At 39.3% G+C, this 46,795-nt stretch carries 47 protein-coding genes (1 of these 47 only partly in view); 30 read left to right on the top strand and 17 right to left on the bottom strand.

Annotation, left to right across the window (positions count from 1 at the left end; translation table 11 throughout):
• The 7 genes from J1G40_RS14285 to J1G40_RS14255 all read left to right on the top strand — a co-directional run.
• Positions 1–663: hypothetical protein (locus J1G40_RS14285; protein ID WP_321160201.1), on the top strand; the 663-nt coding region annotated here is incomplete at its 5' end.
• 24 nt (positions 664–687) lie between these two features.
• Positions 688–2,700, top strand: coding sequence for a gliding motility-associated C-terminal domain-containing protein (locus J1G40_RS14280; RefSeq protein ID WP_265243329.1), 2,013 nt, complete (start codon positions 688–690; stop codon positions 2,698–2,700).
• 54 nt (positions 2,701–2,754) lie between these two features.
• Complete coding sequence (locus J1G40_RS14275; protein WP_265243332.1) at positions 2,755–3,669, top strand: type IX secretion system membrane protein PorP/SprF; 915 nt, start codon at positions 2,755–2,757, stop codon at positions 3,667–3,669.
• Positions 3,670–3,852: 183 nt separating this feature from the next.
• On the top strand, positions 3,853–4,386 hold the full coding sequence (idi, locus tag J1G40_RS14270) for an isopentenyl-diphosphate Delta-isomerase (RefSeq protein WP_265243328.1): 534 nt from the start codon (positions 3,853–3,855) through the stop codon (positions 4,384–4,386).
• A complete protein-coding gene (locus J1G40_RS14265) occupies positions 4,383–4,790 on the top strand; it encodes a 6-pyruvoyl trahydropterin synthase family protein (RefSeq protein ID WP_265243327.1) in 408 nt (135 codons plus the stop codon). The genes idi and J1G40_RS14265 overlap by 4 nt, the downstream gene beginning before the upstream one ends.
• A gap of 74 nt (positions 4,791–4,864) precedes the next feature.
• Positions 4,865–5,827, top strand: a complete 963-nt coding sequence (locus J1G40_RS14260; protein ID WP_265243326.1) for a type I phosphomannose isomerase catalytic subunit — start codon at positions 4,865–4,867, stop codon at positions 5,825–5,827.
• 60 nt (positions 5,828–5,887) lie between these two features.
• Positions 5,888–6,157, top strand: coding sequence for a hypothetical protein (locus J1G40_RS14255; protein WP_265243325.1), 270 nt, complete (start codon positions 5,888–5,890; stop codon positions 6,155–6,157).
• A gap of 6 nt (positions 6,158–6,163) precedes the next feature.
• On the opposite strand, the gene J1G40_RS14250 is transcribed toward J1G40_RS14255, so the two are convergent.
• The 7 genes from J1G40_RS14250 to J1G40_RS14220 all read right to left on the bottom strand — a co-directional run bounded on the left by J1G40_RS14250 (position 6,164) and on the right by J1G40_RS14220 (position 14,430).
• Positions 6,164–6,883, bottom strand: a complete 720-nt coding sequence (locus J1G40_RS14250; RefSeq protein ID WP_265243324.1) for a DUF4369 domain-containing protein — start codon at positions 6,881–6,883, stop codon at positions 6,164–6,166.
• A 44-nt stretch (positions 6,884–6,927) separates the two neighbouring features.
• On the bottom strand, positions 6,928–8,190 hold the full coding sequence (locus tag J1G40_RS14245) for a DUF819 domain-containing protein (protein WP_265243323.1): 1,263 nt from the start codon (positions 8,188–8,190) through the stop codon (positions 6,928–6,930).
• A 74-nt stretch (positions 8,191–8,264) separates the two neighbouring features.
• On the bottom strand, positions 8,265–10,463 hold the full coding sequence (locus J1G40_RS14240) for a carbohydrate binding family 9 domain-containing protein (RefSeq protein WP_265243322.1): 2,199 nt from the start codon (positions 10,461–10,463) through the stop codon (positions 8,265–8,267).
• Positions 10,464–10,532: 69 nt separating this feature from the next.
• Positions 10,533–10,691, bottom strand: coding sequence for an Arc family DNA-binding protein (locus J1G40_RS14235; RefSeq protein WP_265243321.1), 159 nt, complete (start codon positions 10,689–10,691; stop codon positions 10,533–10,535).
• 50 nt (positions 10,692–10,741) lie between these two features.
• Positions 10,742–11,251, bottom strand: a complete 510-nt coding sequence (locus J1G40_RS14230) for a hypothetical protein (RefSeq protein ID WP_265243320.1) — start codon at positions 11,249–11,251, stop codon at positions 10,742–10,744.
• Positions 11,252–11,253: 2 nt separating this feature from the next.
• Positions 11,254–12,114, bottom strand: a complete 861-nt coding sequence (locus J1G40_RS14225) for an SPFH domain-containing protein (protein WP_265243319.1) — start codon at positions 12,112–12,114, stop codon at positions 11,254–11,256.
• 75 nt (positions 12,115–12,189) lie between these two features.
• Entirely contained in the window at positions 12,190–14,430 is a 2,241-nt protein-coding gene (locus tag J1G40_RS14220; protein WP_265243318.1) for a transglycosylase domain-containing protein, read from the bottom strand.
• Between the two features lie 106 nt (positions 14,431–14,536).
• Between J1G40_RS14220 and J1G40_RS14215 the strand changes: the two genes are divergently transcribed.
• Positions 14,537–15,310 carry a S1/P1 nuclease gene (locus J1G40_RS14215; protein WP_265243317.1) on the top strand — a complete coding sequence of 258 codons (774 nt, stop codon included), beginning with the start codon at positions 14,537–14,539 and terminating at the stop codon, positions 15,308–15,310.
• 175 nt (positions 15,311–15,485) lie between these two features.
• Here J1G40_RS14215 and J1G40_RS14210 read toward each other — a convergent pair whose 3' ends face one another.
• Positions 15,486–16,085: an alpha-ketoglutarate-dependent dioxygenase AlkB family protein gene (locus tag J1G40_RS14210; protein WP_265243316.1), complete on the bottom strand. Its 600-nt coding sequence runs from the start codon at positions 16,083–16,085 to the stop codon at positions 15,486–15,488.
• Positions 16,082–16,957 carry an AraC family transcriptional regulator gene (locus J1G40_RS14205; protein ID WP_265243315.1) on the bottom strand — a complete coding sequence of 292 codons (876 nt, stop codon included), beginning with the start codon at positions 16,955–16,957 and terminating at the stop codon, positions 16,082–16,084. The genes J1G40_RS14210 and J1G40_RS14205 overlap by 4 nt, the downstream gene beginning before the upstream one ends.
• Before the next feature lie 216 nt (positions 16,958–17,173).
• Between J1G40_RS14205 and J1G40_RS14200 the strand changes: the two genes are divergently transcribed.
• Positions 17,174–17,758: a hypothetical protein gene (locus J1G40_RS14200; RefSeq protein WP_265243314.1), complete on the top strand. Its 585-nt coding sequence runs from the start codon at positions 17,174–17,176 to the stop codon at positions 17,756–17,758.
• A 205-nt stretch (positions 17,759–17,963) separates the two neighbouring features.
• Here J1G40_RS14200 and J1G40_RS14195 read toward each other — a convergent pair whose 3' ends face one another.
• The gene (locus tag J1G40_RS14195) at positions 17,964–18,596 is read right to left on the bottom strand and encodes an MOSC domain-containing protein (RefSeq protein WP_265243313.1); all 633 of its coding nucleotides are present in this window, start codon (positions 18,594–18,596) and stop codon (positions 17,964–17,966) included.
• Between the two features lie 68 nt (positions 18,597–18,664).
• Positions 18,665–19,012: a DUF6249 domain-containing protein gene (locus J1G40_RS14190; RefSeq protein WP_265243312.1), complete on the bottom strand. Its 348-nt coding sequence runs from the start codon at positions 19,010–19,012 to the stop codon at positions 18,665–18,667.
• A gap of 146 nt (positions 19,013–19,158) precedes the next feature.
• Between J1G40_RS14190 and J1G40_RS14185 the strand changes: the two genes are divergently transcribed.
• Together J1G40_RS14185 and J1G40_RS14180 are read left to right on the top strand one after the other, a co-directional pair.
• Entirely contained in the window at positions 19,159–19,743 is a 585-nt protein-coding gene (locus J1G40_RS14185; protein ID WP_265243311.1) for an RNA polymerase sigma factor, read from the top strand.
• A complete protein-coding gene (locus J1G40_RS14180; protein WP_265243310.1) occupies positions 19,730–20,143 on the top strand; it encodes a hypothetical protein in 414 nt (137 codons plus the stop codon). The genes J1G40_RS14185 and J1G40_RS14180 overlap by 14 nt, the downstream gene beginning before the upstream one ends.
• Here J1G40_RS14180 and J1G40_RS14175 read toward each other — a convergent pair.
• The gene (locus tag J1G40_RS14175) at positions 20,140–20,520 is read right to left on the bottom strand and encodes a hypothetical protein (RefSeq protein WP_265243309.1); all 381 of its coding nucleotides are present in this window, start codon (positions 20,518–20,520) and stop codon (positions 20,140–20,142) included. The two genes, J1G40_RS14180 and J1G40_RS14175, sit on opposite strands and share 4 nt — an antisense overlap.
• Positions 20,521–20,537: 17 nt before the next feature.
• Positions 20,538–20,912 carry a hypothetical protein gene (locus J1G40_RS14170; protein WP_265243308.1) on the bottom strand — a complete coding sequence of 125 codons (375 nt, stop codon included), beginning with the start codon at positions 20,910–20,912 and terminating at the stop codon, positions 20,538–20,540.
• Positions 20,913–21,070: 158 nt separating this feature from the next.
• Here J1G40_RS14170 and J1G40_RS14165 point away from each other — a divergent pair, with 158 nt between their 5' ends.
• From J1G40_RS14165 to J1G40_RS14140, 6 genes are all read left to right on the top strand, one after another.
• Entirely contained in the window at positions 21,071–21,718 is a 648-nt protein-coding gene (locus J1G40_RS14165) for an HAD family hydrolase (protein WP_265243307.1), read from the top strand.
• Positions 21,719–21,912: 194 nt separating this feature from the next.
• The gene (locus tag J1G40_RS14160) at positions 21,913–23,223 is read left to right on the top strand and encodes an APC family permease (protein WP_265243306.1); all 1,311 of its coding nucleotides are present in this window, start codon (positions 21,913–21,915) and stop codon (positions 23,221–23,223) included.
• 216 nt (positions 23,224–23,439) lie between these two features.
• On the top strand, positions 23,440–24,150 hold the full coding sequence (locus J1G40_RS14155; protein WP_265243305.1) for an SIMPL domain-containing protein: 711 nt from the start codon (positions 23,440–23,442) through the stop codon (positions 24,148–24,150).
• A 184-nt stretch (positions 24,151–24,334) separates the two neighbouring features.
• Positions 24,335–25,390 (top strand): bestrophin family protein, encoded by a 1,056-nt coding sequence (locus J1G40_RS14150; protein WP_265243304.1) that lies wholly within the window; start codon positions 24,335–24,337, stop codon positions 25,388–25,390.
• 33 nt (positions 25,391–25,423) lie between these two features.
• Entirely contained in the window at positions 25,424–27,037 is a 1,614-nt protein-coding gene (locus J1G40_RS14145) for a M28 family metallopeptidase (protein WP_265243303.1), read from the top strand.
• 49 nt (positions 27,038–27,086) lie between these two features.
• The gene (locus tag J1G40_RS14140; RefSeq protein WP_265243302.1) at positions 27,087–27,530 is read left to right on the top strand and encodes a hypothetical protein; all 444 of its coding nucleotides are present in this window, start codon (positions 27,087–27,089) and stop codon (positions 27,528–27,530) included.
• A 46-nt stretch (positions 27,531–27,576) separates the two neighbouring features.
• Here J1G40_RS14140 and J1G40_RS14135 read toward each other — a convergent pair whose 3' ends face one another.
• Positions 27,577–28,497 (bottom strand): hypothetical protein, encoded by a 921-nt coding sequence (locus J1G40_RS14135; protein ID WP_265243301.1) that lies wholly within the window; start codon positions 28,495–28,497, stop codon positions 27,577–27,579.
• A gap of 155 nt (positions 28,498–28,652) precedes the next feature.
• Between J1G40_RS14135 and J1G40_RS14130 the strand changes: the two genes are divergently transcribed.
• Entirely contained in the window at positions 28,653–29,906 is a 1,254-nt protein-coding gene (locus J1G40_RS14130) for an MFS transporter (RefSeq protein WP_265243300.1), read from the top strand.
• 98 nt (positions 29,907–30,004) lie between these two features.
• Here the strand turns inward: J1G40_RS14130 and htpG are convergent, their stop codons facing one another.
• Positions 30,005–31,894, bottom strand: coding sequence for a molecular chaperone HtpG (gene htpG / locus J1G40_RS14125; protein ID WP_265243299.1), 1,890 nt, complete (start codon positions 31,892–31,894; stop codon positions 30,005–30,007).
• Between the two features lie 344 nt (positions 31,895–32,238).
• On the opposite strand from htpG, the gene J1G40_RS14120 reads away from it, so the two are divergent.
• From J1G40_RS14120 to J1G40_RS14105, 4 genes are all read left to right on the top strand, one after another.
• Positions 32,239–32,898: a TetR family transcriptional regulator C-terminal domain-containing protein gene (locus J1G40_RS14120; RefSeq protein WP_265243298.1), complete on the top strand. Its 660-nt coding sequence runs from the start codon at positions 32,239–32,241 to the stop codon at positions 32,896–32,898.
• Positions 32,899–32,918: 20 nt separating this feature from the next.
• Positions 32,919–34,223: an ABC1 kinase family protein gene (locus J1G40_RS14115; RefSeq protein WP_265243297.1), complete on the top strand. Its 1,305-nt coding sequence runs from the start codon at positions 32,919–32,921 to the stop codon at positions 34,221–34,223.
• A 161-nt stretch (positions 34,224–34,384) separates the two neighbouring features.
• Positions 34,385–35,392 (top strand): 3-oxoacyl-ACP synthase III family protein, encoded by a 1,008-nt coding sequence (locus J1G40_RS14110; RefSeq protein ID WP_265243296.1) that lies wholly within the window; start codon positions 34,385–34,387, stop codon positions 35,390–35,392.
• An 18-nt stretch (positions 35,393–35,410) separates the two neighbouring features.
• Positions 35,411–35,953 (top strand): pyridoxamine 5'-phosphate oxidase family protein, encoded by a 543-nt coding sequence (locus J1G40_RS14105; RefSeq protein WP_265243295.1) that lies wholly within the window; start codon positions 35,411–35,413, stop codon positions 35,951–35,953.
• Positions 35,954–36,057: 104 nt separating this feature from the next.
• On the opposite strand, the gene J1G40_RS14100 is transcribed toward J1G40_RS14105, so the two are convergent.
• A complete protein-coding gene (locus tag J1G40_RS14100; protein ID WP_265243294.1) occupies positions 36,058–38,514 on the bottom strand; it encodes a TonB-dependent receptor domain-containing protein in 2,457 nt (818 codons plus the stop codon).
• Positions 38,515–38,904: 390 nt separating this feature from the next.
• On the opposite strand from J1G40_RS14100, the gene J1G40_RS14095 reads away from it, so the two are divergent.
• On the top strand, positions 38,905–39,264 hold the full coding sequence (locus J1G40_RS14095) for a CoA-binding protein (RefSeq protein WP_265243293.1): 360 nt from the start codon (positions 38,905–38,907) through the stop codon (positions 39,262–39,264).
• Positions 39,265–39,344: 80 nt separating this feature from the next.
• Here J1G40_RS14095 and J1G40_RS14090 read toward each other — a convergent pair whose 3' ends face one another.
• The gene (locus J1G40_RS14090; protein ID WP_265243292.1) at positions 39,345–40,817 is read right to left on the bottom strand and encodes a sodium:solute symporter; all 1,473 of its coding nucleotides are present in this window, start codon (positions 40,815–40,817) and stop codon (positions 39,345–39,347) included.
• A gap of 272 nt (positions 40,818–41,089) precedes the next feature.
• Here J1G40_RS14090 and recR point away from each other — a divergent pair, with 272 nt between their 5' ends.
• From recR to J1G40_RS14055, 7 genes are all read left to right on the top strand, one after another.
• Positions 41,090–41,710: a recombination mediator RecR gene (recR, locus tag J1G40_RS14085; protein ID WP_265243291.1), complete on the top strand. Its 621-nt coding sequence runs from the start codon at positions 41,090–41,092 to the stop codon at positions 41,708–41,710.
• An 89-nt stretch (positions 41,711–41,799) separates the two neighbouring features.
• A complete protein-coding gene (locus J1G40_RS14080) occupies positions 41,800–43,170 on the top strand; it encodes a dihydrolipoamide acetyltransferase family protein (protein ID WP_265243290.1) in 1,371 nt (456 codons plus the stop codon).
• A gap of 22 nt (positions 43,171–43,192) precedes the next feature.
• Positions 43,193–43,966 carry a class I SAM-dependent methyltransferase gene (locus J1G40_RS14075; protein ID WP_265243289.1) on the top strand — a complete coding sequence of 258 codons (774 nt, stop codon included), beginning with the start codon at positions 43,193–43,195 and terminating at the stop codon, positions 43,964–43,966.
• A 72-nt stretch (positions 43,967–44,038) separates the two neighbouring features.
• Positions 44,039–44,815: a 3'-5' exonuclease gene (locus tag J1G40_RS14070; RefSeq protein ID WP_265243288.1), complete on the top strand. Its 777-nt coding sequence runs from the start codon at positions 44,039–44,041 to the stop codon at positions 44,813–44,815.
• Positions 44,816–44,865: 50 nt separating this feature from the next.
• Positions 44,866–45,477 (top strand): fumarylacetoacetate hydrolase family protein, encoded by a 612-nt coding sequence (locus J1G40_RS14065; RefSeq protein WP_265243287.1) that lies wholly within the window; start codon positions 44,866–44,868, stop codon positions 45,475–45,477.
• Positions 45,478–45,816: an Hpt domain-containing protein gene (locus J1G40_RS14060; protein WP_265243286.1), complete on the top strand. Its 339-nt coding sequence runs from the start codon at positions 45,478–45,480 to the stop codon at positions 45,814–45,816.
• A protein-coding gene (locus J1G40_RS14055; RefSeq protein ID WP_265243285.1) for a competence/damage-inducible protein A crosses the window boundary here: on the top strand, positions 45,816–46,795 show its 5' portion. The gene runs 268 nt beyond the window's last position; 980 of the gene's 1,248 nt are visible here — the first part of the coding sequence; its start codon is at positions 45,816–45,818; its stop codon lies beyond the right edge, outside the window. The genes J1G40_RS14060 and J1G40_RS14055 overlap by 1 nt, the downstream gene beginning before the upstream one ends.

Below are 46,795 nucleotides of genomic sequence, written 5' to 3'. Positions count from 1 at the left end.
ACCGACGATCAGAATATATCAGGATCAGGACTTTCAGGAACCGATCTTACCATTGGTATTGAAAACGGAACAAACGAAGTAGTTGATCTTTCATCCTTAGTTGGAACCGATGATCAGAATATCGAAAGCCTGGCAGTAGATACAGGCACAAATATTCTTACAGTCGGAATTGAAGACGGTACCAGTCAAACCGTAGACCTTTCGCACTTAGATGATGCAGGGACGGATGACCAATATGATGATGAGGTGCCACTGAGAACACCAATTGATGTGGATGAAGGAGGAGTAGGATCACCTACAAATGAGACTAACGTGCAGGAGGTAATCAATGCAATTGCACCAATTACTTCAAAAGCGGCAAGGATTTTTTATCCGCCTTCAATAGCGGTTGACGCTTCCACCAATGGTACAGGATTTACAATAAATCTATATACCCAGTACACCGCCCAGTATGGTACTCCGACAGTTGCCAGTGCAGGGGCGCCGGCTGCGGTACCAACTTATGCCGCCACAGAATTATATTACTATGTAACCTATGCAGACCCTACGGTATTTGATACGGGAACCATGAGTATTGATGCCAATGGGGTGCTCACCTATGATATCATAGGGCAACCGGCAGATTACAATGCCCTTATCAATGTAGTCTTTGTGGTAAAATAATTTAAAATTAAGCACTGTATAGATTTGAGATCTCTCAATATAAATAAACAACTTTTCCTCAGTATTGTACTTACATTGCTGGGGATCGCTGTTTCCAATGCCCAGTTCTTATTACAGGCACCCAATAGCGGCGACGAAACCAATTTTAGATGGTATGAGGCCTCCGATACGAGTACCGTACTGTCTACAGATTTCTTTTATGAAACCAGTGCGCCCGGAGTGTATTTCGCAACTTATGATGGTACGCTTTGCGGGTCTAATGCCACAGATTATTTTATACTGACAGATTGTGTTGCTCCCGATAATCAGGTTACCATGGATATTACAGCTAATGTTACCGGTGGAGGAACGGTATCCTGGAGTCCGGTTATAGCGGGTGATCAGCTCGCTCCCGTAGTCACTGCAACAACATCGGTTGTCCGGTATACACCTACATTGACTAAGGCAGGGAACGCTATTGCCCTCCCGAGTTTTACTGTGGTTTGTTTGCAACAAGCAGCAGATCTGGTAGATGATTTTATCACAGTAAATGAAGATGAATTTGTAGATATTCCCATCTATGATAATGATAGTAATTTGCCATCGGCAGGAACACTCACTACAACCAATCCGGCCAATGGAAGTATTAATATAAATGACAGTGGTACACCCAATGACCCTACTGATGATATTGTTACCTACACCCCGGATCCGGATTATAACGGCCCGGATACTTTTGATTATACCGTCTGTAATTCTTTGGGATATTGCAGCACAGCAACGGTCACCATAGATGTATTACCAATTCTGGATGCAATAGATGATACGGTGGCAACAACAGAGAATATTGCCGTTGATATAGATATATATGCAAATGATAACGACATTCCTACAGTGGGCACACTTAGTAATACCAACCCTTCAAATGGTACAGTAACGATTAACAATAATGGGACCCCGTCCGACCCTTCGGATGATATTGTGAATTATTCACCAAATTTTGGATTCCAGGGCACCGATACTTTTGATTATACCATTTGTGATAACCTGGGTAATTGTGATACAGCCACTGTTACTATAATGGTTAATCCTCTGGGGACAGATCTGGATACGGATGATGACGGGATTGTGAATTCGTTTGAAGACCTTAATGCAGATGGAGACAATGACCCATCTACGAACCCTACTGATACCGATGGAGATGGCATTCCTGATTATTTAGATATTGATAGTGATGACGATGGTATACCAGACAATTTGGAAGGACAAACCACAGCCGGATATATTCCTCCAAGCCTGGTAGATGCAGATGCAAATGGCCTTGATGACGCTTATGAAAACGGGGGATCCGTAGGAATCATTCCAATTGATACAGACGGGGACGGGCTGCCAGATTATGTTGATAATGATAGTGATAATGATAATGTTCCTGATAATATTGAAGCACATGATTATGACCAGGACGGTTTACCTGATGTAACCTACATCGGATCGGATAAGGACAATGACGGTCTTGATGATGGTTATGAAGGGGCTGCCACCATAGATTTTGATGTTAATGATGAATTGGACGACCCAATTAACGATATTCCTAATACCGACGGGGATTCAGAATCTGATTATAGGGATATTGACGATGATGATGATGGAATTATGACTGAGATGGAAGATATAAATACGGATGGTAACTATGCAAATGATGATGTTGATGAAGATGGCATACCAGATTATCTTGAACCGAATTTCACAGGAGATGATATCGAGGTATTTAACGTAGTTACACCCAATGGAGACGGTATTCATGATGTTCTCACTATAAGTGGATTGGAGAATTATCCCAATAACACTATAAAAATTTACAATAGATGGGGCGTTCAGGTCTATATCACCAGGGCCTACAATACAGAAGGTAATGTCTTTGACGGTACCTCTGAAGGAAGGGCTACGGTTGATGTTGATAATAAGTTACCCGTAGGTACGTATTTCTATATTCTTGATTATGAAGATTCTCAGGGAGAAATGAAATCGATCTCAGGCTATATATACATAAATAGATAAAAAGTAATAATGGTACAGCAATTCGCATATAAGCTTCTAAAGTTCAGGATCAGCATGTTGTTTCTGTTATTTACTATTACCATATCCTTTGGTCAGCAAGATGCCCAGTACACCCAATACATGTATAACACCATGAGTGTAAATCCGGGATATGCGGGTTCTCGTGGACATTTTAGTGTGGCGGCATTATACAGGGCACAATGGGTAGGCCTGGATGGTGCTCCTAAAACCCAAACCCTGAATGCACATTCCCCCATAGGATATAATGGAGTAGGTATGGGAATATCTATTGTTAATGACCAGATCGGACCCACTTCCGAAACTTATTTTGACCTGGATTTTTCTTATACCATACAGACTTCAGATGTGGCAAGATTGAGTTTTGGACTAAAGGCAAGTGCACATTTATTAGACATAAGGTTTTCAGAGTTAAACCAGGATATTACTAATCCTGGTGGGCCAGATCCCACCTTGCAACAGGATATTCAAAACAAGTTTTCACCCAACATTGGGGCAGGGGTGTATTACCATACAGATAGGTATTATTTGGGCCTTTCTGTACCTAGATTTTTAGAAACCTCACATTTTGATCAGTCTTCTTTGTCTACGGCAAAAGAGCAGCTGAATTTTTATCTTATTACAGGCTATGTTTTTGATATGGGGCCATTTTGGAAGTTTAAACCTGCCTTGTTAACCAAGGTGGTTCAGGGAGCGCCTTTACAATTAGATGTTTCCGCAAACTTCATGTACAACGATAAGTTTATTATGGGAGCAGCCTACAGATGGGATGCAGCAGTAAGCGGAATGGTAGGTTTTCAAATATCCCCGGAGTTTCTGATAGGGATGGCTTACGATCGGGAAATTACAGAATTGGGGAGTGCCGTTTTTAATGACGGTTCCTTTGAGATAATCCTCAGGTACGATTTTATAAAAGTACTGGAGAATCTTAAATCGCCCAGATTCTTTTAATTCCATTGAGAGCATGTTGAAGAACAAGCGCAAAACAGTTTAGGAGAATACAATAGATATAACAATTCAACCAACCATAATTCCTTGAGATGGCCAACTTTAATTAAGTTGGCCATTTCTCTTTTAGCGTCGTTTTTAACAAATCCTTTCCACAGAATGCTATAAAGATGCTATTTTTGCAGTGTGAAGGAAGAACAGGTAGTACTAGTAGATCAATTTGATAACCCCCTGGGCACTATGGGCAAGATGGAGGCTCATAAGAAGGCCGTATTACATCGGGCGTTTTCCGTTTTTATAATGAACAATAAGGGGGAGACCATGTTGCAGCAAAGGGCTATGGAGAAATACCATTCCCCGGGGTTATGGACCAATACTTGCTGCAGTCACCAACGAGAGGGAGAGTCTAATATTGAGGCAGGTAAAAGGAGATTGAAAGAAGAAATGGGCTTTGAAGCTGAGCTGAAAGAGCTTTTTTCTTTTGTATATAAAGCCCCTTTTGATAACGGGCTGACAGAGCACGAACTAGATCATGTGATGATTGGATTTTATGAAGACGATCCCCTAATCAACACCGATGAGGTAATGGATTGGAAATGGATGAAACCAGAAGAAGTGAAACAGGCGATGTTAGATAAGCCGGAGGAGTTTACGGTTTGGTCCAGGATCATTTTTGATAAATTTTATGATCACTTTAAAGAACAAAAATATATCACATGAGAGTCAAAGTGAGTAGGAAGGCCCATTTCAATGCAGCACACCGATTGTACAGAAAAGAGTGGGGAGATGATAAGAACACAGAGGTATTTGGCAAATGTAATAATCCCAATTACCATGGGCATAATTATGAATTGGTGGTAAGCGTAACAGGGGAGATAGACCCGGAAACGGGATTTGTGATGGACATGAAAGTGCTTAAAGACCTGATCAGGGAGAAAGTTGAGGACCATCTTGATCATAAAAACCTTAATGTTGAGGTTCCCGAATTCCGTGATCTAAATCCCACTGCCGAGAATATTGCTGTAGTCATCTGGAATAAATTAAGAACACATATTGATGCGTCCAAAGAACTGGAAGTAGTACTTTATGAGACCCCAAGAAATTTTGTATCCTTTTCGGGATAAATGCACTGTTATCAATGCTGTTTATGATTCTTTTCATTTAATCTCTGGTCACCCATTTAAATTAATAAACCCTTATGTATCCACTAAAATTTCATCCAATATTAAAAGAAAGATTATGGGGCGGTAAAAAGCTCGGATCTGTATTGGGAAAAGAAATTGAAAGTGATATTACCGGTGAGAGCTGGGAATTATCTGCTGTAAGTGGAGATGACTCTGTCGTAAGTAACGGACCACTTGCCGGGACAGCCCTCTCCAGGCTAATTCAGGATGATCCTGTTGCCTTGCTGGGGCAGGAAATTATAGACCGTTTTGGTCTGGAATTCCCGATTCTTATAAAATTTATTGATGCCAGTAAAGACCTTTCTATTCAATTACATCCTAATGACCAACTCGCCAGAGAACGGCACAATTCATTTGGAAAAACAGAGATGTGGTATATCATGGATTCCGATAAGGATGCGGAGCTGATCATCGGTTTTGAAACCGATGTAACAAAAGAAGCCTATGTGCAAAGTTTGGAGCATAATACGATAACAGACCTTTTACATTACCAAAAGGTGAATAAAGGAGATACCTTCTTCATCAATACAGGAAAAATACATGCAATTGGTGCGGGAATTCTGCTTGCAGAAATTCAACAAACATCCGATATAACATATCGCGTTTATGATTTCAACAGGAAAGATAAAAATGGGGCATTGCGCGAATTGCATACGGAACTGGCTTTAGATGCCATAGATTTTGAGCGGAAGGACGACTTTTATGTGTCGTACTCCAAGACCAGGGATGCACTAAATACAATGGTTGATTCCCCCTATTTTAAAACCAATTACCTGGATTTAACAACCAATTTTAGTCAGGACCTGTCTTCAGTAATGTCTTTTGTGATTTATATGTGTGTTGAGGGTAAAGCAACAATTGTAAACGAGGATGGGGAAGTTGATATAAAGAAAGGAGAAACCGTTTTGATTTCAGCAGACACTGAAGCCATCCAAATATTGACAAAGGGGGCAAGCTTTTTAGTAGTGGATATTTAGGACTTAGATTTCAACACATAAACAAGTTAAAAAAGCGTATTTTTGCGCAAAATTTATATTATGGCAAATATTCGAGACTTAAAGAAAGATATCAATTACGTATTAGGTGATATCATAGAGGCAGTATATATAGTTGAGTCAACTCATGACAAACACGGAAGCAAAGAAGGTTCGGCCATAATTGATGGCGCTATTTCCGCCTTTGATGACTTAATCGCGAAGGTGAATAACAAGGATGTTGAAGACAGAAAAGCCCATTTGAAAGGGGTACGCAAAGAATTGGAAAAAAAGGCATCTGCCCTGATAGCTAAAATAAACAAGCTAGATTAAGCCATCTTATTTGCCGTTCTCTTGCAACTTAATTTCCTCAAGGTGTTGCTTAAGCCTTTTACCGTATTTTGATGCTGCAACTTCAGGAATCAGTGCGTTGTAGATAGAGTCTAACAGCTTTGCTTTGGCATCGGCAACTTCGGTAATGGCAATATAAGGGGCAATATGAGAGTCTTTATTATTTAAGGCAAAATTTAATGCGTACAGATAGCCCCTCAGCATATTCTTATCACTGGCTTTTTGAATAGAATCCATTGCCAGGGTATCCTGTCGTATTTTTGGATCACTGGCCGCTCTTAATATTTCAAGATTTTGTGTATTAAATCTGGTCATCACTTTGCGGTATTCCTCTAACTTCTTATGGGTTGAAGATCCTTCAATCTTGGCCTTGGTATCAAAGGTGTCCCAGGAAGTTTTAATGCTTATGATTCCGGGTTCTCCAAAAAAGGTAATCCGGTCATTGATATCGTTATTGTCCTTTTTATTTAGATAGAGATAAAATACCTCAGGGCTTTCCAATTCTGTTTTAAATTCAAAATTACCATCTCCTGCAATTTCCAGGGAATCTAATGTAACAAGCGTAGAATCTGGCAGATGTTGCAGGTAAAGCGTGCCTTTTTTAAGGCCTTTTACATTTCCTGTTACCGTCATGGTGTTCTCAGTGTCTGCATCCCCGCAACTAAGCAATAATGACAAAACTCCTAAGGACAATATCAACTTCTTCATTTTATATATTTTGAGCCGCAAATATCATGAAAGTATCTGGAAAACTAAACTTTTGAAGCTATTTCCATAAGTAAGCCACAAATATAGGCGCCTGCCGTACCGACCACATAGCCAAAGACTGCCAGCAGAATGCCTACAGAGGTGAGGGAAGGGTGAAATTCCGCTGCGACGACCGGAGCCGAAGCAGCCCCTCCTACATTTGCCTGACTACCCACAGCAAGGAAGAAATAGGGAGATCTGGTTAATTTGGCAACCAGTATTAGCAGGCCTGCATGAATGGAAATCCAAACCAATCCTATGGCAATTAAACCCGGATTTTCAAATATTCTTCCCAAATCCATCTTCATACCAATGGTGGCCACCAGTATATAGATAAATAAACCTCCAATTTTACTGGCTCCGGCACCTTCAAAATTCTTTGCTTTGGTAAAGGAGAGTCCAATTCCTGAAGCGGTGGCGAACACTACCATCCATAAAAATTTTGAGCCTAGGGAAGACAAGGCCTTTTCCTTATTTCGGATCGATTCAAAATTGGCCTCAAGAAATTCCGCAAAATGACTCCCTAAATAATGGGCCACCCCAACGGCAGTAAAAGCCAGACTAAGCATGATAACATAATCATATAGGCTGGTAACTCTGGTAATTCTATCGGTGTGTTCCTGTACCTTAATCTTTAATTCATCAATAGCAGAGGTATCCGCTTTTAACCATTTATCTATTCGTTTTGTCTTACCGATTCCCAGCAGTAATATGGCCATCCAAATATTAGCTACAACGATGTCAATAAGTACCATTCCACCAAATTTTTCGGGATTGTATTCAAAGACTTCAAGCATTGCGGCCTGGTTGGCCCCGCCTCCGATCCAACTACCAGCGATTGTGGTCAGACCCCTCCATACGGCATCTGGGCCAGCACCCCCCACAGTTTCTGGAGAGAAAACCGATACTACCAAGATAGCTATAGGCCCCCCTAGTACTATACCGGCCGTCCCCGTCAAAAACATGATTAGGGCTTTTGATCCCAGATTGGCTATGGCCTGAAGATCTATACTTAGCGTCATTAATACCAGTGCAGCCGGTAAAAGGTACCTGCTGGCAATATAATAAAGTTTGGAATTCTCCTCACTGACAAGGCCTATACTGGTAAGTACGGCAGGAAGCATGTAACAAAGAAGCAATACTGGGATTACAGAATAGAATTTTTTCCAAAAACCTGTTTTAATAGATGAAGTGTAGAACACCAACCCCAGACATAAACATAGTAATCCAAATATTACGGTATCCTCGGTAATGGGTAGTTGGTTCATTTAGGTCTGATTATGATGATCAGAGCCAAATATAATCAAATTAAAAAATGATGAACAGGTCTTTTAAGGTCTTCCTAAATGTTTAACCAGTAGGTTAACTTAAGATTGATGGATCTGTTTCTTGGCATAAAGCTGTTTACAAAATAATTATCGTTATAAACAATGAATAGATCTGATAGTGGAGCAAAGCGCCATTGCAAACGAGAATTAAAGCCCAGATTGTCTCGTTGATTACTGTACTGAACTAAAGTAGACCAAAACAGAGATTTGCTGAAAGTGATATCAATTTTAGGGCTAACCAACCAGATATCTGCACTGGAATGTGGTTCCGGAAGATTTATCTGGTCATAATTAACCAGGACAGACAAGAAAGCTTTGGGTTGAAACCGCATAGTCATATTTCCTTCAACGGAATACCGTTTCCCATTGAAAAAACCACCATATGCAGTTTTAATTTCCCCTGAAAATATCCTTCTCCTGTCCGATTCATATCCTATTTCTGCGCTATTGTAATGATATCCCTGATCTCCTGGTATCGGTACGGCTCCATCCGTATCGGTAGGATCAAAGGAGTCGAATAAATAAGTATACGTATTGGTGAATTCAAATTGTAGTTGGGAGGTATCATTAAACCGGGCCTGCCATGAACCTCTGTAGTCGACATCGGTTTTTTGAAAATTTTCACTGGGTTTCCAGAGTATTATAGGGAAAAACTGGAAAGCATGGTTTTGAATACTTCCTTTTTTTGGCCAAAATACCCGCTCAAAACTCACTATACTTTTTAGGATATCTGTTCTCCTGATGAATCCCAGATCGGAACGAAAGTCTTCCCCTATGTAGACCATCTTTGTATACAGATTGTAATTCAGAGAATTAAAACGCATGGTGGTTCCTGCAGAAAAATCGTTATCGCCCTCCCCGGGATCAAATGATTTATGGCCATAGAACTTCCCTGTCCATCTGTTGTCAGCAGAATTGAGGTTATAATCTACCCCCAGAACCCGATTATATTTATCATTCGGATCCAAAAAATCATAATCTTTCGTGGCTTGTCGGTTAATAAAAAACATGCCTATATTGGATCTGGAAAATACCCGTTGCTGAAAGGCCAGCATCATATTGTTCGTCGTTGCTATTTCATTAGCTTCATCTGCTTCGGTCTGAATATTGAGTACCCCTAACCGCATGTCTTTAGTTAACTTGCCACTTAGGCGCACCCCTCCTATAATTTTATTTTCTATGGTGTTGTCAGCGGTATCTTTGGCAATCCCAATCCGTCTGGAAAAAAAAGGATTGGAATCTCTCTGATCTCCAAAACTCGCGAACAAATCGCTGTTATCTACAAAAAACTGTCTTTTCTCAGGTAAGGAAACCTCAAACCTGGTTAAATTGGTTACCTGATCATCTACTTCAACCTGAGAAAAATCAGGATTCACGGTGATGTCTAGATTCATGCTATTCCCTATAGAGACCTTAGCATCTCCACCAACTTTTAAATTATTCAGGCTTTCATCATTCTCAAAATCTTTTTGCGATAAGGTGTTTACATAGGGGATTATTGCCAAAGGTGTTCTTGATTTGCCAAGGGGCCTTTCAAAAATCATATCCCCCATAAATCCCATCCCCCAGACATTCTGATTTTGGGGTATCTGCATCCATGTACTGGTCTCGTTAGACTGGCTATCGAATCTGTAGCTGTTAAAGCCCCACCTGGTTTCACCTTCCTTAAATTTGAAGGAGGTGAGTGGAATAATAAGTTCAGCAGTGTAATAGGTATCGTAAATCTTCGCCTCCCCTTTCCATTTTACATCCCAGGTAATAGAAAAGCCTCTGAGGTCATTACCACCACCCGAAAGTAAACCTTCCCTGCGCACTCCATAAGGGTTGGTGCCAAATAAGAAGGCATTGGTGCCATCATTGAAAGTATCAAACAGCATGGTAATATTGTCTGCTCCTCCGGCCCTGAAATCCCGTTTAAGAGATTGAATTGCATAGTCGGTTCCCGCAGCATTGACTGTAATTCCTATATACAGATTGGTGTCATCGAACAGCATTTTAATCTCAGACTGTTGTTTGGCCTGAATATTGTCCACGGGAAAGTACTCCCAGAATTCTCTGGCACCATCTGCTTTCTCCCAAATAGGTTCATCCAAAACCCCGTCTGCTACAATGACTTCAGTGATGTATTTAACCGTAAAGGATTTTTTTTTGGATTGCCCTAAAATGCAAAGAGAAAATGATAAACATGCCATCAGGCATAATACCTTGGTCATTGAATAGGAATTAGTCGACCAAATTTAATAGATTTTACCGTTAAAAAAATCCCAAAACACGTCAAAAAATCACTTCTTTTTAGGATGTCTGTTTTCCTTCTTAAGACTTTGCATTAACATCCATTCTATCTGACCGTTGGTACTTCTGAACTCATCTGCTGCCCATTTCTCAATAGCTCTTAGCATTTCTTCGTTTATTCTCAGTGCGAAGGCTTTCTTCTTACTCATCGTTTGCGGCTTTGTGAAGGTGGGTAATATCAAATACACCTACTGTGTTTCTATACCTCATCTTGCTTCTGTATAAAGCGGTTGATCACTGCTGTGGCATCTTGCACTTTTTGGGTCCCAATTAATAATTTTTTTCCGTCCAAAAGAACAATCTGAATGCCCTTGTTACCCTTGACATTATATGCTTTCCCTTTGCCAAATTTTGTTCGATAACCCCATCCTCCAAATTCTTTTATAGGCTTATATTGTCTGGTATAGCATTGTTGCATTGCTGTCCACCTAATTGTTTTTTTTGAAAACTGAAAAGGGAAAAACTGAAAATGTACACCTATTTCATCAATTGCAGTTCTGAGTTGTATAAGGTAAAGTAAGAGGAGATCCAAAACAATGGTCCCAATAACAATAAGCTGAATCAGGATGCCATTTTCACCAAATTCGTTGACCCCGTCTTTTTTTATATACCAGGAATAACACAAGTAGATCAGTAAGCCAATAAGTAAAAGATTTACCAATTGAATCCACCACTGATTAAATTTCTGCACTTCCTTAAAAACCCTCATGTTTAGTGGTTTAAAGTTCCCGTATTTACTATGGGAGCGGCATCTTTATCAGAACATAGTACCACCATTAAATTACTGACCATTGCTGCTTTTCGTTCCTCATCGAGTTCAACAATCTCTTTCTTACTAAGTTCTTCCAAAGCCATATCAACCATGCTTACAGCTCCTTCCACAATTTTGTGCCTTGCGGCTACAATTGCAGTTGCTTGTTGCCTTTTAAGCATGGCATTAGCAATCTCCTGGGCATAGGCCAAATACCCTATTCGCGCTTCCAGCACTTCAATACCTGCCATAGACAGTCTTTCCTGAACCTCCTGTTCCAGGGCTTCGCTAACTTCGTTTACACTAGATCGCAGGGTAATGTCTTCGTCCAGGCCTTCATCCGCGAAGTTGTCGTAGGGATACATACTTGCCAGCTTTCGTACTGCCGCATCGGTCTGAACGCGCACAAAGTTTTGGTAATCATCAACATCAAATGCCGCTTTATAGGTGTCTGTAACACGCCATACAAGTATAGTACTAATCATTACCGGATTTCCCAGTTTGTCATTTACCTTAAGGCGTTCACTATCAAAGTTACTTGCTCTAAGTGAGATCTTCTTTTTAACATAAAACGGATTTACCCAATAGAAGCCATTCTTTTTTATGGTGCCTACATATTTACCGAAAAGTAGTAACACCCTTGAGCCGTTGGGGTTAACCAGCACAAAACCCGGAATCATAAATACAGCAATAACAATTGCGAGTACCGATGGGAAGGCTTCAAATCTGATCAGCGTAAGGATACCGCCTACAAATAGGATTAAAAAAAGAAATAGCATTATGTAGCCGTTGATAGGTACTGTGTTTTTTTCGTTCGTCATAATGAAATATATTTACTGATATTAAAATGATATCATAAATATATCAAAATAAATTATATTTTCCAAATGTTTTGCTCAGCTCCTGAATTTTCTGGTCTTCTTCTTTTTTGGATTGCTGAATAGGCGTTTAAAGAAACCATCCCTTTTAACTGGTTCACAATCCAGGAGATCAAAGACTTCATCATTGGGTTGTGGAAATTTGGCCCTGGTGATATGATTGAATTCCGAATCCTTATTGAGCTCTTGCATAAACAACGCAAAAAGAGGCAGTGCGGCATTTGCCCCCTGACCAAGAGCAGTGCTTCTAAAACCAATCTCATGATTATCCAGGCCTACCCATGACACATGCACCAACTTTGGAGTCAGGGCAACAAACCAGGCATCTTTATTATCCTGAGTTGTACCGGTTTTTCCTGCAATTTCATTATTTAATTTGTAGGTAGCTCTGATTCTTGAAGCGGTTCCACTGTTAATAGTAGATTTCATCATTTCTAACATAATTTGGCCGTTTTTAATTGAAAATGCACTGTTTTGAGCCATTTTTGGACTAAAATTGCCTAAAATAGAGTCGTTCTGATCAGTAATGGTTTGGATTACATAAGGGCGAACGGCCTTACCATCATTTAGAAAGCTGGTATAGGCGCCTGCGAGTTCGTTTACGTATATTTCCCCTGTGCCCAGCGCTAATGAAGGTAGTTTTGGTTGCTCTGAAATAATACCCATGGCTTTGGCCTGTTTCAATACTGGCTCTATACCTGTCTGCTCAAGGAGTTTTACCGCAACGGTATTGACAGAATTACTCAGGGCTTCCTCCATCGAATAATTTAAAAAGACTTCATCTTTTTTACTGGAATTCCCCGGGGACCAGTCTTCAAGATTCTTATACGCTACTTCTCTGGCAGAAAAATAAGTACAGGGTGAAATACCGGCTTCCAGTGCTGCTGTATACAAAATGGGCTTAAAAGTAGAACCTACTTGCCTTCTGCTTTGGGCAACATGATCATATTTAAACCGCTTAAAGTTGATCCCACCAATCCATGTTTGTACGGCACCACTCTTTGGATCCAGTGATAAGGAACCTGTATTTAAGAATTTTAAGTAATGCTGAATACTATCAATAGTGCTTCCCTCAACTATCTTATCTCCGGCCCAGGAGGATAAGGTGATTGTTTTTTTATAACTAAGGCTATCCCAGGCCTGCTTATGATTTAATCCGTTAGCAATTAATTTCTTATAAGCAGATGAACTACGTACTGCTTTATCTATAAGTTGCTTATCTGTATTCCAGGGGCCGTTATTGCCGTAGCTTACTTCAAAACGCTGTTGCAAGTTGCTCATATGACGCTTCATTACTTCCTCGGCCAAATGTTGCATTTTGTAATTAAGGGTAGTATATATTTTTAATCCGGAAGTGTATATATTGTACTGTTGCTCCTCTTTTCGTGTTTTGTTCCATTTTAGCAATTGCTTACGGACTTCTTCTCTGAAATAGGGCGCTATGCCTTCATTGTAATCATAGGCCTTGTACTTTAAATTTAGAGGCAGGGCTATCAGACTGTCTTTCAGTCTCTTTTCCAAATACCCGTTTAGATACATAGACCGCAATACCAGATTTCTTCTGTTTAGGCTGGTTGCAGGAAACACTCTGGGGTTATAACTGTAGGTGGCTTTTAGCATGCCTATCAGCACAGCCGCCTCTTCAATCTTCAGGTTATTTGCCTGAGTACTGAAAAACTTTAATGCCGCGCTTTCTACCCCAAATGTATTATCGCCAAAAGACACTGTATTTAAATAGTGCTGAAGTACCTCTTCTTTAGTAAATGCAGACTCAAGCCTTTTAGCAATAAACATTTCCTTGATCTTACTGACCACAAGCCCTAGTTTGCCTTTGTTTTCTCTGGGGTAGAGGTTTTTTGCCAACTGCTGGCTTATGGTGCTGCCTCCCCCTGATTTTTGATCTTGCAGGAGTACCGTTTTTATAGTTACTCTTGCAAGACTTCTGTAATCTACACCGGAGTGCTCATAAAACCTTTCGTCCTCAATAGCTACCAAAGCTTTTATAAGGTGATCTGGCATTTGGCTAAAAGCAATTGGTTGGCGGTCGTATAGATAGTATTTACCAATTAAAACACTATCTGCCGAAAATACTTCAGAGGCTTTTTGATACTTAAAATCGGTTAATTGATCTTTATTTGGCAATTTGCCCCAAGCTCCTATATAGATACTGAGAATAAATAGAAAGATTATTAGGGCTCCTGAACCAAAAATGTACAGGAGATATCTCAGAAATGCGGGTTTAATTCTTTTAAAAATCAAGGGCGTACTATTTAATTCGCAATATCAAATAAAATTAGATAATCAGATGTTTTTTTAACAATACCTTAATGCCCCATTTCCTATTTTTGAAAAAAATCATGATCGCATGAAATTATCTGTTTTACTTGTATTTTTTGTTTGTCAGTTCACCTTTTCTCATTCTCCGTATTGGGCCAAGACAGGGCATAGAGTAGTTGGAGAAGTTGCTCAGGAACACCTGACCAATAAAACCAAAAGGGCACTTAAAGATTTGTTGGATGGGCAGAGTCTTGCCGCGGTTGCCAATTTTGCTGATGAAATTAAATCTGACAGCACCTACAGGAAGTTCAGCGCCTGGCATTATGTTAATTTTCCCGCTGATGAAAAGTACGGAGATTCCCCGGTAAGTCCATATGGAGATATTGTTATGGGTATTCGCGAATGTATCCGAATTGTGAAAGACCCAAATAGTAGCCCTAATGAAAAATCATTCTACCTTAAGATGTTGATACATTTAGTTGGTGATCTGCATCAGCCAATGCACGTTGGCCGATTAGAAGACAAGGGTGGTAATGATATTCAGCTGCAGTGGTTTAATAATGGCAGTAATTTACACAGGGTCTGGGATTCACATATGATTGATGATTACGGAATGAGCTATTCAGAACTAACTTCCAAATTCCCGGCTTTAAGCAACAAAGAAATTAAGAAAGTACAACAGGGTACTGTTTTGGACTGGGTGGAAGAAAGTCAGGAAATTGCCAATGAAGTTTATGCTTCCGTATCAGTAGGGGAGAAGTTGTATTACAGATATAGTTACGTATGGTGGGGGACGGTAGAAACGCAATTGCAAAAGGGGGGTTTAAGGCTTGCTAAAGTGTTGAATGATTTGTTTAAATGAACCATTAATCCTAAAAATCAGAAACTGAACGAATTCTTATAAGTTGGCACGGGTTTTGGAGTTATATTGAAGTAAGATATGAGGAAATTAGCGCAGTAACCCGTCCGCTAAAGACAGTATCTTCAAAACATATTCAGGGTATAAAAAAACCGTCCATTACCAGTAGGCGGTTTTTTTATTGGATTACCCTGAAAGTAAGGTTTATTCTTTCTCTCACCGCTTGCGATGTTTTAGGAATTTGATGTTGCCAATAGTGTTGAGTTTCACCAGCCATCAGCAGCAGGCTTCCGTGTTCCAGGAGTATTTTATGTTTAAGACTTTTGTCCCATTTATGTCTTAAGTGGAAAAAGCGTTCCTGCCCGAAGGAAACAGATGCGATAACCGGATTATCCCCAAGCTCTTTTTCGTCATCAGCATGCCAGCCATTGCTGTCTTGTCCATCTCTGTAAAGATTCAGCAGGCAAGTTGTAAAGTCTGCAGGGGTAACCTCTTTTAGCCGCTGTTTGATATTATATAATTCTTCCGTAAACGGATGCGGTTCCATGACCACATTGGAATAGGAATAAGAATTCTCATTGTTTGCGTAAAGTGCCGTAAGTCTTGGCTGTGGATAGGCTTTGCCGAATACGGTAATATCATCTTGTTGCCACAGTACATCGGTCATAAATTTTCTTAAATAATGATCTGCCTCTTCTGTGGTGAAAAATCCAGGATAATAACTTATGCTACTTTCAGGTAATTTTAATCTTTGGATACTTCTGGGAAATAATCTCACTGCTGTAATACGGATTTTAGTTGGTTTCTATACTCTGATGGGTTAAGCCCTGTAAATGCTTTAAACGACCTGTTAAAATGCGAGAAATTATTAAAACCACTTTCAAAACAAACCTCGGTGATACTTATGGGCTTTTCGGCCAGGAGTTTGGAGGCATGCACCAGGCGGTACTCATTTAAAAATTGGATAAAAGTTTTATTGGTGATTTTTTTGAAATACCTGCAAAAAGAAGGGACAGTCATACTCGCCAGATCGGAGATTTCCTTAAGGGGAATTTCCTCTTTGAAATTATTTTTAACATGATTAAAGACTATATTGATACGGTCATTGTCTTTAACACCGGTTTCCATTGAAAACCCATTGGCATTCAGGATTCTCATTTCTTCGGTATTGGCAAGACCGTTTAATATGTCGAGTATGGATAGCAGGCGGTTGAAATTGGACTGATGCTCCAGAAATTCCATTTTTGCACCGAGCTCTTGTTTCGTATTCCCAAAAAACACAATTCCTCCATTAGATATCTCAAAAAGATTCTGGATTTTCTTCATTTCCGGGATTTCAAAAAACTCTGTACCCAGGAAATCTGTTTTCATTTGGACCACCGTTTCACTTTTGTTTCCAGTAAGTTTATCGGTAAAGCCGCAATGAGGTAAATTACTGCCAACTAAAATCAACGTTCCGTTGGTGTAATAAGAAAGATTACTCCCAATTTGCCGTTTCCCAGAGCCTCCGTTGACATATACCAATTCTATCTCCGGGTGGTAGTGCCAGGCATTGTTTTCATTTCTTTTCGAAGCATCGAATTTTTGATACAGGAAAGAATGTTCAAAATTAGTATCAATCGCTTCTAATATAGGTTTCTGCTTAATCATTTATAAGGTGCAATTTTTATATAAAATTAAGAATGACTTTTGGACTAGAGCTTTACAAAATTACCCAAAATATGTACAAAATTACCCCTTAACACTAATTTAACCTACTTGTTAGATAAAATAGCATATAAATTGGAAAATTTTGCTGTAGTTAGAGAAGGATTTCGGCAGTAGGTTTGTACCAGATTTATTTATCAATCTTAAAATTCAAATGTTATGAAGACAGTGATTAAATTAAGTACAGTAGCAGGCCTCTTATTTACAGTAGCTGTAGGTATGGCCAAAGAACCAAATGTTAAACTTATTTCTAAAGGAGCCGAAAAAAGTCTGGTGTTCCAAATGGATGCTAAAGCGAAGGAAACTTACATCAAATTAATTGATGATAATGATAATGTGATTTTTAAAGATAAAGTGTCTTTGGGTAATTATGCCAAAAGGTTCAATTTATCTGCCCTTCCAAACGGACGCTATTACTTTTCTACGGAAAATGCCATTAAACTTTATGTTTATACTTTGAGTGTAAATGAAAGTGAACTGATTCTTGTTGATAAAAGTGAGAAGGCAAAACCCGTTTTCAGAAAGAAAGGAGATAGGCTTTTCCTTAACCTTCTGAACCTTGATGAAAATAAGGTAGATATTAAGGTAATCGATAGTAGTGACCGAGTGGTTTTCAAGGAAACCATTGAGGATGAAAGCATTATTGAAAAGGCATTCAATTTTGAAAAAGCTTATGAAGACAGATACATGGTTGTTGTCAAGGACAATAATGATGTGTACTATGAATATGTCCTCGTTAAGTAGTTACAAAGCTATAATAACAATAAAACAATAATAGAATGAGAACAGCAAATAGTAAATCGCCTACCAACGCCAGGCAGTATACTTTCTTCTCTAGTTTTAAGAACAGTAAGAGAGTCAGCTGGACAGCGGTAAGGAATTACACCAATTAGTTTAGTAGTTTAGTTAATTTTTTAGTAAATGAGTGGGGGGCGAAAGCCCCCCTTTTTTATAACCACCTTTTTAGTTTTTCCCTTTTAGCTTCTGGTAAGGCTGTATTCTCAATAGCTAATTTTAAATGTTGCTTATCTTTTTCCCTGCTAAATAGTAGCTGATAAAATTGCTGGATGGTAAGGGGGTTGTCCGCTTCCTCGATCAATTCCAAATGGTCACCGGCTTTTACGTTGCCTTTTTGGAGTATTCTAACATAAGTGCCCGGGTAACCCCGGTCTATGAATTGTTGGATTATTCCCTGAGATCCAAATCTTACACCTAATTTATAGCAAGGTTCCCTGGGTTGGGAAATCTGCACCAAAGCAGATCCCACTTTATAGACATTGCCAATGCGTATGCTGGCTTCATCCAGATCCTGAACACTGAGGTTTTCTCCAAACATGCCCCAATCCCAGGACAGATCCGGATATAAATTTTTCCAGTAAGTGTATTCATCTGCCGAAAAGAGATAACAAGCTTTGTATTCTCCCCCATGGACTGCCCTGTTAGCTACAGTATCATTTGCAACCACCTCGGTTCCTAATTCAATAGCCTTAGTAACCGGATATTTGAAGATTCCGGTGATTTCTTCCTTTCCTTTCCATTGAATAACAGTTGGTTTCCCAATATTGGCTGCAATAACTTTCATGATATAAAATTAAAAAACCATCACTAATAAAAGTGATGGTTTTTGCTTTTTAAGAATCTATTTGAGAATTATTCTTCGTTATCCAGTTTTTTGGTCATCGTAAATCCTACAAAAAGTCCTATTCCGGCCATTAAGAAAATTGTTCCGGGAAAGGCTACTTCCTCATCCATACCTAAATTGTACGCTAATATTGAGGCAAGAAAGATGGCTACTCCAATACTTATAAGCAACAATGCCAGGTTAAGGATAAATATTTTCCAAAAAGGTGCCACACCCTTACTTCTTCCTTTTGCAAAAATACTGGCGTCTGCACCTTTTTCTATTAACGCAAGACGTTCTTTGTTACGCGTTGAAAAATAGAGATAAAATACCCCGAAAATGGTACCGAAAATTAATGCCATGATAACTGCTTCCATAATATTACTTGTTTTTTAATTGATTAAAATTTGATTCATAGGGTATGACGACTACTTTTTAAAACAGGTTACAAAAATTCTCATTTTATTTTTTTTTATACATTACTGTAACCTATTTTACCTTCAAGGCGTCATATATGACAACAATGAGCAACAACCACGACCAACAATATATAGATAGGGTGCTATCCGGGGATACCCACGCTTTTGAAGTACTGATAGAGCGCTATAAACATATGGTGTATACCCTGGCGTTTAAAATGGTAGGGATAAAGGAGGATGCAGAAGAAGTTGCACAAGACGTTTTTTTAAAGGCATTTACTGCCTTAAATACCTATAAAGGAGAGGCTAAATTCTCTACCTGGCTCTATAAAATTGCATATTACCGGAGCCTGGACTATTTAAAAAAAAATAAGAGGAAGGTAAGAACTTCCACCATTGATATCTCTGAGGAATACGATGTTGCTGCTCTGGAAGGAACCCTGGACGCACTGGAATCCACAGAAAGAACACAAATGATCAGGGAGGCCATGGAGACATTGGCACCCGATGACAGTGTAATTATTACACTGTATTATTTTGAAGAGTTATCTTTGAAGGAAATAGCAAAAGTGATGGACCTGACACCGAATAACGTAAAAGTACGATTGTTCAGAAGCAGATCCAGACTGGCCGAAGTTTTAAGTAATACGGCAGAACCCGAAATGATCAGGCAATATGGAAGCAAATAAAGACAAAAAACTGGATGATTTAATTAGAAAGTCGGTCAAAGAAATTGGCCTGGAAAGTCCATCAGCAGATTTCACCAAAACACTGCTTTCTAAAATTGATGTATCTACTCAAATAGATACTGCTACGGCCTATAAGCCATTAATCTCCAAAGCCGGCTGGGTGGTATTGACTTTAATTTTAGTTGCCTTGAGTGGTTTTGCACTATATGGCAATCTTGATTCTAATTTGGCCTGGTTAGAAAAAATGAATATGGGAGCCCTTCCGGAATTACAATTGATGGACGCCCTTCCCAATTTGGCCGTGTCGAATATATTTTTCTACGGTTTCCTGATCTTCGGAATATTTGCGTTCATTCAACTGCTATTTTTTAAGCAGCGGCTAGACAGGCAATATGCCTAAAGAGCAGCTGTGATAAAAGCCTTCAAAAGAACTATATTTCTTTCTTCATGGTTAAAATGGTAAGTGGTAATTCCTAGAGATTGTGCCGTTTTAACCGCATCCCGATGGTGCTCAAAATAAATTACATTTTCAGCATTTAGATCATACTCCTTAAATAGGGCTTTAAAATATTCCGGATTTGGTTTGTTGGGATTATGAGACATACTAAACAGTGGATAGGGCAGGTTTACCATTCCAAGATTTTGTTGCTCTTCGCTATTGGCATTGGTAACAATGATCTTAGGCTCACGAAATTCATCGAGCATTTTTTTGATCTCAGTATCTACGCCATGCTCAGTAATAAAGGTATTCCAGGCATCTACTAATATTGTTTTCATAAGCTTAAAATTAGTATTTAATTCATTACAGGCACAATACTCATATAATACCAGGCCCAATACATCAATCCAAATTGTAACGCTATTCTGAGGATCAATAGCCATTTGGGAAAACCAAGATTCGCTTTTTTTTCTAGGAGCATATATATATGAACCGGCATAAAGGCCAGTAACATGAGGATTACACCATATATAGCCACGGCCGTAAATTCAGGAACACTGAGGGTAACACCCAGAATAATTTCTACCACCCCGCTAAGAAAAACCAGAAGTTTGTGCTTTGGCAGGTATCTGGGCATAATCCGTAAATAGGCCTTGGGTTTTACAAAATGAAATATTCCGGCGACTATGTACATCACAGCCATAAGATAAAAGTGCCAGGGATAGGTCATAAAGTAAATATAATGCTAATTGATATAAAGCATCGAAGGGTTTTGGCAATAATAGTATCAGGATGAGTATCTTTAAGAAGATACCAGCTAACGCCTGGCAAGGCACGAGTTACTGAAAAATACTTGTGGGGAGGCATGACATTTAACAAATACCAATTATGGATAAAGTCAGAGGCGTCATATTTGATTTAGACGGAACAGTTGGCAATACATTGCCACTTTGCATCATGGCTTTTAAGAAGGCAATAGAACCGCTGATTAATCGGTCGTTGTCTGATGAAGAAATTGTAGCAACTTTTGGCCCTTCGGAAGAAGGAACTATCATGGCGTTGGCGCCCAATCATTACCAAAGAGGAATTAAAGACTATTTATATCATTACGAGGCACTTCATTCCATGTGTTCTTCACCCTTTGGTGGAATTACAGAATTACTCCAGTCCCTTAATGAAAATAAGGTCAGGACTGCAATGGTAACTGGTAAAGGCAATTTCAGTACCGAATTATCACTGAAACAGTTTAAGATAAAGCAATATTTTGAACAAATAGAAACGGGCAGTCCGTACGGACCCAGAAAGCCCGACGGGATTAAGGCGGTTATGCATTCCTTCGGTGATATTGCCAAAGAAGAATTGGTATATGTGGGAGATCACCCAAGTGATATCATTGCAAGTCGTGAGGTTGGCATCCAGGCCATTGCGGCAGCCTGGGCTACTAGCGCCGAACCGCATAAATTATTAGCACTTGAACCCGATGGAATATTCTATACAATACCGGAATTTACAGAATGGCTCAATAAACGAATTTGATTACTAATTAAAATTTGCAGAAAAAATGGCTGCTAAAACTTTCAGTTTAATGGGGCGAAGAGGGTGCTACTGAACCTGGCTAGTAGACTACAATTCTAATTCTACTTTTATCAACATAACCAACCATTTTAATTCTGGTCTTAAGTTTTTATTCCAATTTACTTCTATATCTTCACCGCCAAACTTCAACCAAAATGACCAAACCAAAGAATGAAGAAGGATTAAAACGAGTGGTAGGCATTACTGGCCTGTCTTTCAATATTGTTAATTGTACTGTTGGTGCGGGGATTTTTGCACTACCAGCCATAGTAGGGGTAGAACTGGGTGCCTTTAGTATATATGCCTATGTGTTTTGTGGCATCATGATGGCCACAATAATGCTCTGTTATGCCGAAATCGGAACCCGTGTCACAAAATCCGGGGGAAGTTATGCCTATGTAGTGGCAGCTTTTGGAGAATTTGCCGGTTTTATTGTGAATTGGCTTGCGGTATTTGGATGGAGTATTTTGGGAAGCGCTGCACTCATGAATATTATTGCCGATTCTCTGGCGGTACTCTTCCCGGTATTTGCACTGCCATGGGTACGTGCCCTATTCTATTTTGGGCTGCTTGGATTTCTGGTGCTGACCAATGTTAGAGGTGTCAAAGAAGGGGTAATGTTTGTAAAATGGATTACTGTCATTAAAATAATACCGCTATTGTGTATAATCTTCCTTGGTTTTGGTCTTATAAATTCTGAAAATCTTCAGTGGGAACATTTGCCCTCAGTCAGCACATTTGGCAATACGACGCTGGTTTTATTTTTTGCATTTGCCGGTTTTGAAACAGCCTTGGGCGCCAGTGGCGAAATAAGAAATCCCAAGCGTACCATCCCATTTGGTATTTTACTTGGAGGAGCGGTGGTACTCATAATTTATTTACTACTGCAAACTGTCACTCAGGGAATTTTGGGTATTGAAATGGTAGCTTACAAAGATGCACCTTTGGCCGCAGTAGCAGAAAAGATTGTCGGAGCGGCCGGGAGTACTATACTGTTAATTGCTGCGGCTATATCTTGTTATGGAGCTGTCAGCAGTGATGTAATGAATACTCCAAGAGTACTTTATGCCGGTTCTAAAGACGGACTCTTTCCCAAGTTTCTGGGCAAGATTCACCCCAAATTTACTACTCCTTACTGGGCCATAATTTGCTTTACCGGATTAATATTTATTTTTTCTGTGTCGGGAGGCTTCCGTGAATTAGCGGTATTGGCGAGTGCCGCTATTTTGCTTATTTACCTAATGGTCATTTTTGCAACAATTAAACTAAGAAAGCAACCAACACCAGCAGAAGAAAAGTCGTTCAAAGTCCCTGGAGGGCTATTTATTCCTATTATTGGTATTGGAGCTATAGTTTGGTTACTGACCAGTCTGAGTAAATGGGAAATACTTTCCACTCTAATTTTTATTGCTTTTTTATGTGGTCTTTATTTAACTATGAAATGGGTAAAGAACAAGAGGGAATAAAAGGTTTAGTTTTATATTCAATTAAATTTCTATTGCGTTTCGGCCCGATCTTTGTTGCTTTCAATCGCATAACTCCGTGTTAGAATTAATCAAGGGCTCAGGTGGTACTTTTTCTATTGTAAAAAGGGTTTAGATTAGATTACCAGCCATAATAGAGATTATTAATATGGCGTCTGGGCTACGGAAATCAAGAAGTTTGAAACTAAAAATATCAGTATGAATAATATAGGTTGGTTAAAAATTGCAATTATATGTTTAGCTATTGTTATAGCAGGATTCTTTGTTGGAAACATGCATAAAACCGGAAAGAAATATGACCGCTATGTAACGGTCAAAGGTCTTTCCGAAAGGGAAGTAAAGGCAGATTTGGCGGTTTGGCCAATAAATATTACGCTTACAGGGAACAATTTGGGGGTACTAAAGGAAAGTATCGAAACACAAAGTAGTGCGGTGTACGACTTTTTTATAAGTCAGGGTTTTGACCAAAACGACCTTACCAGGGGTAGTACAAATATTAGCGACGCACGGGCCAATTTATATAATTCGGGACAACGGAATGTAGAGTTCAGATATCTGGCTAAATCAGAATTTACTGTTAGGACCAATGATATAGAAAGACTTCAGAAAGCGCTGTCAGCATCTCTGGAATTAATATCTAAAGGCATTTTAATAGGCTCTAAGAATACCTGGAGGCCAATTGAATATATTTTCACCGGCTTAAATGAGCTGAAACCATCTATGATAGAAGAAGCTACTAAAAATGCCAGGGAGGTTGCCGAGAAATTCGCCAAAGACTCCAATGCAGAAGTTGGTAATATCCGTATTGCCAGGCAGGGTTTGTTCTCTATCAATGACAGGGATGAAAATACGCCGGAAATTAAGATAGTTAGGGTGGTTTCTACTATAGATTTTCAATTGGAAGACTAAATCTGATCTTTTCAAAAATTAGTCCTGAAATTCCTTGAATCTGGTCATAAATTTGTCTGTAAACTCAATTTATAGTGAATTTATATTGATAAGCTAAGTTCCCATATTAAGAAAATTACGGGCATTTGATCTGGCCGGATAATTTGGCTATTATTGCAATATCACCGTAACGAATAAATAGCTTATGTACACAAGAAGAGTATATAGTACTTTACAAATGGTACAATGGACCCGATTTGAAACATTGGTGTTTTTTGTCATTATAGCAATATGGGTAGCCCTTTATTATTTTTTGGATTTAGATTGGTTCAGAATTCCATGGACCCCGATGGCTCTGATTGGTACGGCAGTGGCCTTTGTTATTGGATTTCAGAATAATGCAGTTTACGGCAGGATCTGGGAAGCCAGAAAGATCTGGGGCGGAATTGTAAATACATCACGCACATTTGGGGTTTTCATTCAGGACATGATTACAAATGAACATGTTGTTCAGGCCATGCCGGAGACAAGAATTACTTCAGAAGTAAAGGCGCTGACCTACAGGCACATTGCCTGGATGACCGCATTAAGACATGCCATGAGGAACCGAAAAACATGGGAAACCACCAGCAAGCATAAAACAAATACGGAATGGGGAATTTTGCCACCGGAGAAAAAGGCTTCGCTAGAAGATGATTTAAAGCCATATCTCTCTGAGGAGGACCTTAATTATGTCATGAGTAAGGACAACCGTCAGACAGCTTTACTTTATTTGCAGTCGCATCATATGAGGGCATTGAAGGAAGAAGGACTTATTTGGGAGTTTTCATTTTTGCAACTTGAAGGGGTGGTTGAAGAACTTTTTACACTTCAGGGAAAGACTGAAAGAATCAAGAATTTTCCTTACCCTAGACAATACGCAACGCTGAACCACTATTTTATGTGGTTGCTTCTTTTATTGTTGCCCATAGCCCTGGTACCGCAATTTATAGATATAGGTAAAGGCATAATGGAAACTCAGCCCTTAATAGGTAACTTATTTGTATTGTTGGTAATCCCAATTTATGTGGCAGTGGCCTGGATCTTCCACACCATGGAACGTATTGGGAGAACTGGGGAAAACCCTTTTGAGGGCACTGCCAATGATGTTCCTATTTCAACTATTGCCAGAGGGATTGAAATAGACCTGAGACAAAATCTTGGGGAAGACAAAACAGATATCCCTACCCAGTTCCCGGAAGATTATGGTGTGCAATTTTAATATCGTTTAAAAAAGTCAAATTTAAATATCAATATGAAGAATTTTCTAAGCATCGTATTTATCGTAGTACTCATTGGTTGTCAAACCGGGTCAAAGGAGAAACAATTGGCAGAAGTAAGTAGTGCTACTATCGGAAAGCATATAGAACAACTGGCATCCGATGATTTTCTGGGAAGAAAACCTTTTACGGAAGGAGAAGTAAAGACAGTGAATTATCTGGAAGAGGAATTTTCAAAACTAGGCCTATTACCAGGGAATGGAGAGAGCTTTTTTCAGGAAGTCCCTATGGTTGAAATTACAGGAACTCCTTCTGAAAAAATGCGGATCACTGGGGATAATCAGAATTTTGAGCTCGAATATTTTGAAGATTTTGCCATCACCACAAAAAAAGCACAACCGGAAGTAGCTCTGGACAATTCTGAATTTGTTTTTGCAGGATATGGCATAGTAGCGCCGGAGTACGATTGGAACGATTATGAAGGGATAGACTGGAAAGGAAAAACTGCAGTAGTATTGGTTAATGATCCGGGATTCAATTCGGGTGATTCCACACTATTTAAGGGAAATGAAATGACCTATTACGGCCGGTGGACTTACAAATACGAAGAAGCAGCAAGACAGGGAGCTGCCGGGGTGCTAATCATTCATGATACAGAGCCTGCTTCATACGGATGGAACGTGGTGCAATCTGGCTGGAGCGGATCAAAATTGAGTTTGGAGAGCAATATACCTGTTGTAAATGTCCAGGGATGGATAAGCAATGAAAGCGCAAATAAGTTGTTTGAGGCAGCTGTTATCGAAAACAAGGACTATTCAGAAATTGCAAGAAATAAGGACTTCTCTCCAATACCCTTGGGATTAAGTGGCTCAGTAAAAATCACAAATAAGATTAAGCGAGACCGTTCTAAAAATGTCATTGCGCTTTTACCGGGAACGGATCTTAAGGATGAATACATTATTTATTCAGCACATTGGGATCATTTTGGTGTAGGAAGGGCAATTAACAATGACTCTATTTACAATGGGGCGGTGGATAACGCCTCGGGTACTGCTTGTTTATTGGCCTTAGCAGAGGCATTTAAAAAATCCCCACCCCAAAGACGCTCAATTGTATTAATTGCCGTTACCGCTGAAGAACAGGGCCTGTTAGGTTCAGCTTTCTATGCGGAAAACCCGATTTATACACCTCAAAAATCTGTGGCGAACATAAATCTGGACGCATTTTACAGCCCGGGTCCCATGAAAGATTTAACAATAACAGGTTTCGGGCAATCCGAAATGGACGAATATGCAAAGGAAGCGGCAGAAAAACAAGGACGATATATTATTCCCGATCCTGAATCAGAAAAGGGGTACTTTTACCGATCAGATCATTTTAATTTTGCCAAAATTGGTATCCCTGCCCTTTATGCCAGTGGTTCTTATGAAGGTTTTGAGAAAAGCGTTGCAGAAATTAAACAACTAAATGATCAATACCGGGCAACCGCCTACCATCAGCCCTCTGACGAGTATGATAAGAATACAACAGAGTTAAGTGGAATACGACTGGATGCACAGCTACTTTTTGAAGTGGGGTATAAATTGTCTAATGAGGATTATTTCCCAAAATGGTACAAAACAAGTGAGTTTAAGGCAGCCAGGGAATAAATTTTAAAGGAATAGGCGTCTACCACTGTTTGATTTTAGATATTGATCTTTGAAAACCGATACAGCAAATAATTATAGCAGGTCATTGACCAGAATGTTCTGGCCTCTCTCAGTACGTGCTAAACTTATTATAATTGGTGGCAGCATCATCGCAATATGCTCCGTTTCATGTAAGGAGGACAGCGCTGATAGCCCTACCAGTAAGGATGGCACAGAAGTTATATTCGACTCGGTAAAATGGAGGGTAAAGGAAGAAGATAACTATCCTTACCGGGACCAGATGGTCAACGCCCTCCTTTACGACAATGACCTAAGAACCCTTAATGAAAGTGCAATCTTAGACCTGCTGGGAGCACCCGACAGGCGTAATGAAGGCTATTTATATTATACCGTTAACCAGACAAGGCTCGGGTTTTGGCCACTACACACCAAATCATTAGTCGTAAAGTTTTCTGCAGATAATAATGTGGAATGGATTAAGCTACATGAATAAGAAACATCTGTGTGCTAAAATTACAATGGATTGAAAAAGTAAATTGCTATTGCTTAAAATAACTGGATTTATACGATAAACCTATTTGTTTTTCCATAAGTAAAACCTCGGGTTTGTCTTTTCTCAGGCCTACCTGCCAGTCATTAAAAATCTCCCATTCATCATTGGTATATATTGCTTCCCCATATTGGGCTATCAAAGCCTTACGAATTCTGTCTTCTTCTCCTTTTCCACTTAGGATCCATACCACATTGAGCTTATTGTCTCCAAACCTGGCCTCAATTTTTCTTGGAAACCCCATATAATCTACGCCAAAGCCATTGATCTGAATCTGGGCATTAGGATCGTTCCCATCTAATTCCTCTACTGCTATAAATTTACTATTCGCTTCAATTAATGGTTTTATTTCCTCCATGGACGCCCCCATTTTTAAAAAGGGAGGGATAACATTCTTGGCTTCTGCTGTACTCGTTTTCTTATAATGGGGATCCGCATAAGGATTTTCCCAGGTAAATAAATTAACATGCATGGCCTCATTGTTCATAATCCATGCAACGTCCTTTTTCTTATTCAGGAGTAATTTATCCCTGGAGTAGATACTATAATCCATATAAATAGAAGCCGTGTCTTTGCGATTTTTAGTAAAAGTGGCTATCGCGTTGCCCTTTGCTTCAATATAGACCAGCTTATCATCGGCAAATGTGAAAACGGTCCTTTGGATAATGCCCGATGCTGTGGTAATATTAGTGCAGACCAAATGTGTTTCTTTGTCCTTTGCCAGGGGAAAACTTGGAAGGTCTATAGTAATGACTTTAGTTGTTTCCGAAATTTCGTCTAATTTGTCCGAGACCACCTCCAGAGGTGATCCTAATTCAATACCATTAAACGCCTTCTCGGCTTGTGCATTTATAAATAACGGGAGCAGTATAAACAAAGAGCTTATACGAATTGTTTTGAATATCATCATTGATGTCTTTGATTGAATGGTTATAAAGATCATTAATATTTGGGATTGTTACAGTTTAGGGATCACTTTTTCACAATTATTTTCTCTCTTTATAAAAGAATCTGGCAGTCATGGTAAGATAGTTGCAATTACCTATCTTTAAGCACCTAAGTACTATGAACCAAAAAAAACCGCCCTGGTACTATCTCTTTCTGCTCATATTAGCCGGAGAGTCTGTATTTATACTTCCATTTGTTCTTGCCCGGGTTTTTCGGCCAACCGTTTTGAATACTTTTGAACTCAACAATGTAGAGTTAGGTATTTGTTATTCGGTATATGGCCTTGTGGCATTGCTGTCGTATGTTTTAGGAGGGCCATTGGCCGATAAAATTGCCCCTAGAAAATTAATGGCCATAGCTTTGTGGATGACAGCCGCAGGAGGTTTGGTATACGCCACATTTCCGAGCTATACAGTGCTAAAAATACTTTATGGCTATTGGGGTTTCACTACCATATTTTTATTTTGGGCTCCCATGATAAAGGCCACAAGATTCTGGGGCGGAACAGCCTCCCAGGGGAAAGCATTTGGATTTTTGGATGGGGGTCGTGGTTTGGTTGGGGCCTTGTTTGGCGCAATGGGGGTGCTTATTTTTTCGTTATTCATAACCACAGAAATTTCGGAATTAACACTCTCAGAGAGCAGGGCGGCATTCAAATCTGTAATCTTGTTCTCTTCGGCAATTGTCGTTCTTGTTGGCATACTGATTTGGTTATTTATGAAATTGGAGGGTGATGTTGAGAAAGAAATCATATTAGAGAAAATTACCTTGTCACAGATACGGCAGGTAGCCAGGTTACCATCGGTTGGACTACTGATGATCATCATTCTTTGTGCTTATGTAGGCTACAAAATCACGGATGTGTTTTCACTTTATGCCCAGGACGTTATGCATTATGACCAGGTACAATCTGCCTCGGTGGGCACTTTTCTGCTTTTTGTCCGTCCGGTGGTTGGGGTGTTTATCGGCATTATGGCAGACAGATCTGAAACCACCATCTGGTTATTTATAAGCTTTGTGGTTGCATTTCTGGGATCTGTTTTGTTCGCAACGGGCATAATTAATGCTTCTGCAACTATATTATTTTTTCTTTCTATTCTGATAGTGGCATCAGGGGTTTATGCGGCGCGTTCGCTCTACTTTGCCGTAATGCAGAAAGGAAAAATTCCGCTGGTGCTTACCGGTACGGCTGTGGGCCTTATTTCAATTGTGGGGTATACGCCAGATATTTTTGCCGGACCGGCGATGGGGTATCTCCTGGATAATTCCCCAGGAGCGGAAGGGCATCAGCATGTGTTCTGGATGTTGGCAATTTTTGCCTTTATAGGCGGGATCGCTTCATGGTACTACTATCGCTTATACAGCAAATAACTGTAATTGGTCTGAAGTGGGTTATATACCTCTATTCCTGGAATAAAAAAACCGCCATGGAAATGGCGGCTTTATCTATTAATAGATGATAGTAATTATCATTTCACCATCTCATAGCTACGTTGAATAAACCTTGTGAGTTCTTCACCCTTGAGTAGGCCTTTGGATAATCTTGCAAGGTCTATAGACTGATTTATGAGTCTTTCCCTCTTCTTGGCCGTACGGGTGTTGAGAATCTCTCCAACCAGTTCGTGATTTGTATTTACGATGATATTATACATTTCTGGCATGTTTCCCATCCCAAACATACCACCACCGCCTCCGGATTGTTGCATTTCTTTCATTCGACGCATAAATTCGGGTTCTGTGATGATAAACGGAGAAGCATTACTATCCATGGCTTCGAGTTGTATGGTATAGCTTTTATTTTCTATTACTTCTTCCAGATTAGCCTTTAGCTTTTCTTTTTCTTCATCAGATAATTTACTAATCTGGGTGTCTTCTTTCTTAATGAGATTATCAATATGATCGGCATCCACTCTGGCAAATGAAAGATTTTCCTTTGAAGTCTCCAATTTTTGCATCAGGTGGGAAACTATGGGAGAATCCATAAGCAGCACTTCGTATCCTTTTGCTTTGGCCGCCTCAATATAGCTGTGCTGAGCCTCCTTATCAGATGCATAAAGTACTACCAGTTTCTCGTCTTTGTCTGTCTGGTTGTCTTTTATTTTTTCCTGTAATTCTTCAAAGGTATAATAGGTGTCATCTACGGTTGGGTAAAGTGCAAATTTGTCAGCTTTTTCAAAGAATTTATCTTCAGAAAGCATCCCGTATTCTATTACAATTTTAATATCGTTCCACTTTTTCTCAAAATCTTCTCTGTCCTTTTTAAAGATAGAATTTAGTTTATCTGCTACTTTACGAGTGATATAAGAAGAGATCTTTTTTACCGCACCATCGGCCTGTAAGTAAGAACGGGATACATTTAAAGGAATATCAGGAGAATCTATCACTCCTCTTAACATCGTAAGGAATTCCGGCACAATGCCTTCTACATTATCCGTTACAAAAACCTGGTTCTGATACAACTGAATACGGTCTTTCTGAATATTTAGATCGTTAGACAGTTTAGGGAAATACAGTATTCCTGTTAAATTAAAGGGATAATCCACATTTAGATGAATGTTGAACAAAGGTTCTTCAAACTGCATGGGATATAGTTCTCTGTAGAAATCTTTATAATCCTCATCTTTGAGTTTGGCCGGTTGTTTGGTCCAGGCCGGGTTGGGATTATTTATGAAATTGTCAACTTCTTCCGTTGGTGCGGGATCTTCCTCCTTTGCACCTTCGGGTTTTGGCAGAGTTTCTGTACGGGTCCCGAATTTAATTGGGATAGGCATAAATTTGTTGTACTTACGCAACAATTCTGAAATCCTGTTCTCTTCCAGGAATTCCGTAGAATCTTCTGCAATATGAAGAACAATCTCAGTTCCCTGAGATTCCTTTTTGCCCTTTTTTATAGTAAACTCCGGAGAACCGTCACAAGACCAGTGAACAGAAGGTTCATCCTTAAAACTTTTGGTAATAATATCAACTTTATCTGCTACCATGAAGGCGGAATAAAATCCAAGCCCAAAATGACCAATAATGCCAGCATCTTTCCCGGCATCCTTGTATTTATCTAAAAATTCTTCAGCACCTGAAAAAGCCACTTCGTTGATATACTTTTTCACCTCTTCTTCTGTCATGCCCACACCTTGATCCAAAATGTGTATTTTTTTGCCATCTTTATCTACTTTTACTTCAATTATGGGATCGCCATAAGCTACTTTGGCATCTCCTACCGAAGTTAGATGCTTTAATTTCAGAGTAGCATCTGTAGCATTGGAAATTAACTCCCTTAAAAAGATCTCATGATCGCTGTAAAGGAATTTTTTTATTAAGGGAAATATGTTTTCAACGGAAACATTAATCTTGCCTGTGGCCATACTTCTAATTTTATAGTGTTAATACTGCCATAGGCATGGCAAAAAAAATACCATCATTGTCTTAAATGACAAACTGACACCCCTTTTTTTTATGGGTTGAAAGTTTAACAAAACTTTTTGTTTAATGATTTGGAGAAACAGTTAAACATTATTTATATTTGTCATGTGACTGAAAAAGCTGATTGCTACGAAAGAGAATCTTGATTTAGAAAATCAGTTTGTTTATTAATTGGTTAGGTTGTTTAAAGCGCACTTCTTTCAAGAGGTGCGCTTTTTTTAAACTCGATTTTAGACATATTACATCATTTTACTTAATACTATTCTGAACAATTTTAATATAAATTATGAACGCTAAAAACACAAAGACAAAGAATTCTGAAAGTGCAATTATCTCGTTGTATATGGATTATGTTTTGAAAGAAGAGAAGATTCCTAAGTCGGTTTATAAATTCTGTCAACTAAATAATCTTGAGGAAGAAGAATTCTATAACTATTTTGGTTCTTTTTCCGGTCTTCATCGGGCTATCTGGACCAAATTCTTTGATAGTACCCACGAACTCATGAAAAAGAATAAAGAGTTCCAGGGTTTTTCGAATAAGGATAAAATGCTCACTTTCTTCTTTAGCTTTTTTGAACTACTCGCACTCAACAGAAGTTATATCCTCTTTGCCCTGGATAATGAACGAAATTTACTTAGGAGTTCGGCGCAGCTTAAAACTTTACGCACCAGGTTTAAAGAATTTGCAACTGATCTGATAATAGAAGGCAGTGCTGACGCTACTATAAAAGTATTGCGGAAAAATCCGGGAATATTTTCAGAAGGAGCCTGGATACAGTTGGTAGTGCTTTTGAAGTTTTGGATTGATGATGATTCTCCTGGTTTTGAAAAGACAGATATGGCTATAGAGAAGTCTGTGAATACTGTTTTTGAACTAATTGACAATTCCCCCATAGAACGCATCCTGGATTTGAGTAAGTTTCTTTATAAAGAGAAATTCACTTAAGACCAACTTTACCCTGATAAATGAAAACATTAGATAGAATACCAACAAGCAAAATAGAACGCGCAGGTAAGTTAATGACCACAGGGGTTAGGGTGGGCGGTAATTACGTCAAGTTTTATGGCAAGAAACTTGTAAATCCTGACTTCTCGCGCGAAGAGCTTAATCAGAATAATGCAGACGATATTTACAACGGTCTAAAGCAACTCAAAGGCAGCGCTCTGAAAGTGGCTCAAATGCTCAGTATGGATAAGAATATGCTTCCTGGTGCTTATGTCGAAAAATTCTCATTGGCTCAATTTTCAGTTCCCCCATTGTCAGCTCCATTGGTACGGAAAACATTTAAGAAATACACTGGCAAGTACCCTGAAGACATTTATGATAGTTTTGATAAAGAATCGGTTAATGCGGCCAGTATAGGACAGGTACATAGAGCTCGCCTGGGAGGGCAGGATCTGGCCGTTAAAATACAATATCCAGGAGTTGCCCAAAGTATTAATAGTGATCTTGCACTTGTAAAACCCATTGCGGTCAGAATGTTTAATCTTAAGGGCAGCGATACGGATAAGTACTTTGAGGAAGTGGAGAAGAAACTGGTTGAAGAAACAGATTATTTGCTAGAAATAGCACAAAGTCGTGAAATTACCCATGCCTGCAATTCAATACCCAACCTCAAGTTCCCAAAGTACTACCCCGAACTCTCCGGGGAACGGATGATTACTATGGACTGGATGAGTGGGAAACACCTGAGTGAATTTACGAAAGGAACATTTGACCAGGAAACAGGAAACAAACTCGGACAAACGCTATGGGATTTCTATATGTTTCAGATACACAAACTGCGCAAGGTGCATGCCGATCCACATCCTGGAAATTTTATGATAAATGAGCGACATGAATTGATTGCGATAGACTTTGGATGTATTAAGGACATTCCCGATGAATTCTATATACCATATTTTGAGTTGGCACAGAAAGAAAACATCGCTAACGAGGAAGTTTTTTTAAATAAACTGTATCAATTAGAAATATTGAATGATGATGATTCTGAAGAAGAAAGGCTGTATTTTACAGCTTTATTTAAGGAGATGCTGATGTTATTTACATCTCCGTTCCACGAAGAAAGTTTTGATTTTGGAGATTCGGTTTTTTGGTCTAAGATTGCGGCCCTTGGTGAAAAGTTTTCAAAAGACGAGGATCTTAGAAAGATGAACGGTAGTAGAGGTTCTAAACACTTTTTATATATCAACAGAACCTTTTTTGGTCTTTACAACTTACTTCATGATCTCAAAGCTGTAGTCTCAATTCATAATTACAATAACTACTAGGGGGTTTACAATAGCAATTCCAGTGTGAATTTAGATTCAATTTTTTGAGCAACAAACTTTTCGAAAAACTATAGGCAAGTTTACCTTTTATAGTTACATTTATTTTCTATTGACAGAATATGAAACAAACCAGTTATCTGTCGAACTAAACAAACCTCACTATGTACAATTCAAAAATTACAGGATTAGGCTACTATGTGCCAGACAATGTGGTGACTAATGATGCACTCTCTGAGCTGATGGACACCGATGACGAATGGATTCAGGAAAGAACAGGGATCAAGGAAAGGAGACATGTGGTTAGAGGTGAAGACACCACCACAACAATGGGGGTAAAAGCAGCTAAAATTGCCATTGAGCGCGCCGGGATCAACAAGGACGATATAGACTTCATTGTTTTTGCCACCTTAAGTCCGGATTATTATTTCCCTGGCCCTGGCGTATTGGTGCAACGAGATCTTGGTCTGAAGACTGTAGGAGCCGTAGACATCAGAAATCAATGCTCAGGTTTTGTTTATGCCGTTTCCCTTGCAGATCAGTACATTAAAAGTGGCATGTATAAGAATATCCTTGTTATCGGTTCCGAATTGCATTCAGGTGGTTTGGATATGACTACAAGAGGCAGGGGTGTATCGGTTATATTCGGTGATGGTGCCGGGGCTGCGATATTGAGTAGGGAAGAAGATAACAGCAAAGGAATCCTGTCTACTCATTTGCATTCTGAAGGGCAGCATGCTGAAGAACTATCACTCATAGCACCGGGTATGGGAAAACGATGGGTAACAGACATTATAGAAGACAACGATCCTGATGACGAATCCTATTTTCCATATATGAACGGACAATTCGTATTTAAAAATGCAGTTGTGCGCTTTAGTGAGGTAATTATGGAGGGCCTCGGAGCTAATAATCTAAAGCCCGAGGATATTGATCTACTTGTACCTCATCAGGCCAACCTGCGAATATCTCAATTTATACAAAGGAAATTTAGGCTTGGTGATGATCAGGTATACAATAACATCATGAAATATGGGAATACCACAGCTGCTTCTATTCCTATTGCACTAACCGAAGCCTGGGAAGAGGGCAAAGTAAAAGAAGGAGATCTAGTGGTTTTAGCTGCTTTTGGAAGTGGCTTTACCTGGGGAAGTGTAATTATAAGATGGTAAATTTTTAAGTAGCGCAATATGGGCAAACAGCTTAGAAAATTAACCCCGCGTCTTAGCGAATTTATTACAAGTCAAAAAATGTTTTTTGTGGCCACAGCTATGGCAGATGGTAAGATCAACCTTTCTCCCAAGGGGATGGATGCTTTTAAGGTTATTCATGAGAACAAAGTACTTTGGCTTAATCTTACCGGGAGCGGTAATGAAACGGCAGCGCATTTAAAATACTCGGAGAGGATGACCATCATGTTTTGTGCATTTGAGGGGCCTCCATTGATCCTCAGGCTCTATGGCAAAGCAAAAGCCTACCATAAAAGAGACAAGGGTTGGGATGAATATATATCCTTGTTCCCGCATTATTCGGGAAGCAGACAGATCATAGAAATGGATGTTGAACTGGTACAAACCTCCTGTGGCTTTGGAGTACCATTTATGGACTATAAGGGTGAAAGAGACCTGCTGGGTCCCTGGGCAGTAGAAAAGGGCGATGATGGCCTTGAGGCCTATATGCAACAAAAAAATATGGAAAGTCTTGACGGTCTTCCAACAGGTATATTTGAGTAATCTTCTTTAATAAAAAACCCCGACCAATAAGCCGGGGTTTTCCTAGTTGAATTTCATAACAGGAGCCAACCAACCAATACCCCGTTGTTACCAAATCAACTCAACTATAAAATTCCGCCACCACCTTGTTTAGTGTTGCTATCTCTTCTTTTTCGTTTTGCTGCCCTGTTTTTACCGCTACCAAACCTGTATGAGATTCCGGCATATACATTCTGACTTTCCCAATTAAACTGACCTGTTTGTAAAAATGGCTTGTCACCTTCAAAGGCAAACTGCATGGTATTAAAAATATCGTTGAAATTGAGGCTAAACGTACCTTTACCCTGGGCAAAGCTGTAACGGGCTCCCAGATTTACAAAATACATAGGTTCCATATCAAATTGCAGGCTTCGACGACTTCCCCTGTAGAAGCCAAACAGTTGGAAAGTAAGCTTTTTGTTAGCCTTAAAACTGTTATTCATCCTAAGGTTCCATGCGGTATTGTCTACTTCTATTTCCTCAGATATTATATCGTCTTCCGTGGCGGTCAGATTGTCTGTTTCCAGACTTTCAGTGATGCCCCTTTGGGTTTGAGAATAAAGATCAAAACTCCCATTGATACTCCACCATTTAGTGGGCCTGTAATTTGTAGAAAATTCTATCCCGTAGGCAGAGGTATTATCAAAATTATCATGAGTGAGAATTATTTTATTCAGATCAAGCCTGTCTACGTAAATAGCCCTGTTGATTTCATCCTTGATGGTCCGGTAAAATACCCCACTGGTTATACTTCCTTTTTTGAATCTCCTTGTATAATTAAGCTCATAAGAGTTTGTGAACTGAGGAACCAAACTCGGGTTACCAAATGATGATATTAATGGGGTAGACCATTCTCTGATAGGGTTTACCTGTGTAAGTCCCGGCCGGTCTACTCTTCGACTCAAACTCAATTGTAACTGATTTTTCTCGCTTGGAGAATAAGTCAGAAATGCAGAAGGATATATTTGAGTATACTTATCGGTAAACGCCCTCACCCCACTGGTATCTGCCTTAACCTCTACATCCTCTACCCTGACCCCTACCTGGTAAGACCATTTGTCATAGTTCTGGCCAAATGTGGCATATGCCGAATAGATATCCATCCCATATATAAATTCTGTATCGCTGGTAGGTACAAGATTTCCACTTGGAGTAAAGGACAGGCCTGTGGAGGAATAATCTATATCCGTCTCAAAAATCCGTGCTTCTATACCTACTTCCAATTTAGAAATAGAGTCCAGAGGATTAACATAGTCAAGGTTGGCTATCGTCTGGTCCCTTCTCGTATTTACAAAATCCATATAATCCGGAAATAGTGTGGCACCTGTTGAGCTGAAATCGGCTATTTCATCATCCTTGAATTTATTGTAATCTATTTCCAGCTCTATATTATGGCCTTCTTTGTTGAATTCGAGTTTGTAATCAAAATTGTATTGCTGGCTATGATTTTCATTAGTGTTGTTGAACAATTGCGATGTATTCAGCAAGGGATCGTTATTGTAGATTACATCGGTATTTCCAAACCCTTTTCCATCGTAAATATTTTGATTGGTAAAGAATGAAATAGTGTTTTTATCATTCAGGTAAAAATCTATGCCTGCTTTGTATAAGTAGGATTTGTTGTTGTTAAGGAAATCGAACAATTGGGTAGAATTCTGGTCTACTCTAAGAATACGGCCGTCATTTACATACTTCCCTATATTGGTTCCTACATTACCGTATAAGTTAACTTTTCCATTGCGGTAATTAAGATCCAGAGAATTGTTGAACTTTGCTTCTATGCCTACGGTAAGTCCGGTTGTTATACTTCCATTAAATCCGATATTGGCATTTTTATGAAGTACTATATTGATAATCCCACTCATTCCTTCCGGATTGTACTTGGCCGAAGGATTGGTGATTAATTCAATAGATTTTATTGAAGAAGACGGAATTTGTCGAAGCAGTTGAGCCACTGGAACATTAGATAATTTGCCATCTACCATTACCCTTACATTAGAATTACCTCTCATTGTCAGATCTCCGGTTTGGGAATCCACATTGACAGAAGGGATATTATTCATGATATCTGAGGCAGTTGCACCGGCAGTTGTCAGGTCTTTACCTACATTGATTACTTTCCGATCTATTTTTTGTTCTATTGTGGTGCGTTCGGCGACAACATCTACCCCTGCAAGTTCTTCTGCTTCTTCCTCCAGAACGATGATTCCAAGATTTAGTTTTTTAGTGTCCTTGGACACGGATATTTGTTTTGAATACGTCTTAAATCCAATAAATTGTACTTCGAATCTAAAATTCCCTTCAGGTAACTTTTTTATTTCAAAATTACCATTGTCCTCTGTAATGCCTCCGGTGATTGTACTGTTATCTTCCGGATTTATAATTACAATGGCGGCATATGCCACGGGTTGCCCAAGTGTTTTGTCCACAACACTACCGCGGACAGATCCGTTCTTAAGATCGGGATCAGGATCTGTATCAGGGTTATTAGGGAATAAGGCGCCGCAGAAGAGCAGCGCTATTAGTAAGCTTAGCTTTTTCATTACTGTTCGTTTATTGATTGATTGACTGATGTTACTTAATTGACGATGATTAGCCTATAATGTTACCTTTAAATTGGTTTTTAACATATTTTAACACGGCCATTTTACATGCATTGCTGTAATTCAGGATTTTAGGTTTTGTCTAATTCAGGGTTCGTATTTTTACGGAAGGATAATAGAAAGAATTGGTAATGGTATAATGAGGTAATAGAAATCAAAACCCCGACGATGACGTCGGGGTTTCTTTCATTGATAAGCTATACTAAACACTAACCATTAACTATAAAAATATAGCGAAATCAATGACTTTATTTCCAAATGTATTACCAAAAGACGAATTATTTTGTTTAACGTTACAGTAATTAACACACTTTAACATCGCAATAAACTATGAAAAAAACCCTAGTCTTTGGGGCATCCCTAAAACCTGGTCGCTACAGTAATCTTACCATCCGGAAATTAATGGCAAATGGTATAGAAACTGTCGCTTTTGGTCATAATTCGGGGGAGGTTTCGGGGATACAAATAACAACTAATTTACAGGATTTTCATAATATTCACACTATAACTTTGTATTTAAATCCGGTGGTTCAGCCGAATTTTTACCAGAAAATAGTTGATTTAAGACCTAAAAGAGTGATTTTTAATCCGGGAACCGAGAATTCTGAATTTTATGAAATCCTGAAAAAGAGCAATATAGAAGTTGAAGTTGCCTGCAGTCTTGTGCTTTTAGCAACCAGGCAATACTAAATTCTAGTAAATACTAACCCGGGGAATAAAATAACATCATTAAACAAAAGTTCTTTTGGGTGCATATAAAATTGTACGATTTAACTTTCGGATCCTGGCTTTTTTCTTATCAACCAGAGTCCGAAAAAAGTGAAAAGACCATTCAGGGGAAGTAATTCGTAGCCAAATATATAACCGCCGAAATACTCTGGAGGAATATTTGCCAATACAACTATCAATGAAACAGATATAAGTGCAACCATCCAAACGTATTTATCTTTCAGGGCATATTTAGTAAGGATACCAAATGCGAAAAGGCCCAGTAGGGGACCATAGGTATAAGAAGCCACTGTTAGCAATCCGTCAATTACATTTCTGTCTAACACATACTTAAATATAATAACGACCACAATTAGCAAAATGCTCATCCATATATGCGTCTTCTTTCTGATACTTTTTTGCAATTTCTCTGTCTTCCGATCTATCCCCAAAAAGTCGATACAAAAGGAGGTAGTGAGCGATGTAAGAGCGCTATCAGCACTACTATAGGCTGCAGCAATTAGTCCTAACATAAAGGTGACGCCAACCGTAATACCTAAACCACTATTGAGTGCTATTTCAGGGAATAGCAGATCTGTTTTTGGAGTGCCATCCATTAAAGGTACTTCTATGTTGAATTTATCGGCATATATAAAAAGCAGGGCACCCAATAACATAAAAACAAAAGTCACGACCACAAGAGATATACTAAAGGTGACCATGTTCTTTTTGGCATCCTTAAGGTTTTTGCAGGTAAGGTTTTTTTGCATCATATCCTGGTCCAAACCAGTCATACAGATGGTTATGAACATACCTCCGATAAATGACTTAAGAAAATGATTACGGGCAAAAAAATCATCGGTGAAAATGGTTTTGCTGTATTGGCTAAACTCTTCAGATCCCAGAAAATCGCTAAAGTTCCAGTCCATGGCTTCCAGGATAAAGTGGATTGATAAAACTACCGATAAAATCATGAACAAGGTTTGCAGAGTGTCTGTCCAGACAATGGTTTTTATACCACCTCTGAAGGTATAGATCCAGATCAGTAGAATAGATAATGTCACTGTGACTTCAAAAGGTACATTCCAGGAATCAAAAACAAATTGCTGTAAAACAATGGCAACCAGAAATAAACGAAAAGATGCCCCAAGTACTCTGGAAATAAAAAAGGATATGGCCCCTACCTTATGACTTACTACCCCAAAACGCTGACTCAAATACTCATAAATTGAGGTGAGATTCCATTTGTAATATATGGGAAGCAGCACATAGGCCACTACCAAATAACCTACCATATACCCCAACACCACCTGCATATAGCTGAACTGTGAATCGGCCACCCATCCCGGAACGGAAATAAAGGTAACACCAGAAAGAGAGGCGCCAATCATTCCAAAGGCAACTACATACCAGGGCGATTGTTTACCGGCTTTAAAAAAATCTGTGTTAGAGTCGTTCTTCCCGGTAAAATAAGAGATCAATAAAAGCAAAAGAAAATAACCACCTATCAGGAACAGAATATGCGAAGCTGTCATATAATCTTTAATTAAAGCGCAAAATACAAAAAGAGATACATCAAAAAGTGGATGCTTCAAAAATAAAACCATCCAAGCACTTCTAAGATTGATCTGTGGTGCGGATAGAATTGGGTTTTCTGAACTATTTTCTTTAGCTGTATTGAGTGCTGATGTAGGGCAGATTCAGAAGGCTGGTACAGCCCATATCTTTTCCATAAATTCAATGAATCTGGAAAAAAATCGCTAAGAAAGTCTTTAAAATTGTAATTTTGTTTGGTAATCTATTCAGGATGGAATTTTCTTCAAAGCTTTTGGAAAATGCGGTTTATGAAATGTCTAAATTGCCGGGAATAGGCAAACGAACGGCACTTCGGCTGGTACTTCATTTGCTTAAACAACCCGGGGAACAAACCAATAGTTTGTCTGAGGCACTTCAGAAATTGCGCGGAGAAATTAAGTTTTGCAACAATTGTCATAATATCTCGGATGTTGAAGAATGTGAAATTTGCGCCAATCCCAAAAGAGATGGGCGGCTGGTCTGTGTTGTAGAGGATATCAGGGATGTAATGGCTATAGAAAATACAGGGCAGTACAAGGGCTTGTATCATGTTTTGGGCGGTAAAATATCCCCAATGGAAGGGGTTGGGCCTCAGGATCTCACAATTAGTTCTCTGGTAAAAAAAGCAAAGGAAGGGGAGATACAGGAGTTTATTTTTGCCCTTAGCTCTACCATGGAAGGCGATACCACTAATTTTTATATTTATAAGCAGTTGGAAGGATTAGATATTAAGACCTCAACAATAGCCAGAGGAGTATCTGTTGGGGATGATCTTGAATATACAGATGAAGTCACCTTGGGAAGAAGTATTCTGAACAGGATTCCATTTGAAGGTTCTTTAAGAGTATCTTAGAGCAGAACTATACAATAAATTTAAAAATAAGGACGTTTTTTTAGTATTTTTGCAAAAAATTGTTCAAATAGAGTGCTTTAAATAGTAATATGTCAAAGTTTGAATTAAAATTACCCCAGATGGGGGAAAGCGTTGCAGAAGCCACTTTAACTTCCTGGTTAAAGGAGGTAGGGGATACCATTGAATTGGATGAAGCTGTTTTTGAGATAGCCACCGATAAGGTAGATTCTGAGGTGCCGAGCGAGGTGGAAGGAACCCTTGTAGAGCAACTTTTCAATGTAGACGATATTATTAAGGTAGGGCAGACTGTAGCTGTTATCGAATTAAACGGGCAGGAATCTTCCGAAACATCCGGATCAGAAACAAATGTTACCGAGCTTGTTGAGGAAGCTACTCCGGCTGCCGTGTCTGAAGTGGAACAAACTGTTGAGGTAGCCCGTGAAATTGCTGCATCTCCGGTTAAGGTAACAGAAAACAACTACAAAACATCAGAACGCTTTTATTCACCACTGGTAAAAAATATTGCAAAACAAGAAGGTATTTCACTGGCCGAACTGGATAGTATTGCAGGTTCGGGTAAGGAGGGTAGAGTAACTAAGACCGACATACTTTCTTATGTTGACCAAAGAACTTCTCAGCCTAAGGCTGTGGAACCTAAAACTCCGGAGACCCCTCAGCTGGTAAGTCCTCCGAAGGAAACGGTCAAAAAACCCACTGAGGCCCACCAGATTTCAACGGTACAATCTGTCGGTGGGGATGAAATTATCCCTATGACCAGAATGGGTAAGTTGGTTGCTCAGCATATGAGTAACAGTGTTGCAACTTCTGCCCATGTTCAAAGCTTTATCGAAGTAGATGTCACTAATGTGGTGGCATGGCGCAACAAGGTAAAAGACACTTTTCAACAACGCGAAGGAGAGAAACTTACTTTTACACCAATTTTTATGGAGGCCATAGCCAAAGCCCTAAAGAATTTCCCCATGATGAATATTTCCGTGGAAGGGGAAACTGTAATTAAGAAAAAAAATATCAATATAGGAATGGCAGCTGCCCTTCCCGATGGTAACTTAATTGTTCCGGTGATCAAGAATGCCGATCAATTAAATTTAGTGGGTATGGCTAAAGTTGTTAATGATCTGGCCAGCAGGTCTAGAAACAATGCCTTAAAACCAGATGAAATTAAAGATGGCACTTACACGGTGACCAATGTAGGTTCTTTTGGAAGTGTTTTTGGCACCCCGATTATTAACCAGCCTCAGGTAGGTATTATGGCTTTAGGAGCTATTAGGAAAATGCCTGCCGTAATTGAAACCAGTGAGGGTGACTTTATTGGGATTCGCTCTAAAATGTTTCTTTCTCACAGTTATGACCATAGGGTGGTCAATGGAGCCCTTGGTGGGATGTTTGTAAAAGCAGTTGCAGATTATCTAGAGGCCTGGGACCCCAATAGAGAAGTTTAAGATGTTTTAGACAATACGCTTTGTGAATAGGATTGAACCCCCAATTCAGAAATTGGTATTTTTCAGCAAAATGGAACAGGACTACGACGAGGAAATCGCAATTCATTACCATGCGTTCAGGCCAGAGCTACACAGTTTAATACTTGCAGATTGCCTTAGAAATGAACGTTTTGATAAGGGACTTGATATTGGTAGTGGGACAGGACAGTCTTCAATTGCGCTTTCAGCATTTTGCGAACAGGTTATTGGGATAGAGCCCAGCGCGGCCATGCTTAACAATGCCATAGCACATCCCAGAGTAACCTATAGCGGATACGATCTGGTAACTATTCCCTTAAAAAATGATGAAGCAACAATAATAACCTTTGCTGGAGTCTTATATTATGCTAAGTCTCAGGAATTGTTAAAAGAAGTATCGCGGGTAGCTCGGTCGGGAGCTAAGGTGGTTATATACGATTTTGAGGTACTGACTGCTGCGATATTAAGCAGTATTACCAATGAACAATTTTTAAGTGTTGGAACTGATTACAAGCATGATGTTGACCTGTCTGGTTTGGATCTTACCGATTTTAAGTTGCTGCAAAAACAAAAAGAAAAAACCATTCTTGGGCTAAACCCGGAACAGCTTTCACATATTTTACTGGCGGATAGTATACAGTTTCACTGGCTCAAACAACAATTTGGCAAGCAAGATCTCCACAAAAAAGTTATGACGGCCTTAGATACAATTGCTGAAAATAATAGCATCCCAGTGCCGGCAGATTTATATAGTACGGTATATACCTATACTGGCTGAACAGCTTTTAAATAAACCGTTTATTCAATTCCTAAAGCTGCACAAAGACTTATCTTTGTAAAAATTGCAAAAATGCACTTACAACTTACAAAACCCATTTGCTTTTTCGACCTTGAAACCACTGGAATAAATGTGGCAAAAGACCGTATTGTTGAGATCTCTATTTTAAAAGTTTATCCCAACGGAAACAAAGAGAGCAAAACATGGTTGGTAAACCCGGAAATGTCTATTCCTGCTGAGGTGGTCGCCATTCATGGTATATCTGATGAAAAAGTAGCCAATGCCCCCACTTTTAAGGCCTTGTCTAAGGAGATATATAACATGATTAAGGACAGTGACCTGGGTGGATTTAATTCTGACCGTTTTGATATTCCACTTCTTGCAGAGGAAATGTTGCGGGCAGAAGTAGATTTTGACATGAAAAATATGGTCTCCATAGATGTGCAGACCATTTTTCACAAGATGGAAAAGCGAACCCTGGAAGCTGCATATAAATTTTACTGCGACAAAGACCTCACAGATGCCCATAGTGCCGAGGCAGATACTATTGCCACCTATGAAGTGTTATTGTCCCAATTAGACAGGTATCCTGAACTTGAAAACAATGTAAAAAAGCTCGCCGAATTTTCTAAAAGAAAGCAAAGCGTAGATTTTGCCGGGTTCATTATTTTGGACGAGGATGAAGAAGAAATATTCTCGTTTGGAAAACACAAGGGTAAGAAAGTAGCGGAGGTTCTTGAAAATGAGCCAGGGTACTTTGGATGGATACTCAATGCGGATTTTCCGCTGTATACCAAGAAGATTTTAACTCAGATTAAGCTTAAAAAACTGAACAATAAGCTTAAATAGCCATGATTAATTACCAATCATTGACAGGGATTGGCTATTAAATTACAGTTATGAAGATAATTTGTATTGGAAGAAATTATGTTGATCATATAGAAGAATTGGAGAATGAACGCCCCAAAGACCCTGTTGTTTTTATCAAGCCAGATTCCGCCGTGCTGCCCAGGGAGCAGGATTTTTATCTGCCAGACTTTTCACAGAATATACATTATGAGGTAGAAGTGCTGGTAAAGATTAACAAGGTGGGAAAGCATATTGACAGGAAATTTGCACCTAACTATTATGATGAAATTGGTCTTGGCATCGATTTTACAGCCAGAGATCTGCAACAGCAATTGAAAGAAAAGGGGCTTCCCTGGGAAAAAGCGAAAGGCTTTGACGGTTCAGCCGTTATTGGGAAGTGGTTTCCCAAGTCTGATTTTAAAAGTGTAGACGATTTAAACTTTTCACTACTTAAAAACAGTGAAGTTGTGCAAAGTGGCAATACCAGGTTTATGCTTTGGAAAATAGATGAGTTAATTTCTTATGTTTCACAATTTTTTATGTTGAAAAAAGGAGATATTATCTTTACCGGGACACCTGCCGGTGTTGGAAGAGTTATCGCAAATGACTACCTTTCGGGGGTACTAGAAAATGAAGAGGTTTTTACAGTAAAAATTAAGTGAATGATATACAATCTGGATAAATTAAATGAGATGGCTGATGGGGATCAGGATTTTATCAATTCTGTAATTTCTGTATTTCTGGAGGAAGTACCCCAGGATCTTGAAAGCCTGGAGATGGCAATTACCAATATGGACTATGAAAATGTCTATAAATTGGCGCATAAAATAAAGCCCAATGTAGATCTCCTCGGTATGGAACAATCAAGAGCAGTTGCTCTTGAAATAGAAAATTTAGGCAAGAGTTCTGAAAACAGCGAGGAGATAGAACAAAAATTCCCTTTATTAAAAAAAGACATTCTTCAGGTAATTTCGGAACTCAAAAAAGATTTTGATTTCTGATGTTTGCCGAGATTATCACCATTGGGGATGAGATTCTTATTGGGCAGATTGTAGACACCAACTCCGCTTTTATTGCCAAAGCACTTAACAATATTGGTATTTCGATATACCAGATCACCTCTGTCCAGGACAATAAGGAACATATTCTCGAGGCTATGGAGGAGGCCGCTACCAGAGCATCTATTGTAATTTTAACCGGCGGTCTTGGACCTACCAAAGATGATATTACAAAACGTACCCTTGCTGAATATTTTGATGATACTTTGGTAGAGGATGCCCAGGTCTTGGAACATGTCATTGAGCTATTTAAGAAGTATATCAGCACGCCAATTTCTGAGATCAACAGAAAACAGGCGTTGGTTCCTTCAAAGGCCCAGGTACTGCACAATGCCAACGGTACAGCTCCAGGGATGTGGATTAAAGAAGGCAAAACGGCATTTATTTCATTGCCTGGAGTCCCTTTTGAAATGAAACATCTTATGGAAGATTATGTACTTCCAAAAATTGCGGCAGAATTTGAGCGTCCTTATATTGTTCACAGAACCTTAATTACCTACGGCCTGGGCGAAAGCGCAATCGCGGACAGAATTGAAACCTGGGAAGATGCCCTGCCAGACTATGTAAAACTGGCATATCTGCCCAACTTGGGTAAAGTTAGATTAAGATTGTCTGCCAAAGGCAAGGACATAGCGCTCCTGGAAGAAGCTGTGGATAAGGCAATAAAGGAACTTTATACTCTTATTGGAGATATAATATTTGGAGAGGAAGAGGAGGGGCCGATAGAAGCCGGAATCGCCAACTTACTTACTGAACGGGGAATGACCCTCGCTACTGCTGAGAGTTTTACAGGAGGTAGAATTGCCGAACATATAACTGCAATTCCCGGAGCTTCTGCATTCTTTAAGGGTAGTATTGTGAGCTATGCCACTGAGGCTAAAATGAAGGTATTACAAGTACCGGAAGAATTGATTAAAAAACA

It is taken from the genome of Muriicola sp. Z0-33 (genome assembly GCF_026126425.1).
Classification (GTDB): Bacteria; Bacteroidota; Bacteroidia; order Flavobacteriales; family Flavobacteriaceae; genus JAFMPW01.
Note: the sequence above shows the minus strand (reverse complement) of the source record. Positions and strands in the feature narration are given on the sequence as shown.

Excerpts from the sequence above, each read along its gene's own strand:
- J1G40_RS14275 (WP_265243332.1), top strand. The coding sequence starts at position 2,755 with ATGTTGTTTCTGTTATTTACTATTACCATATCCTTTGGTCAGCAAGAT.
- J1G40_RS14185 (WP_265243311.1), top strand. The coding sequence starts at position 19,159 with ATGAGCAACAACCACGACCAACAATATATAGATAGGGTGCTATCCGGG.
- J1G40_RS14165 (WP_265243307.1), top strand. The coding sequence starts at position 21,071 with ATGGATAAAGTCAGAGGCGTCATATTTGATTTAGACGGAACAGTTGGC.
- J1G40_RS14170 (WP_265243308.1), bottom strand. The coding sequence starts at position 20,912 with ATGACCTATCCCTGGCACTTTTATCTTATGGCTGTGATGTACATAGTC.
- J1G40_RS14200 (WP_265243314.1), top strand. The coding sequence starts at position 17,174 with ATGAAGACAGTGATTAAATTAAGTACAGTAGCAGGCCTCTTATTTACA.
- J1G40_RS14060 (WP_265243286.1), top strand. The coding sequence starts at position 45,478 with ATGATATACAATCTGGATAAATTAAATGAGATGGCTGATGGGGATCAG.
- J1G40_RS14135 (WP_265243301.1), bottom strand. The coding sequence starts at position 28,497 with ATGATGATATTCAAAACAATTCGTATAAGCTCTTTGTTTATACTGCTC.
- J1G40_RS14180 (WP_265243310.1), top strand. The coding sequence starts at position 19,730 with ATGGAAGCAAATAAAGACAAAAAACTGGATGATTTAATTAGAAAGTCG.
- J1G40_RS14105 (WP_265243295.1), top strand. The coding sequence starts at position 35,411 with ATGGGCAAACAGCTTAGAAAATTAACCCCGCGTCTTAGCGAATTTATT.
- J1G40_RS14065 (WP_265243287.1), top strand. The coding sequence starts at position 44,866 with ATGAAGATAATTTGTATTGGAAGAAATTATGTTGATCATATAGAAGAA.
- J1G40_RS14265 (WP_265243327.1), top strand. The coding sequence starts at position 4,383 with ATGAGAGTCAAAGTGAGTAGGAAGGCCCATTTCAATGCAGCACACCGA.
- J1G40_RS14080 (WP_265243290.1), top strand. The coding sequence starts at position 41,800 with ATGTCAAAGTTTGAATTAAAATTACCCCAGATGGGGGAAAGCGTTGCA.
- recR (WP_265243291.1), top strand. The coding sequence starts at position 41,090 with ATGGAATTTTCTTCAAAGCTTTTGGAAAATGCGGTTTATGAAATGTCT.
- J1G40_RS14095 (WP_265243293.1), top strand. The coding sequence starts at position 38,905 with ATGAAAAAAACCCTAGTCTTTGGGGCATCCCTAAAACCTGGTCGCTAC.
- J1G40_RS14090 (WP_265243292.1), bottom strand. The coding sequence starts at position 40,817 with ATGACAGCTTCGCATATTCTGTTCCTGATAGGTGGTTATTTTCTTTTG.
- J1G40_RS14100 (WP_265243294.1), bottom strand. The coding sequence starts at position 38,514 with ATGAAAAAGCTAAGCTTACTAATAGCGCTGCTCTTCTGCGGCGCCTTA.
- J1G40_RS14215 (WP_265243317.1), top strand. The coding sequence starts at position 14,537 with ATGAAATTATCTGTTTTACTTGTATTTTTTGTTTGTCAGTTCACCTTT.
- J1G40_RS14205 (WP_265243315.1), bottom strand. The coding sequence starts at position 16,957 with ATGATTAAGCAGAAACCTATATTAGAAGCGATTGATACTAATTTTGAA.
- J1G40_RS14235 (WP_265243321.1), bottom strand. The coding sequence starts at position 10,691 with ATGAGTAAGAAGAAAGCCTTCGCACTGAGAATAAACGAAGAAATGCTA.
- J1G40_RS14195 (WP_265243313.1), bottom strand. The coding sequence starts at position 18,596 with ATGAAAGTTATTGCAGCCAATATTGGGAAACCAACTGTTATTCAATGG.
- J1G40_RS14260 (WP_265243326.1), top strand. The coding sequence starts at position 4,865 with ATGTATCCACTAAAATTTCATCCAATATTAAAAGAAAGATTATGGGGC.
- J1G40_RS14155 (WP_265243305.1), top strand. The coding sequence starts at position 23,440 with ATGAATAATATAGGTTGGTTAAAAATTGCAATTATATGTTTAGCTATT.
- J1G40_RS14230 (WP_265243320.1), bottom strand. The coding sequence starts at position 11,251 with ATGAGGGTTTTTAAGGAAGTGCAGAAATTTAATCAGTGGTGGATTCAA.
- J1G40_RS14145 (WP_265243303.1), top strand. The coding sequence starts at position 25,424 with ATGAAGAATTTTCTAAGCATCGTATTTATCGTAGTACTCATTGGTTGT.
- J1G40_RS14115 (WP_265243297.1), top strand. The coding sequence starts at position 32,919 with ATGAAAACATTAGATAGAATACCAACAAGCAAAATAGAACGCGCAGGT.
- J1G40_RS14130 (WP_265243300.1), top strand. The coding sequence starts at position 28,653 with ATGAACCAAAAAAAACCGCCCTGGTACTATCTCTTTCTGCTCATATTA.
- J1G40_RS14150 (WP_265243304.1), top strand. The coding sequence starts at position 24,335 with ATGTACACAAGAAGAGTATATAGTACTTTACAAATGGTACAATGGACC.
- J1G40_RS14160 (WP_265243306.1), top strand. The coding sequence starts at position 21,913 with ATGACCAAACCAAAGAATGAAGAAGGATTAAAACGAGTGGTAGGCATT.
- J1G40_RS14110 (WP_265243296.1), top strand. The coding sequence starts at position 34,385 with ATGTACAATTCAAAAATTACAGGATTAGGCTACTATGTGCCAGACAAT.
- J1G40_RS14175 (WP_265243309.1), bottom strand. The coding sequence starts at position 20,520 with ATGAAAACAATATTAGTAGATGCCTGGAATACCTTTATTACTGAGCAT.
- J1G40_RS14245 (WP_265243323.1), bottom strand. The coding sequence starts at position 8,190 with ATGAACCAACTACCCATTACCGAGGATACCGTAATATTTGGATTACTA.
- J1G40_RS14240 (WP_265243322.1), bottom strand. The coding sequence starts at position 10,463 with ATGACCAAGGTATTATGCCTGATGGCATGTTTATCATTTTCTCTTTGC.
- J1G40_RS14120 (WP_265243298.1), top strand. The coding sequence starts at position 32,239 with ATGAACGCTAAAAACACAAAGACAAAGAATTCTGAAAGTGCAATTATC.
- J1G40_RS14190 (WP_265243312.1), bottom strand. The coding sequence starts at position 19,012 with ATGGAAGCAGTTATCATGGCATTAATTTTCGGTACCATTTTCGGGGTA.
- J1G40_RS14070 (WP_265243288.1), top strand. The coding sequence starts at position 44,039 with ATGCACTTACAACTTACAAAACCCATTTGCTTTTTCGACCTTGAAACC.
- J1G40_RS14225 (WP_265243319.1), bottom strand. The coding sequence starts at position 12,114 with ATGACGAACGAAAAAAACACAGTACCTATCAACGGCTACATAATGCTA.
- htpG (WP_265243299.1), bottom strand. The coding sequence starts at position 31,894 with ATGGCCACAGGCAAGATTAATGTTTCCGTTGAAAACATATTTCCCTTA.
- J1G40_RS14255 (WP_265243325.1), top strand. The coding sequence starts at position 5,888 with ATGGCAAATATTCGAGACTTAAAGAAAGATATCAATTACGTATTAGGT.
- J1G40_RS14250 (WP_265243324.1), bottom strand. The coding sequence starts at position 6,883 with ATGAAGAAGTTGATATTGTCCTTAGGAGTTTTGTCATTATTGCTTAGT.